General features: G+C 70.5%; 53 protein-coding genes (2 of these 53 only partly in view). 28 read left to right on the forward strand and 25 right to left on the reverse strand.

The annotated features are described in order from the left end of the window. From OK345_RS02390 to OK345_RS02415, 6 genes are all read left to right on the forward strand, one after another. Positions 1-1,424: the 3' portion of a glutamine--tRNA ligase/YqeY domain fusion protein gene (locus OK345_RS02390; protein WP_265126311.1), read on the forward strand. 331 nt of this gene lie to the left of the window's left edge; 1,424 of the gene's 1,755 nt are visible here — the last part of the coding sequence; its start codon lies beyond the left edge, outside the window; it ends in the stop codon at positions 1,422-1,424. A 215-nt stretch (positions 1,425-1,639) separates the two neighbouring features. After that, positions 1,640-2,200, forward strand: coding sequence for a nucleoside deaminase (locus OK345_RS02395; RefSeq protein WP_265126312.1), 561 nt, complete (start codon positions 1,640-1,642; stop codon positions 2,198-2,200). A 116-nt stretch (positions 2,201-2,316) separates the two neighbouring features. Further along, positions 2,317-3,366 carry a 23S rRNA (cytidine(2498)-2'-O)-methyltransferase RlmM gene (rlmM, locus tag OK345_RS02400; protein ID WP_265126313.1) on the forward strand — a complete coding sequence of 350 codons (1,050 nt, stop codon included), beginning with the start codon at positions 2,317-2,319 and terminating at the stop codon, positions 3,364-3,366. A 128-nt stretch (positions 3,367-3,494) separates the two neighbouring features. After that, a complete protein-coding gene (locus OK345_RS02405; protein ID WP_265126600.1) occupies positions 3,495-4,424 on the forward strand; it encodes an SMP-30/gluconolactonase/LRE family protein in 930 nt (309 codons plus the stop codon). 76 nt (positions 4,425-4,500) lie between these two features. Continuing rightward, positions 4,501-5,223 carry a hypothetical protein gene (locus OK345_RS02410; RefSeq protein ID WP_265126314.1) on the forward strand — a complete coding sequence of 241 codons (723 nt, stop codon included), beginning with the start codon at positions 4,501-4,503 and terminating at the stop codon, positions 5,221-5,223. Between the two features lie 304 nt (positions 5,224-5,527). Then, positions 5,528-5,944 carry an EF-hand domain-containing protein gene (locus OK345_RS02415; protein WP_265126315.1) on the forward strand — a complete coding sequence of 139 codons (417 nt, stop codon included), beginning with the start codon at positions 5,528-5,530 and terminating at the stop codon, positions 5,942-5,944. A 101-nt stretch (positions 5,945-6,045) separates the two neighbouring features. Here the strand turns inward: OK345_RS02415 and OK345_RS02420 are convergent, their stop codons facing one another. Next, positions 6,046-7,224 (reverse strand): UbiH/UbiF family hydroxylase, encoded by a 1,179-nt coding sequence (locus OK345_RS02420; protein WP_265126316.1) that lies wholly within the window; start codon positions 7,222-7,224, stop codon positions 6,046-6,048. Further along, the gene (gene ubiH, locus OK345_RS02425) at positions 7,224-8,432 is read right to left on the reverse strand and encodes a 2-octaprenyl-6-methoxyphenyl hydroxylase (protein WP_265126317.1); all 1,209 of its coding nucleotides are present in this window, start codon (positions 8,430-8,432) and stop codon (positions 7,224-7,226) included. Before ubiH ends, OK345_RS02420 begins: the two co-directional genes overlap by 1 nt. Before the next feature lie 111 nt (positions 8,433-8,543). Here ubiH and OK345_RS02430 point away from each other — a divergent pair, with 111 nt between their 5' ends. From OK345_RS02430 to OK345_RS02475, 10 genes are all read left to right on the forward strand, one after another. Beyond that, the gene (locus OK345_RS02430; protein ID WP_265126318.1) at positions 8,544-9,125 is read left to right on the forward strand and encodes a hypothetical protein; all 582 of its coding nucleotides are present in this window, start codon (positions 8,544-8,546) and stop codon (positions 9,123-9,125) included. Positions 9,126-9,140: 15 nt separating this feature from the next. Further along, on the forward strand, positions 9,141-9,695 hold the full coding sequence (locus OK345_RS02435; protein WP_265126319.1) for a cob(I)yrinic acid a,c-diamide adenosyltransferase: 555 nt from the start codon (positions 9,141-9,143) through the stop codon (positions 9,693-9,695). A gap of 40 nt (positions 9,696-9,735) precedes the next feature. Continuing rightward, positions 9,736-10,647, forward strand: a complete 912-nt coding sequence (locus OK345_RS02440) for a histone deacetylase family protein (RefSeq protein WP_265126320.1) — start codon at positions 9,736-9,738, stop codon at positions 10,645-10,647. 109 nt (positions 10,648-10,756) lie between these two features. Continuing rightward, a complete protein-coding gene (gene lptD / locus OK345_RS02445) occupies positions 10,757-13,120 on the forward strand; it encodes an LPS-assembly protein LptD (protein ID WP_425510943.1) in 2,364 nt (787 codons plus the stop codon). Beyond that, positions 13,117-14,454: a peptidylprolyl isomerase gene (locus OK345_RS02450; RefSeq protein WP_265126321.1), complete on the forward strand. Its 1,338-nt coding sequence runs from the start codon at positions 13,117-13,119 to the stop codon at positions 14,452-14,454. The genes lptD and OK345_RS02450 overlap by 4 nt, the downstream gene beginning before the upstream one ends. A 3-nt stretch (positions 14,455-14,457) precedes the next feature. After that, positions 14,458-15,438, forward strand: coding sequence for a 4-hydroxythreonine-4-phosphate dehydrogenase PdxA (pdxA, locus tag OK345_RS02455; RefSeq protein WP_265126322.1), 981 nt, complete (start codon positions 14,458-14,460; stop codon positions 15,436-15,438). Further along, positions 15,435-16,247 (forward strand): 16S rRNA (adenine(1518)-N(6)/adenine(1519)-N(6))-dimethyltransferase RsmA, encoded by an 813-nt coding sequence (gene rsmA / locus OK345_RS02460; protein WP_265126323.1) that lies wholly within the window; start codon positions 15,435-15,437, stop codon positions 16,245-16,247. The genes pdxA and rsmA overlap by 4 nt, the downstream gene beginning before the upstream one ends. Positions 16,248-16,284: 37 nt before the next feature. Further along, on the forward strand, positions 16,285-16,668 hold the full coding sequence (gene apaG / locus OK345_RS02465) for a Co2+/Mg2+ efflux facilitator ApaG/CorD (protein WP_265126324.1): 384 nt from the start codon (positions 16,285-16,287) through the stop codon (positions 16,666-16,668). A 13-nt stretch (positions 16,669-16,681) separates the two neighbouring features. Beyond that, on the forward strand, positions 16,682-17,641 hold the full coding sequence (locus OK345_RS02470) for a symmetrical bis(5'-nucleosyl)-tetraphosphatase (RefSeq protein WP_265126325.1): 960 nt from the start codon (positions 16,682-16,684) through the stop codon (positions 17,639-17,641). Further along, positions 17,638-18,282, forward strand: a complete 645-nt coding sequence (locus OK345_RS02475) for a DUF1287 domain-containing protein (RefSeq protein WP_265126326.1) — start codon at positions 17,638-17,640, stop codon at positions 18,280-18,282. The genes OK345_RS02470 and OK345_RS02475 overlap by 4 nt, the downstream gene beginning before the upstream one ends. Before the next feature lie 158 nt (positions 18,283-18,440). On the opposite strand, the gene OK345_RS02480 is transcribed toward OK345_RS02475, so the two are convergent. From OK345_RS02480 to OK345_RS02520, 9 genes are all read right to left on the reverse strand, one after another. Then, entirely contained in the window at positions 18,441-18,932 is a 492-nt protein-coding gene (locus OK345_RS02480) for a dihydrofolate reductase (protein WP_265126327.1), read from the reverse strand. Further along, the gene (locus tag OK345_RS02485; RefSeq protein ID WP_265126328.1) at positions 18,929-19,219 is read right to left on the reverse strand and encodes a hypothetical protein; all 291 of its coding nucleotides are present in this window, start codon (positions 19,217-19,219) and stop codon (positions 18,929-18,931) included. Before OK345_RS02485 ends, OK345_RS02480 begins: the two co-directional genes overlap by 4 nt. 73 nt (positions 19,220-19,292) lie before the next feature. After that, on the reverse strand, positions 19,293-20,087 hold the full coding sequence (locus tag OK345_RS02490; RefSeq protein ID WP_265126329.1) for a thymidylate synthase: 795 nt from the start codon (positions 20,085-20,087) through the stop codon (positions 19,293-19,295). Then, positions 20,084-20,965 (reverse strand): prolipoprotein diacylglyceryl transferase, encoded by an 882-nt coding sequence (gene lgt / locus OK345_RS02495; protein ID WP_265126330.1) that lies wholly within the window; start codon positions 20,963-20,965, stop codon positions 20,084-20,086. The genes OK345_RS02490 and lgt overlap by 4 nt, the downstream gene beginning before the upstream one ends. Before the next feature lie 121 nt (positions 20,966-21,086). After that, complete coding sequence (locus OK345_RS02500; RefSeq protein WP_265126331.1) at positions 21,087-21,836, reverse strand: TerC family protein; 750 nt, start codon at positions 21,834-21,836, stop codon at positions 21,087-21,089. A 51-nt stretch (positions 21,837-21,887) separates the two neighbouring features. Continuing rightward, a complete protein-coding gene (locus OK345_RS02505; RefSeq protein ID WP_265126332.1) occupies positions 21,888-22,268 on the reverse strand; it encodes a diacylglycerol kinase in 381 nt (126 codons plus the stop codon). Positions 22,269-22,534: 266 nt separating this feature from the next. Beyond that, entirely contained in the window at positions 22,535-23,806 is a 1,272-nt protein-coding gene (locus tag OK345_RS02510; protein ID WP_265126333.1) for a sensor histidine kinase, read from the reverse strand. 151 nt (positions 23,807-23,957) lie between these two features. After that, the gene (locus OK345_RS02515) at positions 23,958-24,671 is read right to left on the reverse strand and encodes a response regulator transcription factor (RefSeq protein WP_265126334.1); all 714 of its coding nucleotides are present in this window, start codon (positions 24,669-24,671) and stop codon (positions 23,958-23,960) included. Positions 24,672-24,741: 70 nt separating this feature from the next. Further along, positions 24,742-25,446, reverse strand: a complete 705-nt coding sequence (locus OK345_RS02520; protein ID WP_265126335.1) for an arylesterase — start codon at positions 25,444-25,446, stop codon at positions 24,742-24,744. On the opposite strand from OK345_RS02520, the gene OK345_RS02525 reads away from it, so the two are divergent. Genes OK345_RS02525 through OK345_RS02535 form a run of 3 tightly spaced genes read left to right on the forward strand, consistent with a single transcriptional unit; the run spans position 25,412 to position 28,997 of the window. Then, positions 25,412-26,119 (forward strand): ABC transporter ATP-binding protein, encoded by a 708-nt coding sequence (locus OK345_RS02525; RefSeq protein ID WP_306332084.1) that lies wholly within the window; start codon positions 25,412-25,414, stop codon positions 26,117-26,119. The genes OK345_RS02520 and OK345_RS02525 overlap by 35 nt on opposite strands. After that, entirely contained in the window at positions 26,116-28,587 is a 2,472-nt protein-coding gene (locus tag OK345_RS02530) for an ABC transporter permease (protein WP_265126336.1), read from the forward strand. The genes OK345_RS02525 and OK345_RS02530 overlap by 4 nt, the downstream gene beginning before the upstream one ends. A 56-nt stretch (positions 28,588-28,643) precedes the next feature. Then, positions 28,644-28,997 (forward strand): DMT family protein, encoded by a 354-nt coding sequence (locus OK345_RS02535; RefSeq protein ID WP_265126337.1) that lies wholly within the window; start codon positions 28,644-28,646, stop codon positions 28,995-28,997. Positions 28,998-29,713: 716 nt separating this feature from the next. On the opposite strand, the gene OK345_RS02540 is transcribed toward OK345_RS02535, so the two are convergent. The 5 genes from OK345_RS02540 to OK345_RS02560 all read right to left on the reverse strand — a co-directional run bounded on the left by OK345_RS02540 (position 29,714) and on the right by OK345_RS02560 (position 35,030). After that, positions 29,714-30,655 carry a DUF6607 family protein gene (locus OK345_RS02540; protein ID WP_265126338.1) on the reverse strand — a complete coding sequence of 314 codons (942 nt, stop codon included), beginning with the start codon at positions 30,653-30,655 and terminating at the stop codon, positions 29,714-29,716. Between the two features lie 78 nt (positions 30,656-30,733). Then, positions 30,734-31,330, reverse strand: a complete 597-nt coding sequence (locus OK345_RS02545; protein ID WP_265126339.1) for a Hemin transport protein — start codon at positions 31,328-31,330, stop codon at positions 30,734-30,736. Positions 31,331-31,334: 4 nt separating this feature from the next. Beyond that, on the reverse strand, positions 31,335-33,521 hold the full coding sequence (locus OK345_RS02550) for a TonB-dependent hemoglobin/transferrin/lactoferrin family receptor (RefSeq protein WP_265126340.1): 2,187 nt from the start codon (positions 33,519-33,521) through the stop codon (positions 31,335-31,337). 161 nt (positions 33,522-33,682) lie between these two features. Beyond that, positions 33,683-33,877, reverse strand: a complete 195-nt coding sequence (gene hemP / locus OK345_RS02555) for a hemin uptake protein HemP (RefSeq protein ID WP_265126341.1) — start codon at positions 33,875-33,877, stop codon at positions 33,683-33,685. Positions 33,878-34,058: 181 nt separating this feature from the next. Further along, positions 34,059-35,030 (reverse strand): potassium channel beta subunit family protein, encoded by a 972-nt coding sequence (locus OK345_RS02560; protein ID WP_265126342.1) that lies wholly within the window; start codon positions 35,028-35,030, stop codon positions 34,059-34,061. A gap of 189 nt (positions 35,031-35,219) precedes the next feature. Here OK345_RS02560 and OK345_RS02565 point away from each other — a divergent pair, with 189 nt between their 5' ends. The 5 genes from OK345_RS02565 to OK345_RS02585 all read left to right on the forward strand — a co-directional run bounded on the left by OK345_RS02565 (position 35,220) and on the right by OK345_RS02585 (position 40,252). After that, on the forward strand, positions 35,220-36,749 hold the full coding sequence (locus OK345_RS02565; protein ID WP_265126343.1) for a NupC/NupG family nucleoside CNT transporter: 1,530 nt from the start codon (positions 35,220-35,222) through the stop codon (positions 36,747-36,749). 30 nt (positions 36,750-36,779) lie between these two features. Then, on the forward strand, positions 36,780-37,736 hold the full coding sequence (locus tag OK345_RS02570) for a ribokinase (protein ID WP_265126344.1): 957 nt from the start codon (positions 36,780-36,782) through the stop codon (positions 37,734-37,736). Between the two features lie 78 nt (positions 37,737-37,814). Further along, a complete protein-coding gene (locus OK345_RS02575; protein WP_265126345.1) occupies positions 37,815-38,150 on the forward strand; it encodes a YegP family protein in 336 nt (111 codons plus the stop codon). A gap of 86 nt (positions 38,151-38,236) precedes the next feature. Further along, positions 38,237-39,226 (forward strand): tRNA dihydrouridine synthase DusB, encoded by a 990-nt coding sequence (dusB, locus tag OK345_RS02580; RefSeq protein WP_265126346.1) that lies wholly within the window; start codon positions 38,237-38,239, stop codon positions 39,224-39,226. A 204-nt stretch (positions 39,227-39,430) separates the two neighbouring features. Beyond that, on the forward strand, positions 39,431-40,252 hold the full coding sequence (locus OK345_RS02585) for a methyltransferase domain-containing protein (RefSeq protein WP_265126347.1): 822 nt from the start codon (positions 39,431-39,433) through the stop codon (positions 40,250-40,252). A gap of 57 nt (positions 40,253-40,309) precedes the next feature. On the opposite strand, the gene OK345_RS02590 is transcribed toward OK345_RS02585, so the two are convergent. The 7 genes from OK345_RS02590 to olsF all read right to left on the reverse strand — a co-directional run bounded on the left by OK345_RS02590 (position 40,310) and on the right by olsF (position 48,803). Next, a complete protein-coding gene (locus OK345_RS02590) occupies positions 40,310-41,410 on the reverse strand; it encodes a metal-dependent hydrolase (protein WP_265126348.1) in 1,101 nt (366 codons plus the stop codon). 56 nt (positions 41,411-41,466) lie between these two features. Next, positions 41,467-42,582, reverse strand: coding sequence for an ABC transporter permease (locus OK345_RS02595; protein ID WP_265126349.1), 1,116 nt, complete (start codon positions 42,580-42,582; stop codon positions 41,467-41,469). After that, the gene (locus OK345_RS02600; protein WP_265126350.1) at positions 42,579-43,763 is read right to left on the reverse strand and encodes an ABC transporter permease; all 1,185 of its coding nucleotides are present in this window, start codon (positions 43,761-43,763) and stop codon (positions 42,579-42,581) included. The genes OK345_RS02595 and OK345_RS02600 overlap by 4 nt, the downstream gene beginning before the upstream one ends. Further along, a complete protein-coding gene (locus OK345_RS02605; protein WP_265126351.1) occupies positions 43,748-44,758 on the reverse strand; it encodes an HlyD family secretion protein in 1,011 nt (336 codons plus the stop codon). Before OK345_RS02605 ends, OK345_RS02600 begins: the two co-directional genes overlap by 16 nt. Then, on the reverse strand, positions 44,755-46,095 hold the full coding sequence (locus tag OK345_RS02610; protein WP_265126352.1) for a TolC family protein: 1,341 nt from the start codon (positions 46,093-46,095) through the stop codon (positions 44,755-44,757). The genes OK345_RS02605 and OK345_RS02610 overlap by 4 nt, the downstream gene beginning before the upstream one ends. 177 nt (positions 46,096-46,272) lie before the next feature. Then, the gene (locus OK345_RS02615; protein ID WP_265126353.1) at positions 46,273-47,073 is read right to left on the reverse strand and encodes a UDP-2,3-diacylglucosamine diphosphatase; all 801 of its coding nucleotides are present in this window, start codon (positions 47,071-47,073) and stop codon (positions 46,273-46,275) included. Further along, on the reverse strand, positions 47,070-48,803 hold the full coding sequence (gene olsF, locus OK345_RS02620) for a bifunctional ornithine lipid synthase OlsF (RefSeq protein WP_265126354.1): 1,734 nt from the start codon (positions 48,801-48,803) through the stop codon (positions 47,070-47,072). Before olsF ends, OK345_RS02615 begins: the two co-directional genes overlap by 4 nt. Before the next feature lie 210 nt (positions 48,804-49,013). Between olsF and metK the strand changes: the two genes are divergently transcribed. The 4 genes from metK to OK345_RS02640 all read left to right on the forward strand — a co-directional run bounded on the left by metK (position 49,014) and on the right by OK345_RS02640 (position 52,584). Then, the gene (gene metK / locus OK345_RS02625; protein ID WP_265126355.1) at positions 49,014-50,225 is read left to right on the forward strand and encodes a methionine adenosyltransferase; all 1,212 of its coding nucleotides are present in this window, start codon (positions 49,014-49,016) and stop codon (positions 50,223-50,225) included. 162 nt (positions 50,226-50,387) lie between these two features. After that, a complete protein-coding gene (locus tag OK345_RS02630; RefSeq protein WP_265126356.1) occupies positions 50,388-51,014 on the forward strand; it encodes a CDP-alcohol phosphatidyltransferase family protein in 627 nt (208 codons plus the stop codon). Further along, complete coding sequence (locus OK345_RS02635) at positions 51,014-51,607, forward strand: lysophospholipid acyltransferase family protein (protein WP_265126357.1); 594 nt, start codon at positions 51,014-51,016, stop codon at positions 51,605-51,607. Before OK345_RS02630 ends, OK345_RS02635 begins: the two co-directional genes overlap by 1 nt. A gap of 77 nt (positions 51,608-51,684) precedes the next feature. Further along, positions 51,685-52,584, forward strand: a complete 900-nt coding sequence (locus OK345_RS02640) for a phosphatidate cytidylyltransferase (protein ID WP_265126603.1) — start codon at positions 51,685-51,687, stop codon at positions 52,582-52,584. 20 nt (positions 52,585-52,604) lie between these two features. Here OK345_RS02640 and OK345_RS02645 read toward each other — a convergent pair whose 3' ends face one another. Both OK345_RS02645 and ppc read right to left on the reverse strand, forming a co-directional pair. After that, positions 52,605-55,475, reverse strand: coding sequence for a serine/threonine-protein kinase (locus OK345_RS02645; RefSeq protein ID WP_265126358.1), 2,871 nt, complete (start codon positions 55,473-55,475; stop codon positions 52,605-52,607). A gap of 90 nt (positions 55,476-55,565) precedes the next feature. Further along, a protein-coding gene (gene ppc / locus OK345_RS02650; RefSeq protein ID WP_265126359.1) for a phosphoenolpyruvate carboxylase crosses the window boundary here: on the reverse strand, positions 55,566-55,826 show its final stretch. It continues 2,454 nt past the right edge of the window; the window shows 261 of its 2,715 coding nt (coding positions 2,455-2,715); its start codon lies beyond the right edge, outside the window; its stop codon occupies positions 55,566-55,568.

Genomic DNA, 55,826 nt, shown 5'->3' on the forward strand with positions numbered 1-55,826 from the left:
CCTCGGACTACTTCGAGGCCTATTACCTGGGCGCCGAGAAGCTGATCCGCGAGGGCAAGGCGTACGTCTGCGACCTGTCGGCCGAGGAGGTGCGCGCCTACCGCGGCACCCTGACCGAACCGGGCCGCCCCTCGCCGTGGCGCGAGCGCAGCGTCGAGGAGAACCTGGACCTGTTCCGGCGCATGCGCGCCGGCGAGTTCCCCGACGGCGCCCGCACCCTGCGCGCCAAGATCGACATGGCCAGCGGCAACATCAACCTGCGCGACCCGGCGATCTACCGCATCAAGCACGTCGAGCACCAGAACACCGGCAACGCCTGGCCGATCTACCCGATGTACGACTACGCGCACGCGCTGGGCGACGCGCTGGAAGGCATCACCCACTCGCTGTGCACGCTGGAGTTCGAGGACCACCGCCCGCTGTACGACTGGTGCGTGGACAACGTCGACTTCGCCCACGACGACGCGCTGACCCAGCCGCTGGTCGACAAGGGCCTGCCGCGCGAGGCCGCCAAGCCGCGCCAGATCGAGTTCTCGCGGCTGAACATCAACTACACGGTGATGAGCAAGCGCAAGCTGATGGCGCTGGTCACCGAGGGGCTGGTGGACGGCTGGGACGACCCGCGCATGCCGACCCTGCAGGGCCTGCGCCGGCGCGGCTACACCCCGGCGGCGATGCGCCTGTTCGCCGAGCGCGTGGGCATTTCCAAGCAGAACTCGCTGATCGACTTCTCGGTGCTGGAAGGCGCGCTGCGCGAGGACCTGGACAGCGCCGCGCCGCGGCGCATGGCGGTGGTCGATCCGCTGAAGTGGGTGCTGACCAACCTGCCGGAAGGGCATGAGGAAACGCTGACCTTCAGCAACCATCCCAAGGACGAATCCTTCGGCGAGCGCCAGGTGCCGTTCTCGCGCGAGCTGTGGATCGAACGCGAGGATTTCGCCGAAGTGCCGCCCAAGGGCTGGAAGCGGCTGGTGCCGGGCGGCGAAGTGCGCCTGCGTGGCGCCGGCATCGCCCGCGTCGATGAAGTGGTGAAGAACGACGCCGGGCAGATCGTCGAGCTGCGCGGCTGGCTGGACCCGGAATCGCGCCCGGGCATGGAAGGCGCCAACCGCAAGGTCAAGGGCACCATCCACTGGGTCAGCGCCGCGCACGCGGTGCCGGCCGAGATCCGCCTGTACGACCGCCTGTTCTCGGTGGAGAACCCGGACGACGAGTCCGAGGGCAAAACCTACCGCGACTACCTGAATCCCGAGTCGCGGCGCACCGTCGCCGGCTACGTCGAGCCGGCTGCGGCAACGGCCGCGCCGGAGCAGTCGTTCCAGTTCGAGCGCACCGGCTACTTCGTCGCCGACCGCCGCGACCACACCCCGGAAAAGCCGGTGTTCAACCGCAGCGTGACCCTGCGCGACACCTGGGCGAAGTAAGCGGCCCGGCCGTGGGAAATGGGCGCCGACACCCGTTTCTCACTGCCGCCCACGTCCAATCCCCATGGAAGCGGGCCCGCCCGCGACGGGCCTTGCCGGAGACACCCTCGCAATGGATGGTCCGGGACCGCCCGCAGTCGCTCGCGCATGATGAAACGGCGCGGGCCGCCCCCTCGGCGGCGGGCACGCCATCCCACCCGAACCAAGGAACCGACATGCTGCAAGCCCAAGTCCACCTGACCCTGCCGGTCTGGATCCACGACGCCGTGGACCCGGGGACCGCCTATGCCGGCGACGAGGCCAAGGTGGCGCTGGCGATCGAGCTGTCGCGGCTGAACGTGGAGGCCGCCACCGGCGGGCCGTTCGGCGCGGTGGTGTTCGGCCCGGACGATCGTGTCATCGCCGCCGCCGTCAACCGCGTCGTGCCGCACACCACCTCGCTGGCGCATGCCGAGAACATGGCCTACATGCTGGCCCAGCAGCGGCTGCAGACCCCGCGCCTGAACGACGTGCTGTCGCCGGTGACGCTGGCCACCTCGTCGCAGCCGTGCTGCCAGTGCTATGGCGCCACCATCTGGGCCGGCATCGACCGGCTGCTGATCGGCGCCCGCGCCGAGGACGTGATGGAGCTGACCGAGTTCGACGAGGGCCCGCTGCCGGCCGATTGGGTCGGCGAGCTGGAGAAGCGCGGCATCGAAGTGGTGCGCGACCTGCACCGCGACGCCGCCCGCGCGGTGCTGCGCCACTATGGCCAGAACGACGGCGCACGTTATTGATGTCCGTCGCTTGATGCCCCTTGTAGGAGCGACGTGAGTCGCGACCGGGCCTTCCCGGTAAAGCCCGGTCGCGACTCACGTCGCTCCTACACCCCTCCGATCTCCAAGGAACCACGATGACCGGCCTGCTGTGCTACTGCCGCCAGGGCTTCGAACCGGAACTGGCCGGCGAACTGGGCGAACGCGCCGCGCAGGCCGGCATCGCCGGCTATGCGCGCACGCAGCGCAACGACGGCTACGTGCTGTTCGCCACCGACCAGGCCGAGGCGCTGGACCGGCGCCTGCCGTGGCGCGGGCTGATCTTCGCCCGGCAGAAGCTGCGGCTGCTGGCCGAACTGCCGCAGCTGGACCCGAGCGACCGCATCACCCCGATCCTGGCCGCGCTGCACGGCCAGCCGCGCTTCGGCGACCTGTGGGTGGAACATCCCGATTCCGATGCCGGCAAGCCGCTGGCCGGGCTGGCGCGCAGCTTCGGCAACGCGCTGCGGCCGGCGCTGCGCAAGGCCGGGCTGCTGACCGACAAGCCCAGCGGCAAGCTGCCGCGGCTGCACATCGTGTTCGTCGATGGCACCCATGCCTTCGTCGCCGTGGCCGACAGCCGCGACAGCGCGCCGTGGCCGCTGGGCATCCCGCGGCTGAAGCTGCTGCCCGAAGCCCCCTCGCGCTCGGCGCTGAAGCTGGACGAGGCGCTGCTGACCCTGCTCACCGCGGAGGAGCGCGAAACGCTGATGCGCCCGGGCATGCGCGCGGCCGACCTGGGCGCCGCGCCCGGCGGCTGGACCTGGGTATTGACCCGCCAGCACCTGCAGGTGGTCAGCGTCGACAACGGCCCACTGCGCCAGCACGTGCTCGATACCGGGCTGGTCGAGCACCTGCGCGCCGACGGCTTCCACTGGAAGCCGGAAACCGCGCTGGACTGGATGGTCTGCGACATGGTCGAGCAGCCGCGCCGCGTGGCCGAGCGCATGGCCACCTGGGTGCGCGAGGGCTGGTGCCGGCACACCATCTTCAACCTCAAGCTGCCGATGAAGAAGCGCTGGGACGAGACCCGGCTGTGCCTGGAACTGTTCGCCGAACAGGCCGGCAAGCCGCTGACGATCCGCGCCAAGCAGCTGTACCACGACCGCGAGGAAATCACCGTGCTGGCCACCCCACGGCTGCCGTAACCGGTACCACCGCCGGAATCGTGACCGCTGCCCGGGTGGGCGACGACGCCGGCCCGCCCGCTCCCGCCGCAACCGCGTTAAGGTTTGCCCTCGCCGTGCCCCCTCGAGCCGACGTGGAGATCCTGCTGATGCGTATTGCCCCGGCGTTTGCCCTCGCCCTGCTGGCCACCGCCGGCCTGGCCGCCTGCCATTCCACGTCCAGGCCGGGCGAAACCGGGGAAACGCTCTACCAGGCCCGCGACTACGTGGCCGACGGCACCTTCACCGCCGGCATCGAAGGCCCGGCCGTGGGCAACGACGGCCACCTGTACGTGGTCAACTTCGGCCGCGACGGCACCATCGGCCGGGTCGTCGAACAGGCCGACGGCCGCGGCCGCGCCGAACTGTTCGTCGCCCTGCCCGAGGGCAGCATCGGCAACGGCATCCGTTTCGACGGCGACGGCTTCATGTACGTGGCCGACTACACCGGCCACGCCATCCTGCGCATCGACCCGCACGACCGTTCCATCGGCGTGTTCTCCGCACTGCCCCCGCCGGTGCACCAGCCCAACGACATCGCCTTCGCCCCCAACGGCATGTTCTACGCCAGCGACCCGGACTGGAGCACGGACAGCGGCCAGCTGTGGCGGATCCTTCCCTACGGCCGCGCGCAACTGCTGGAAACCGGCATGGGCACCACCAACGGCATCGAGGTCGGCCCCGACGGCAGGACGCTCTACGTCAACGAGAGCGTGCAGCGCCGGGTATGGGCCTACGACCTGGACGGAAGCGGCGACATTTCCGGCAAGCGGCTGCTGATCGAGTTTCCCGACCACGGCCTGGACGGCATGCGCGCCGACATGCACGGCAACCTGTACATCGCCCGCTACGGCGCCGGCAGCGTGGCCGTGGTTTCGCCGCAGGGCGAACTGCTGCGCGAAGTGCCGCTGAAAGGCCGCAAGCCCACCAACGTCGCCTTCGGCGGCAGCGACGGACGCACGGTCTACGTCACCCTGCAGGACCGCGGCGCCATCGAGGTCTTCCGCGCACCGCTGCCCGGCCGGCAGACCGGCCTCTAGCGCAATCCCGGGCGCGGACATCGCAGCCGGTGCGACGCGGAGCCGGCAAGCTGGGCACCAGCGAGGGAGCAGCACGATGCAGACGATCCAACTGAACGACCCGGCCGGCTTCGCCGACGAATTCCTGCGCCTGACCCTGCTGCAGGGTTTCCAGTCGCTGACCAAGCGCGACCTGGAACTGCTGATCTTCGTGCTGCTCGAGCGCGACGGCGCCATCGACCGCAGCGAGTCCAACGCCGCGGTGGCGCTGCGGCTGCGCGTCACCCCGGCCAAGGTCAAGGGCCTGCGCCGCGACGGCTATGCGCGCTGGCGCTCGCTGGTGCCGGAAGAGGGCGAGGCGGCCTTGCAGCGGATCGTCGCCGCCGTGCTGACCGAGGCCAACCTGCGCTCGGGGGCCAAGCACGTGAGCGAACGCAGCCGCAAGGAAGGCTTCCTGGCCATCCGCATCGAGCATCCCGACGATGCCCAGCGGTTCGAGCAGGCCATCCTCGATGTCGGCGCGCTGCCGGTGTACGAGCGCAACCGCGAGGTGGTGGCGGTGCGCTTCGACACCCTGCTGAAGATCGCCGAGCGCTGGGGCTACCTGCAGCCCGACCCGCAGAAGATCGCCCGCGAGCTGGAGAAGCTCGCGCCCACCGCCGAGGAAGTGGCCGACCTGCTGAAGAAGGACCTCGCCCAGCTGCGCTGGGAAGACGCGCGCCGCGCGCTCAACAGCCTCGGCGCCAAGGCCATCGCCGGCACTGCCGAGGGCGGCCTGAAGGGCCTGCTGAAACTGGCGTTCCCGTTCCTGCCCGGCTGAGCATCCGATGCGGATGCGATGCCCGGCATCGCTCCCTGGGCGTGCCGGCCGACGCCGGCAGGCCGCTCGCGCGGCAGCCCCGCCCGGTCGCTCCTTCGCGCACAGGCCCACGCGCGCGCAAACCGGCAGCGGACGGGCTCCCGCGAGCGTGTCGATTCAGCTGCCCGCAGCTACCCTGTCCACCGCACACGACCCGCCCGTCGGCCAGGGCCCGGAGCACGGCCTGCCGGCAGACCATCGCCGGAGCGCCGCCACCGCCGGTATCCGGATCGCGGCCGATGTTTCCATCAAACGGTGAAGACCCATGACGCGTTGCCTTGCCTTCCGCAGCACCCCTCTCGCCCTGGCCCTGCTTGCCGGCCTGTCCGCGACGGCATCGGCGCAGACCGCCCAGCGCCCGCCGGCCGCCACCAGCGAGCCGCTGCGGGAGGTGCCGGTGCAGGTGCGCTCGCAGCCGCTGGCCACCGGTGCGGTGACCCATCAGGCGCAGGTGCGGGTGCCTGCCGGCGAAGCGCCGGTGACCGTGCGCTCGATCCAGCCGGACAACGTGATCGGCAACTACCGCATCGACTTCGCCGCGCTCGACGTCGATGGCGACGGCTTCATCAGCCGCGAGGAAGCGCAGGCCAACCCGGCGCTGGCCGACGAGTTCAATTCGCTCGACACCGCCCGCCGCGGCAAGCTGGCACGCGAACAGCTGGCCGGCTGGCTGCTGCCCTGACCGCCCCGCTCCCGCTCTTGTAGGAGCGACGTGAGTCGCGACGGGGCTTTCCCGGTAAACCCCCGTCGCGACTCACGTCGCTCCCACAAAGGCACAGCGCATCACAACCCCGAGGCGCGCTTCCAGAACAGCGACAGCAGCGGCGGCATCTTCCCGGCCGTGCCGAGCAGCGCCCCGCGCAGCAGGGTCAGGTGCATCTCGTCGTTGGAGAACACCTTGTTGATCGCATCGAAGCCATAGGCGGCCACGGTGTTCTCGCTGCGGCGCTCGCGCGCCCAGCGGCGCAACCGGTGCGGTGCGGCCCAGTCGTACCGGCGCTGCCCGGCATCGCGGACCAGCCTGCGCAGCGCGGCGACGTCGCGCAGGCCCAGGTTGACGCCCTGCCCGGCCAGCGGATGCACCACGTGGGCGGCATCGCCCAGCGCCAGCACGCGGCCGGCGACGTAGCCGTCGGCCAGTTGCCGCCGCAGCGGGAACGCCGCCCGCGGCGAGACCGGCCGCATCGCGCCCAGGCGGCCGGCGAAGGCGTTGCCCAGTTCGCGGCCGAAGGCTTCGTCGTCCAGCGCCAGCACCCGCCCCGCCTCTTCGTCCGGCAGGGTCCAGACGATCGAACTGCGCCGGCGCCCGACCGGCAGCACCGCCAGCGGCCCGCCGGGGAGGAAACGCTGCCAGGCGGTGTCCTGGTTCGGCGCGTCGCTGTCGACGTAGCCGACCACGCCGCGCTGGCCGTAGTCGTGCCGCGCCACCGCCAGTCCGGCCAGCGTGCGCAGGGTCGATTCGGCGCCATCGGCGGCCACGGCCACGGCCGCTTCCAGCCGGCGGCCGTCGTCCAGGCGCAGGCGCACCCCGCGGTCGTCCTGCTCCAGCGCCTCCACCCGCGCCGGGCAATGCAGCTGCACGCCGGCCGCCGGCAGCGCCGCCCACAGCCGGTCCACCAGCAGGTTGTTCTCGACGATCCAGCCCAGCTGCTGCCGGCCCAGGGCGTCGGCATCGAATGCCAGTTCGCCGCCGCCGGCCGCATCCCACACCCGCATGCGCCGGTAGGCGTGGGCGCGGCCGTCGCGCACCGCGGCCCAGACCCCCAGCGATTCCAGCAACGCGGCATTGTCCGGGGCGAAGGCATAGACCCGTAGGTCGGGCTGCTGCGGCGACCATGGCGCCGGCGCGCGGCCTTCGACCAGCGCCACCGCCAGCCCGGCATCGGCCAGCGCCAGCGCGCAGGCGGTGCCGACCACGCCACCGCCGACCACCACCACATCCAGGCGTCCGCGCCGGCTCATCAGTTCCCGCTCCGGCACAGTTCCGGCACCTCGCCGCGGAAGCCCATCGCCCCGCCCACCAGCAACGATTGCAGCGGCGTAGCCTGGGCGGCGGCGACCAGGCCCAGGCTGCGCAACGGCCGCAGCAGCGGCGACGGGTTGCCGGTCAGGTTCGCCAGCCCGCTGGAGAAGGCGATGGTCTGCCGGCGATCCTCCGTCCGCCGCGCGGCATGGGCCTGCAGCAGCGCATCCGCCCCCGGGTCGGCGCCGTCGTCCGCGACCAGCTCGGCCAGCGTCAACGCATCGCGCAGCCCGAGGTTGAAGCCCTGCGCACCCAGCGGGTGGATGGTCTGCGCGGCATTGCCGAGCAGCACCGCACGTTCGCCCACCAGCGCCTGCGCCAGCACCTGGACGATGGGATAGGCGCTGCGCGGCCCGCTTTCCAGCAACCGCCCGGCGCGCCAGCCGATGGCCTGCTGCAGCCGCCGCAGCCAGGCCGCCTCGTCCAGCGCGGCCACCGCGTCGGCCTGGTCGCGGGCCACGCCGTGGACCACGCCGTAATGGCGGTCGCCGCGCGGCAGCAATGCGGTCGGGCCGGTGTCGGTGAAGCGCTCGTAGGCGGTGCCGTCCGGCGCCCTGGCCGGCCGCACCCGCGCCACGAACAGGGTCTGCCGGTAATCGTGCCGCTGCACGTCGATGCCCAGCGCCTGCCGCACCGCGCTGGCGGTGCCGTCGGCGCCGACCACCAGCCGCGCCTGCAGGGTGCGCTCGCCGTCGGCATCGGCGATCACCACCGCCCGCCGCCCCTGCGCGCATTCGCCCAGGCGCAGGAACCGGGCCGGGCGGTAGCGGGTCAGGCGCTCCAGCGCCGTCAGGCCGGCTTCCAGCGCTTCGCCGAAATCGCGCGCCACCACCACCTGGCCGAAAGCGTCGCGGTCGTAGTCCGATGCCTCCAGCCGGACCCGGCCGAAATCGCCGGCGCGGCTGACGTGGATGCGGCGGATCGGCCCGGTCGGCGCGCGCAGCCGCGCCATCACTCCCAGCGCCTGCAATGCATTGACGGTGGCGGCGGCAAAGCTGAGGTTGCGCTGGTCGAACACCGCCGGCAACGCCCCGTCCGGCGTCGCCTCCACCAGCCCCACGTCCAGTCCGATCCGGTCCAGCGCGATCGCCAGGCTCGCCCCCACCAGGCCACCGCCGACGATCACCACATCATGTCGTTCGCTCATGCCGCCCATGATAAGCGGTCGGCCCGCGGCGGCAGCCGGTCGCCGCGTGCACCTGCCTGGCGTCGTCCGCTGCGGCTAGAATGGCGGCCTGAACAAGGGAATCCGACCATAATGAACGCCAACGCCCAACGCGCCTTCGTCCTGTCCGTGCTCGTGCTGCTCATGGCCGGCTCGCGGATCAACCACTTCGCGCCGATCCCCGACGCCTCGTGGGCGGTGTTCTTCATCGGCGGCTTCTACCTGCGCGGCTGGACCCGCTGGGCCTTCCCGCTGCTGATGGCGCTGGCGGTGGCGATCGACTGGGCGGTGATCAGCCAGCAGGGCGGCAACTTCTGGCAGCACTACTGCGTGTCGCCGGCGTACTGGGCGCTGGTGCCGGCGCACTTCGCGATGTGGGCCGGCGGCCTGCTGCTGCGCCGCTATTACCGCGGCGCCAGCTGGCGTGCGCTGGGCCTGTTCGCGGCCAGCCTGGTGGCCTCGGTGGCGGTGTGCCACCTGTTCGCCCAGGGCGGGTTCTACTGGACCAGCAGCGTGGTCGCCGAGCCCACCTTCGCCGGCTGGTTCAAGAACTACAGCGACTGGCTGCTGCCCTACCTGCGCAGCGCGGCGATGTACACCGGCGTGGCCGCACTGGCGCAGGTCGCGGCCGAGGCCTTCGGCCGGCAGTCGACCGCCGACCGCATCGCCCACTGAGCCCGGCAGCGGACCATGGGCAATCGTCTTTCCAGGATCTACACCCGCACCGGCGACGACGGCAGCACCGGCCTGGGCGATGGCAGCCGGGTCGGCAAGGACTCGGCGCGGGTCAACGCCTACGGCACCGTCGACGAGGCCAATTCGGCCATCGGCGTGGTCCTGGCGGCCACGCTGCCGGACGACGTCCGCGCGCTGCTGACCACCATCCAGCACCAGTTGTTCGACCTGGGCGGCGAGCTGTGCATCCCCGGCCACGCCGCGATCCAGGGCGAGGACATCGATGCGCTGGAACGCCATCTGGACCATTACAACGACGACCTGCCGGCGCTGAAGGACTTCATCCTGCCGGCCGGCGGCGAGGCCGCGGCGCGCTGCCACCTGGCCCGCACCATCGTCCGCCGCGCCGAGCGCGAGACCGTCGCCCTGGCCCGCCACGACGCGGTCCGCCCGGAAGCGGTGCGCTACCTCAACCGGCTGTCGGACCTGCTGTTCGTGCTCGCCCGCGTGCTGGCCCGTTTCGACGGCCACGGCGAAGTGCTGTGGAACCACGAGCGCCGGCGCGGCTGAGCCGCGCCTGCCTCTGCCGCCGACCGGTTACAGTTCGGGCATGCTGGTCTACACCCATCCCGCCTGCCTCGAGCACGTCCCCGGCCCGGACCATCCCGAATCGCCGGCGCGGCTGCGCGCCGTGATCGAAGCGCTGCAGGCCGCCTTCCCCGATGCACTGGACTGGCGCGAAGCGCCGCCGGTGAAGTTCGGCGAACTGGTGCGGGTACACGACCGCGAGCTGATCGACTCGATCCTGCGCCCGCAGCACGAACCGCTGCGGACCATCGACATGGACACCCGCATGTCGCCGGGCTCGGCCAGCGCGGCGCTGCATGCGGCCGGTGCCGGCGTGGCCGCGGTCGACGCGGTGATGCTGGGCGACGACAAACGGGCGTTCTGCGCGGTGCGCCCGCCCGGCCACCACGCCACCGGCAACGCCGCGATGGGCTTCTGCCTGTTCAACAACATCGCCGTGGCCGCCGCCCATGCCCGCGACCGGCACGGGCTGGAACGCGTCGCCGTGGTCGACTTCGACGTCCACCACGGCAACGGCACCCAGGCGATCTTCGAGCAGGACCCCAAGGTCGGCTACTTCAGCACCCACCAGTCCGGGCTGTTTCCGCACTCGGGCAACATGCGCGAGCGCGGGGTCGGCAACATCCGCAACGTGCTGCTGCCGCCGGGCAGCGGCGGCTTCCGCTTCCGCAACATCTGGGCCGACGAGATGCTGCCGGCCATCGACGCGTTCCGGCCGCAGCTGCTGCTGGTCTCGGCCGGGTTCGACGCCCACATGCGCGACCCGCAGGCCGACCTGATGCTGGAGACCGAGGATTTCGGCTGGCTGAGCGCCGAACTGGCCGGCATCGCCCGCCGCCACGCCGGCGGCCGCATCGTCTCCATGCTCGAGGGCGGCTACGACCTGCAGGCGCTGCGCGAATGCAGCGTGGCCCACCTGCAGGCCTTGCTGTGACCGCACCGAGCGGCGCATGAACCCCGCCCCCCTTGCGCGGCGCGCCTTCATTGCCCCTATGCAGGGGATACGGCAAGCTAGCGGCCGTTTTCGCCTGAATCCGATCCGCGTGCGCCGAGTCCTACGCCTGCTGCCCCTGCCCCTGAGCATCGCCGTCTGCTTGCCCGCCCTGGCCGACGACAAGCCGATCAACTGGGGCCTGTGCCCGGCGACCGATACCCTGCCCGCGTTCGACGAGGCCCCCAAGGCCGACCCGGCCGCGGCCGCCACCCGCGAGCAGCAGCCGACCGACATCGAAGGCGACGAGCTTTCCGGCACCAGCACCGCACCACAGTACCAGGGCAACGTGGCGCTCAAGCGCGGCGACCAGTTCCTGGGCACCGACAACCTGCGCTTCGACACCGAGACCGGCAACTACATCGCCGAGGGCAACGTCCGCTACTCCGACTCGTCGATCCGGATGGTGGCCGAGCGTGCCGAAGGCAACCAGGAAACCGATACCCACAAGATCAGCAACATCCAGTACCAGCTGGTGTCGCGGCGCGGCAACGGCGGCGCCGACTCGATCGACCTGCAGGGTGCGGTCGGGCAGATGCACCATTCCACCTACACCACCTGCGATCCCTCGCAGCCGGTGTGGAAGCTGTCCGCGCCGCAGATCGAGGTCGACAACGACGAAGGCTTCGGCACCGCCCGCAACGCGGTGCTGCGGATCGGCAAGGTGCCGGTGCTGTGGGCGCCCTGGTTCAAGTTCCCGATCGACGACCGCCGCCAGACCGGCCTGCTGTATCCGAAGCTGAGCGTCTCCGGGCGCAACGGCCTGGACTACGCGCAGCCGATCTACTTCAACCTGGCGCCGAATTACGACGACACCCTGACCCCGCGCTACATGAGCAAGCGTGGGCTGATGCTCGACAACGAGTTCCGCTACCTCTACCGCGGCGGTCGCGGCCAGCTGGACACCGCCTGGCTGCCCGACGACAAGCTGCGCGGCGAGGATCGCGGCCGGATCGACTACCGCGGCTACCACAACATCGACCGCAACTGGCAGGCCCGCGCCAACCTGAAATGGGTCAGCGACGAACGCTACGTCGAGGACTTCGCCAACCGCCTGCTGGGGGTGACCTCCTCCAACCTGCAGAGCACGATCGGCGTCTACGGTACCGGCAAGACCTGGACCGCGGGGTTGATGGCCGACCACTGGCAGCTGACCGACTACACGCTGACCGAGACCTCGCTTCCTTTCAACCGCCAGCCGCGCCTGTTCGCCACCTGGGAGCAGCCGTTCGGCCGCTGGTTCGAGGCCGGCGTCTACGCCGAGGCCGTGCGCTTCGTGCACGACGACATCCATCTCAAGAATTCCGACTACGAGCGCACCGGCGTGGTACAGGAACGTCCCGGCGGATCGCGCCTGGACATCAAGCCCTACGTCTCGATGCCGCTGGCTGGCGCGGCCTGGTACATCACCCCGACCCTGGCCTGGCGCTATACCGCCTATCAGCTGGACCGGGACCTGGCCGACTCGATGAACGGCGAGCGCAACCCCACCCGCAGCCTGCCGATCACCACGATCGATGCCGGCCTGTTCTTCGACCGCGAGACCGAGATCCGCGGCACCTCCTACCTGCATACGCTGGAGCCGCGGGTGTTCTACCTGAACACGCCCTACCGCGACCAGAGCGACCTGCCGCTGTTCGATACCCGCGCCTTCACCTTCAGCTGGGGCCAGCTGTTCCGCGACTCCCGCTACACCGGTGCCGACCGCCAGAACGACGCCAACCAGCTGACCACCGCGCTGACCACGCGCCTGCTGCGCCAGGACGACGGCCGCGAGAAGCTGTCGGCCAGCATCGGCCAGATCACCTATTTCGACGACTCGCAGGTAACCCTGAACAGCCGCGAGGCGATCGTCGAGCAGGGCAAGTCGGCCTGGGTGGCCGACGCCAACTGGGCGATCAACGACCGCTGGACCCTGGGCACCACCTACCAGTGGAACCCCAAGTACCGGCGCGAGGATCTGGTCAGCATGCGCGCGCGCTACCTGATGCCGCGCGACGGCGTGGTCAACCTCTCCTACCGCTACCGCCGCAACGCCAACAGCGGCACCGACCAGCTGGAGCAGGCCGACCTTTCGTTCCTGTATCCGATCAACCCCAGCTGGAGCATCGTCGGCCGCTACTACTACTCGCTGCTGGACCACAAACCGCTGGAAATCATCGGCGGCGTGCAGTGGGACAGCTGCTGCCTGGCGGTCCGCGCCCTGGCCCGCCGCTACGTGCGCAACCGCGCGGGCGACGTGAACAACGCCTTCCAGGTCGAGTTCGTGCTCAAGGGCCTGGGCTCGGCCGGCCAGGACACGGAGCGCACCCTGCGCCGTGCTATTCTCGGCTACAACCGCGACGACCTGTACCTCGTCCCTCCCAGCAACATCGAGGCCGACGAGGACGACTACGATCCGAACCTGATTCCATGACCAAGACCCTACCTGCCGTCCTCGCCACCCTGCTGGCGTTCACCTGCGTGTCCGCGCCCGTGGCCGCGCAGCAACCGCTGCAGCCGCTGGACCGCATTGCCGCCATCGTCGACGAGGACGTGGTGCTGCAGAGCGAACTGCAGCGCGCGGTCGCCAACATCAAGTCGCAGTACGCCGGCCGCGAACACCAGCTGCCGCCCGATGCCGTGCTGGAACGCCAGGTGCTGGAGCGGCTGGTCCTGGTCAAGCTGCAGGTGGCCCGCGCCGAAGGCAGCGGCATCCGCGTCGGCGACGAGGAACTGAACCACGCCATCTCCAGCATCGCCCAGCAGAACGGCGCCAGCGTCGACGTGCTGCGCCAGCGGTTGGCGCAGGACGGCATTTCCTTCGAGGAATTCCGCAAGTCGGTACGCGACGAAATCATCGTCCAGCGCCTGCGCCAGAGCTTCGCGCAGAGCCGGATCAGCGTCAGCGAGGGCGAGGTCGACGCCGCGCTCGCGCAGCAGAGCGCCGGCAGCACCCAGTACCACCTGGCGCACATCCTGGTGGCACTGCCGGACGGTGCGACCGCCGAACAGATCGCCACCGGCCAGAGCAAGATCGACGGCATCAGGAACCTGCTCGACAAGGGCGAGCTGGACTTCGCCGCCGCCGCCGTGCGCTATTCCGACAGCCCCAACGCGCTGGAAGGCGGCGACCTGGGCTGGCGCAGCGCCGACGAGATTCCCAACGCGTTCGCGCAGATGGTGCGCGAGCTGCAGCCCGGCAGCGTGGTCGGCCCGATCCGCGGCCCCAGCGGCTTCCAGCTGCTCAAGCTGGTGGAGGTCCGCGACGGCAACGCCGGCGATACCCGTACCGTCACCGAGTTCCACGCCCGCCACATCCTGGTCCGGGTCAGCGACAACCAGAGCGCCGACGCGGCCAAGGCCAAGATCGACACCCTGCGTGCGCGCATCGTCGGCGGTGCCGATTTCCAGGCCGTGGCCAAGGAATCCTCCGAGGACGTCAACAGCCGCGGCCAGGGCGGCGACCTGGGCTGGTTCCCGGCCGACGCCTTCGGCCCGGACTTCGGCCAGCAGGTGCAGGGCGTGGACGACGGCGGCGTGACCGAACCGTTCCGCACCGATGCCGGCTGGCATATCGTGCAGCGCGTGGCGACCCGCCAGACCGACGTCACCAACGAGAACCGGCGCGCGCAGATCCGCGAGACCATCGGCCGCCGCAAGCTGGAAGAGGAATACAACCGCTTCCTGCAGGAACTGCGTGGCGAAGCCTACGTCAGCTACCGCAGCGGCGACCGCGCCGAGAACACCGCCGAATCGCCGCAGTCCTGAGCCATGGTCCCGCAGCTCGCTCTGGTCCCGGGCGAGCCCTCCGGGATCGGCCCTGAACTCTGCATCCGCCTGGCGCAGCAACCGCGCCAGGATTGCCGGCTGCTCGCCTTCGCCGACCCGGACACCCTGACCGCCGCCGCCGCCGCGCTGGCGCTGCCGTTGCGGTTGCTGCGCGAAGACGAGGCCGCCGCCCGGCCCGGCGACCTGAGGCTGCGACCGGTGCGCAACGCCGTCGCCAGCCGCTTCGGCCACCCCGATCCGGCCAACGCCACCGCCGTCATCGATGCCCTGCTGCAGGCCGGCCGGGCCTGCCTCGACGGCGGGCTCGACGGCGTGGTCACCGGCCCCGTGCACAAGGCGGCGATCAACGAGGGCGGCATCGCCTACAGCGGCACCACCGAACTGCTGGCCGGCCAGGCCGGCGTCGAGGTGGTGATGATGCTGGCCAACGACATCGTGCGGGTGGCGCTGGCCACCACCCACCTGCCGCTGCGCGAGGTGGCCGACGCCATCGCCGCCGAAAGCCTGCAGCGCACCCTGCACACCCTGCACGTCGCGCTGCGGCGCGACTTCGGCATCGACGGCCCGCGCATCGCCGTGCTCGGCTTGAACCCGCACGCGGGCGAGGACGGGCACCTGGGCCGGGAGGAGCTGGACATCATCATTCCGCTGCTCGAACGACTGCGCGGCGAGGGCCTGGACCTGGTCGGCCCGCTGCCGGCCGACACCGCCTTCCTGCCGGGCAAGCTCGCCGGCTTCGACGCGGTGCTGGCGATGTACCACGACCAGGGCCTGCCGGTGCTCAAGTACAGCGGTTTCGAGCAGGCGGTGAACATCACCCTGGGCCTGCCCTACCCGCGCGTGGCGGTCGACCACGGCACCGCGCTGGAACTGGCCGGCAGCGGCGTGGCCGACCCCTCCAGCCTGCTGGCGGCCACCGCGCTGTGCGCCCGCCTGGCCGCGCAACGTAAACTGGCACGATGAATCCCCCTCATTCCCCGCACGCTGCGCCCGGCTTCACCGCACCGGCCAAGAAATCGCTGGGCCAGCATTTCCTGGCCGACCGCTACTACATCGACAAGATCGTCATGGCGGTCAATCCGAAGGACGGCGACCGCCTGGTCGAGATCGGCCCCGGCCAGGGCGCCATCACCCTGCCGCTGCTGCGCCGGCACCCGCGCCTGACCGTGATCGAGTTCGACCGCGACCTGATCGCCCCGCTCACCGCCGCGGCCGCGCCGCTGGGCGAACTGAGCATCGTCCACCGCGACGTGCTGCAGGTCGATTTCAGCGAACTGGCCGGCGACTCGCAGATCCGGCTGGTCGGCAACCTGCCCTACAACATCTCCTCGCCAATCCTGTTCCACGCGCTGGAGCATGCCGCGGCCATCCGCGACATGCATTTCATGCTGCAGAAGGAAGTGGTGGACCGCATGGCCGCCGCACCCGGCAGCAAGGTCTACGGCCGCCTGAGCGTGATGCTGCAGGCATGGTGCGAAGTGACCTCGCTGTTCGTGGTGCCGCCGGGCGCCTTCCGGCCGCCGCCGAAGGTCGATTCGGCGGTGGTGCGGCTGGTGCCGCGCGATCCGGCCACCATCGGCATCGACGACCCGGCGCGGTTCGCCGCGGTGGTGAAGGCCGCCTTCGGGCAACGCCGCAAGACCCTGCGCAATGCCCTCAACGGCGTCTGCGGCAGCGCCCAGTTCGAGGCCGCCGGAGTCCGCAGCGATGCGCGCGCCGAACAGCTGGAAGTCGCCGATTTCATCCGCCTGGCCAACGCCGCGCGCGATTGAGCCTTCCGATCACCTGCTTTTGCTTACACTTGCCCGCATGGAAGACTCCCGCCACTACGCGATCGACATCGAAGTCTCGCCGCGCTTTCTCGACGAGCAATCGGCACCCGAGGACGGGCGGTATGCGTTCGCCTACACCATCCGCATCCGCAACCGCGGCGACATCCCCGCGCGGCTGGTGGCGCGGCACTGGCGGATCACCGACGGCCATGGCCGGGTCGAGCACGTCGACGGCGAGGGCGTGGTCGGCGAGCAGCCGCGGCTGCAGCCGGGCGAGGACTTCAGCTACACCTCCGGGGTGATGCTGCAGACCGACCACGGCACCATGCAGGGCCACTACGACATGGTCGCCGACGACGGCACCGAGTTCGCCGCCCCGATCGCCCCGTTCGCGCTGTCCATACCGCGGACCCTGCACTGATGGGGGCGCGGGCATGAGCGTCTGGGCCATCGGCGACCTGCAGGGTTGCTACGACGTCACCCAGCGGCTGCTGGAGAAGATCCGCTTCGATCCGGCGGTGGACCGGCTGTGGTTCTGCGGCGACCTGGTCAACCGCGGCGGACAGTCGCTGGAGACCCTGCGGCTGGTCCACTCGCTGCGCCAGTACAGCGAGATCGTGCTCGGCAACCACGACCTGTCGCTGCTGGCCATCGGCGCCCGCAGCGAGGAGGAGCAGCGCAAGGTCAATCCCGACCTGCAGCGTATCGTGCTGGCCGAGGACCGCGACGAGTTGCTGACCTGGCTGCGCATGCAGAAGCTGGTGCATACCGACCGCGAGCTGGGCTGGCTGATGGTGCACGCCGGGCTGGCGCCGAAGTGGACCACCACCCTGGCCGAGAAGCACGCCCGCGAGATCGAGCAGCAATTGCACGGCAACGGCTACCGCAAGCTGTTCCGCAACATGTACGGCGACAAGCCCAGCTGGTCGCCCGGCCTGACCGGCTACGACCGCGCGCGCGCGATCATCAACCTGTTCACCCGCATGCGCTATTGCACCCCGCGTGGGCGCATCGCCATCGAGGAGAAAGGCACCCCGGGCACCCAGGCGCAGGGTCTGTACCCCTGGTTCGAAGTGCCCGGCCGCGCCGAGCGCGACCTGAAGATCGTCTGCGGCCACTGGTCGACCCTGGGCCTGACCATCACCCAGGGCGTGCATGCGATCGACACCGGCGCGGTCTGGGGCGGCAAGCTCACCGCGCTGCAGCTGGACAGCGAGGAACTGCGCGTGGTGCAGGTGCCCGGCCGCGACGTCCCGGCTCCGGTACCGCATGCGCGTGCGCCGTCGCGCCCGGCGCACGAACGGCCGGCGCAGCAGGGCGAGCACCCATCGCGCGGCCGTTCCCGCCGTGGTCGCGGCAACGGTGGCGGCGGCACTCCACCGCCAGCCGCATGAGGCCAGCGGCGCTGCTGCTGGCCCTGCTCCTGTCCGGCGGCTGCCAGAACGATGGCGATCCGCCTGCCAGCGGGCCTGCTTCCCCCGCCACGCCGGCGGCGGCACCGGTTTCCGATACCACCGCCCCCTCGCCGCCGCTGGTCGCTGCCGCACGCGGGCAGATCGGGGTGACCGTGCGTTACGACCCGGCCTACCAGGTGCTGGACTACCCCGGCGGCGACGTTCCGCCCGACCGTGGCGTGTGCACCGACGTGATCGTGCGGGCGCTGCGCAGCCAGGGCATCGACCTGCAGGCGCGCATCCACGAAGACATGCGCCGCCACTTCGGCGACTATCCCGGACTGTGGGGCCTGTCGCGCCCGGATCGCAACATCGACCACCGCCGCGTCCCCAACCAGATGCGCTGGTTCGAGCGCCAGGGCTGGCAACGGGCGATCAGCACCGACCCGACCGACTACGCGGCCGGCGACATCGTCGCCTGGAAGCTCAACGGCAATGGCCTGCTGCACGTGGGCATCGTCTCCGACCATCGGCTCGGCGACGGCACCCCGCTGATCCTGCACAACATCGCCCGCGGCACGCAGGAAGAGAACCTGCTGTTCGAACACACCATCATCGGCCATTACCGCCTGCCGGGCTGAGTGCCGGAGCCGCGCAGCAGGATAGCGCCGCACTGCCGGGAGGCTGCCCACATCGGGGCATCGCGTCCCCGGTCGCCATGGGGACCGCGGGAATGGCACGCCTGCCATCGGCCGCGGGCTCGCGTGCGCGCCGCGCAGCTCCCCGGAATCGCGGCGCCTCAGCGCCGCACGTAGTGCACGAAGCGGAACCCGAAGGCGTGGCGCGCGTCGGCTGCGTGCGGCTGGCTGTCCACTTCGCGCCACTGCCCCGGATCGACCGGCGGGAAGAAGGTGTCGGCGGCCACCTCGGTCTCCACCCAGGTCAGGTACAGGTCGCTGGCCTGGTCGATCAGCAGGCGGTAGATCTCGCCGCCGCCGATCACGCACAACTCGTCGGCGCCAGCCTCCAGCGCGATGCGGCGTGCTTCCTCCACCGACGCCACCGCCTGCATGCCCTCGAACGGCACCTGTCCCGAGCGCGTCAGTACCAGGTTCAGACGCCCCGGCAAGGCTCGCCCCAACGATTGCGCGGTCCTGCGCCCCATCAGGATCGGCTTGCCGAGGGTAAGCGCCTTGAAGTGTCTGAAATCGTCGGGCAGATGCCACGGCATCGCATTGTCACGACCGATGCCGCGGTTGCGGTCGAGGGCGGCGATCAGCGAAAGCTTCATGTATCGGGGTAGAGGTCGTTGTAGATGCGCAGCGCAGCATGACGCCCGCCCATCACCATCGCAACCGCCACCAGATACAGGACGACCAGCAGCCCCGCCGTCGAAGGCTTCAACCCCACGATCATCGCCAGCAGGTCGATTTCCCTGCCGCTCACCGCCGCCGTGGCGACCGCCGCCAGCGGCGTGACCAGCACCGCCACGGTGAGCGCCACGCCGAGCGCGCCCGACATGCCCAGCAGGCTGTCGGCCAGCTTTTCCCGTGCCTTGCGCGAGTTGCTCTTCGTCATTACCGGTATCTCCCAGGTGCCCGGCGCCAGTATCCGCGCCGTATGCCCCGCCGGGCGATACCGGAAAGCCGCCCTACACCGCCACCGGCGCCTTGATCGCCGGGTGCGGGTCGTAGCCGTCGATGCGGATGTCGTCGAAGGCGAAGGCGAACAGATCGGTCACCTCCGGGTTCAACCACAGCGCCGGCAACGGCCGCGGCGCGCGCGTCAACTGTTCGCGCGCCTGCTCGTAATGGTTGGAGTACAGGTGCGCATCGCCCAGCGTATGCACGAAATCGCCCACGCCCAGCCCGGTCGCCTGCGCCACCATGTGCGTCAGCAACGCGTAGCTGGCGATGTTGAACGGCACGCCGAGGAAGATGTCGCCGCTGCGCTGGTAGAGCTGGCAGCTGAGCCTGCCGTCGACCACGTAGAACTGGAACAGGTTGTGGCACGGCATCAGCGCCATCTGCGGCAGGTCGGCCACGTTCCAGGCGCTGACCACCAGCCGCCGCGAATCCGGGTTGCGCTTGATCTCCTCCACCAGCCACTGCATCTGGTCGATCTCGCGGCCGTCGGCGGTGGCCCAGCGGCGCCACTGCTTGCCGTAGACCGGGCCGAGGTTGCCGTCGGCATCGGCCCATTCGTCCCAGATGCTGACCTTGTTGTCCTTCAGGTAGGCGATGTTGGTATCGCCCTTCAGGAACCACAGCAGCTCATGGATGATCGAGCGCAGGTGCAGCTTCTTGGTGGTGACCAGCGGGAAGCCATCGTTGAGATCGAAGCGCATCTGCCAGCCGAACACGCTGCGGGTACCGGTACCGGTGCGGTCGGACTTCTCCGCGCCATGCTCGAGCACGTGGCGCAACAGCTCCAGATACGGCTTCATGCCGCGTCCCCGGCAGCCGCCGGCCGCAGCGTCGGCGCGCCGCGCGACTTCCACAGCATGTACACCCCCAGCGCGACCAGCGGCAGCGACAGCACCTGCCCCATCGTCAACCAGCCGAAGGCGAGGTAGCCAAGGTCCGCATCGGGCATGCGCACGAATTCCACGGCGAAACGGAACACGCCATAGAGCAGCGCGAACAGGCCGCCGACCGCGTAGCGCGGGCGCGGCTTCGACGAGAACCACCACAGCACCACGAACATCGTCAGCCCTTCCAGGAAGGCCTGGTACAGCTGCGAGGGATGGCGCGCGTACGGGTCCAGCGCCCCGGCCGCGTACTGCGCCTGCAGGGCCGCCGCGTCCAGGCTGCGCAGCGGCTCCGGCAGGCCGCTGGGGAAGATCACGCCCCAGCCGGCCTGGGTGTACTTGCCCCACAGCTCGGCGCCGATGAAGTTGCCCAGGCGGCCGAAGCCCAGCCCCAGCGGCACCAGCGGCGCGACGAAATCGAGGGTGTCGAAATAGTGCAGCCCGCGCTTGCGCGACCACCACCACGATGCCGCCAGCACGCCCAGCAGGCCGCCGTGGAAGCTCATGCCGCCTTCCCAGACCTTGAACAGGATCCGCGGGTCGGCCAGGAACTGTTCCGGGACGTAGAACAGCATGTAGCCGATGCGGCCGCCCAGCACCACGCCCAGCATCGAGTAGAACAGCAGGTCGGAAAAGCCGTTCATGTCCACGCCGGGCAGACGGCCGGCCTGGATCCGCCGCCGCCCCAGCCACCAGGCGGCGGTGAAGCCGAGCAGGTACATCACGCCGTACCAGTGCACCTGCAGCGGTCCGAGCGAGAGGGCGATGGGGTCGATCTGGTGGAGGTAAATCATGCGCGTGGCTGCAGCCCGACAACGACAGGGCCCCTATTCTTACATTGCCCGGCGGCCATCGCCCGGACGGCGGCCGCCAAGCGGGCGGTCCGTCGCCCTGCGGTTCACCCGGCGGCGGCGCTTACCAGCTGCCGGCGCCCGGCACGTTGTGGGCCAGCGCGCGACGGCGCATCAGCAGGTTCAGCCATTCGACCAGCACCGAGAAGCCCATCGCGGCATAGATGTACGGCTTGGGCACGTGCACGTCGAAACCGTCGAGGATCAGCACCGCGCCGATCAGCAGGATGAAGGCCAGCGCCAGCATCTTCACCGTCGGGTTGGCGTCGATGAAGCGGCCCAGCGGGTTGGCCGCCAGCAGCATCACCGCCACCGCCAGCAGGATCGCGGCCACCATCACCGGGATGTGCTCGGCGATGCCGACGGCGGTGATCACCGAATCCAGCGAGAACACGATGTCGATGATCGCGATCTGCAGGATCACCATGCCGAACACGGCCGAGGCCTTGGTGGTGGTGGGGTCCTCGTCCTCGCCGCCGGTGATCAGCTCGCGGATTTCCTTGCCGCCCTTGATCAGCAGGAACAGGCCGCCGACGATCAGCACCAGGTCGCGGATGGAGATGCCCATGCTGCCGATGTTGAACAGGTTGGCCTGCATGTGCGCCAGGTAGGCCAGCGACACCAGCAGCGCGATGCGGGTGATGCAGGCCACGGCGATGCCCAGGCGGCGCGCGAACGGACGGCGCTCTTCCGGCAGGCGGCTGACCGCGATCGAGATGAACACCAGGTTGTCGATGCCCAGCACGATCTCCAGCGCGCTGAGCGTGAACAGGGTCAACCAGACGTTGGGGTCGGCGAGAAACTCGAGAGACATGAACTCAATCCTTCAGGAAAACCGGCAAGTCCGGTGCGCGGCGCACCGGGCTCAGAGAAAACGCGGGACCAGAATCAGGCCCCAGCACAGCAGCGCGTTCATCATCAGCACGAACACCGCAGCCGAGCCCATGTCCTTGGCGCGACCGGCCAGTTCATGGAATTCGCTGCCGTAGCGCTCGATCACCGCCTCGATGGCCGAGTTGGCCAGCTCCATCGCCAGCACCAGCAGCAGCGAGCCCAGCAGCAGCGCGCGCTCGACCGCGTTCTGGCCGAACCACAACGCCACTGGCGCCAGCACGGCCAGCAGGTAGACCTCCAGCCGGAACGAGGATTCGTGCAGCCAGGCGGCGCGCAGGCCCTGCCAGGACCACACCGCGGCCTTGAAGATGCGGCGCGGGCCGCGCGGCAGATGCCCCTGTTGATCGGCCATGGACGCTTATTCCCCGGCCACGGCGCGGCGGGGGCACAACGGGAACAACCGGAGGCAGGCAGTCATCGCGCGATCGGATGTGGGAGGCGATCGGCAATTTTGCCACAAGCCCCGGCCATTCGCCGAATCGTGGAACCTGCCCGGCTTTCCCGGTCGCGTTCCACGCAGCCCCGCAACGGGTCCGCGGCAGCGCCCGCCGCAGCCGGCGCGCGTCCCGCCGGATCACGGCCCTGGCCGGCTTCCGCGGCCGTCCGCAGGTATCCGTCTCAGGCGAAGCGCACCGTGGCCACGGTGCCGCGTCCCGGCTCGCTGCTCAGCTGCACCTGCCAGCCGAAGCGGTCGCACAGCCGGCGCACGATCGACAGCCCCAGCCCGGTCCCCTGCGGGCGGCTGGGTTCGGCGCGGAAGAACGGTTCGAACACCCGCGCCAGCGCGTCGGCGGACATGCCGATGCCGGTATCGCGGATCACCACCCGGTCGGCGGCGACCTCGACGTCGATGTGGCCCTCGTCGGTATAGCTGCAGGCGTTGCGCAGCAGGTTGCTGACCACCACCTGCATCACCCGCGGCGGCGCGTGCAGCTGGCTGGGGCCGTTGACGTGCACGTGCAGCTGCACCGGCCGCCCGGCCAGCAGCTCGCGGGCGTTGTCGGCCTCGTAGCGCACCACGTCGGCGACCTCGAACAGTTCGCTCTGCGGCTCGATGTCCGATTCGCGCGCCAGGATCAGGAAGGCATCGATCACCGCTTCCATGTCGCGCCCGGCGCGCTGGATGCGCTGCAGCCCGCGCTGCAGCCGCGGCGTCAGCTCCGGGTCGCCCATCGCCATGTCGCTGGCCACCCGGATCACCGTCAGCGGCGTGCGCAGTTCATGGCTGGCGTCGCGGGTGAAGTTGCGTTCGCGCGAGACGTGCTCGGTCACGCGCGTGGCCAGCGAATGCAACGAGGCGGCCAACTGCCGGGTCTCGCCCTGCATGTCGGCCGGCAGCCGCTCCGGCGCCAGGTCGGCGGCCTCGGGATGGCGCGGGTCCCAGTGCGAGATGCGCCGGGCCAGCCAGTTGACCGGCGACACCAGCCGCCGCGAGGAACGGTAGGTGATCCACGACACGCCATAGACCGCCAGCAGGATCAGCAGCACCGGCACGATGCCGAACCAGAACGCCAGGCGCTCGGCCTGCGAGCGCAGGAACACCAGGTACAGGCGCCCGGCCGGACGCTGGTCGACCAGCACCAGTTGGTCGGAATCGGGCAGTTCGTGGAATCCCGGTTCGAGCGGACGCAGGTTGGCCGGCAGGTTGAGGCTGGACTGCCCGCGCTCCAGCAGGTAGCCGCGGATGTTCTGGGTGTTGGGCGGCGGCTGCACCGGCGAGGCCTGGTACAGGCCCCAGTAGTAGGTCGCCTCTTCCTTCAGCACGGTGTTGATCAGGCTGTGCTTGATCACCAGCGACACCAGGTAGCCGCCCAACAGGATCGCCAGACTGGCAAGCACGCCCTGCAGCAGGAAGGCGATGCGGATCTTGCGCGGCAGCCCGTGCGGCATTACGGCACCCGTGGAGAGACGTGGCCATTATAGAAATGGCCATCGTGATTCCACCGTGCAAAAAGGCACTTTCCGCCCCCTGCCCGGCATCGCCCACAGGCAGGATCGACGCGCTGCGCCATGCTCCCGCGCCCCCCCATCGCGGCCGCGTTCAATTCATCGGCTGGGCGATATCGGCGATGCGATAGCCCGCGCTCTGCACGGTGTGCAGCAGCGGCCGGTCGAACGGCTTGTCGATGATCTTGCGCAGGTTGTACAGGTGGCTGCGCAGGGTGTCCGAATCGGGCAGGCCGTTGCCCCAGATCTCACGCTCGATCTCCTGGCGGGTGACCACCCGCGGCGACTCGCGCATCAGGATGGTCAGCAGGCGCAGGCCGATGGGCGAGAGCTGCAGTTCGGTGCCGGCGCGGGTGGCGCGCATGCTCACCGGGTCCAGCACCAGGTCGGCCACCTTCAGCACTTCCGAGCCGACCTGGCGGCGCTCGCGGCGGATCAGCGCGCGCAGCCGCGCTTCCAGTTCCTGGATGGCGAACGGCTTGGTCAGGTAGTCGTCGGCGCCGAAGCCCAGGCCGGTGAGCTTGTCGTCGAGGGTGTCACGCGCGGTCAGCATCAGCACCGGGGTCGACTTGCGCGCGTCGTTGCGCAGGCGGCGGCAGACTTCGATACCGTCCAGCCGCGGAAGCATCAGGTCCAGCACCACCACGTCGTAGCTGTTTTCCGCGGCCAGGCGGTAGCCGTCCAGGCCATCGCAGGCGTAGTCCACTTCGAAGCCACGACCTTCCAGGTACTCGCCGATCATCTCGGAAATATTGCGGTTGTCCTCGACCACCAGCACCAGGCCGGACGTTTCCTTTGTCTGTCGCATGGGGTTCCCTCATTCTTCAGCTTTGTGAAACATGCCGGATCGATGGTGGAGAAGACGTGAAGCCTGTCTTTCAATCCTTCAGCAAGGGCCCGAGCAGCGGCCACACGTTGTCCAGCAGCCGCGGCTGCGCGGCGGCGGTGGGGTGGATGCCGTCGTCCTGCATCAGCGACGGCTGCAGCGCCACGCCCTCCAGCAGGAACGGCAGCAATGCGACGTCGTGCTCGCGGGCCAGGTCGGCATAGACCCGGCGCAGCCGCTCGCGGTAGGCCGGGCCGTAGTTGGGCGGCACGTCGATCCCCAGCAGCAGCACCCGCGCGCCGCTGTCGCGGCTGAGCGCGATCATCCGCTCCAGGTTGCCGCGCAGCTGCGCCGGGCTGAGCCCGCGCAGGGCGTCGTTGCCGCCCAGCTCGATCACCACCACCTTCGGCCGGTGCTTGTCCAGCAGGCCCGGCAGCCGCGTCAGCGCGCCGGAAGTGGTCTCGCCGCTGACGCTGGCGTTGACGATGGCCGGGGCCGGGGCCAACTGCTGCCTGACCCGCTGCTCGAGCAGGCTGACCCAGCCGGCCGCGGCCGGGATATTGTGGGCCGCACTGAGGCTGTCGCCGACCACGAGCACGGTGTTTTCGGTGCCCGGACTCTTGGCACAGGCGAGCAGCGGTACCAGCAGCCATGCTGCCAGCCACCATCCATACCACCGCATCGCGGCCGCTTGGCCCCTTGCACGCATCGGAGAACCTCCCATCGACAGTCTGCCCTCCGCAACCGGTATCGCCATCGACGCGCGCGGCGTCGGCAAATCCGCACGTGGACCGGAGGGGGAGGTCCACATCCTCGACAGCGTCGACCTGAGCATCGCCAACGGCGACAGCGTGGCCATCGTCGGCGCGTCCGGCTCCGGCAAGACTACCCTGCTCGGCCTGCTGGCAGGGCTGGACCTTCCCAGCCGCGGCCGCATCGTCCTGGCCGGCGCCGAGCTCAATGGCCTGGACGAGGAAGCCCGCGCCGCGCTGCGCGCACGCGAGGTCGGCTTCGTGTTCCAGAGCTTCCACCTGCTGCCGGCGCTGACCGCCGAGGAGAACGTCGCCCTGCCGCTGGAGCTGGCCGGGCGCGAGGACCCGCAGCGGGTGCGCGAGGTGCTGCACGCGGTCGGGCTGGAAGCCCGCGCGCGCCACTACCCGCGCCAGCTGTCCGGCGGCGAGCAGCAGCGCGTGGCGCTGGCGCGCGCGTTCGTGGCGCGGCCGCGCATCCTGTTCGCCGACGAGCCCACCGGCAGCCTCGACCAGGCCACCGGGCGCCAGATCAGCGACCTGCTGTTCGCCCTCAACGCCGGCAGCGACACCACCCTGGTGCTGGTCACCCACGACCTGCAGCTGGCGCGCCGCTGCGCCCATGCCTACCGCCTCGACGGCGGCCGGCTGCAGCGCATCGCCGCGGATGCCGGCGCATGAACATCCTGCGCCACGCCATCCGCTCGGTGCGCCGCGAGTTCCTCGGCGGCGACCTGCTCACCGTGTTCGCCGCGCTGGTGCTGGGCGTGGCGGTGATGACGGCGGTCGGCACCCTGGTGGACCGGGTCACGCTGGCGCTGACCTCCAGCGCCGCGGAAATGCTGGGCGGCGACCTGGGCCTGCGCGGGCGCGAGGACATCCCCGCCGAATATGCCGAGGAGGCCACCCGTCGTGGCCTGCGCAGCACCCGCATGGTCAGCTTCCCCAGCGTGCTGTTCCACGGCGACGAAAGCCAGATGGCCACGATCAAGGCGGTGAGCGCCGGCTACCCGCTGCGCGGCGAACTGCGGCTGGCCGGCGCCGCAGCCGGTGTCGCCAGCGTGCCGCCGCCGGGCGAAGCCTATGCCGACCCGCGCCTGCTCGAGGCGCTCAAGCTGCAGCCCGGCGACCCGATCGAATTCGGTGCCGGCAGCCTGCGGGTCACCCAGGTGCTGCTGGCCGAGCCGGATACCTCCGGCGAGATCATGCAACTGGCGCCGCCGCTGCTGGTCAACCGCGAAGATGTCGATGCCGCCGGCCTGCTCGGCCCCGGCAGCCGCGCCGCCTACCGGATGCTGTTCGCCGGCGAGCCGGCGCAGGTCGAGGCGTTCCGCGACTGGCTGCAGCCGCGCGCCAACGGCTTCCGCCTGACCGGCATCGAGGACGCCCAGCAGGGCGTGCGCGGCACCTTCGACCGGGCCGGCCGTTTCCTGTCGCTGGCCGCGCTGCTGGCGGTACTGCTGGCCGGCGTGGCCACCGCGCTGGCGGCCAACCGCTTCGCGCTGCGCCGGATCGACAACGTGGCGGTGCTGCGCTGCCTGGGCGCGCGCCAGCGCGACATCCTCTCCTCGCTGGCCTTGCAGCTGCTGCTGATGGCGCTGCCCGCCTGCCTGCTCGGCATCGCCCTGGGAATGCTGGCGCAGGCCGGGCTGGTGCAGGCGCTGGGCAGCCTGGTGCCCGAGCGCCTGCCGCTGCCGCAGGCGACGCCGGCGCTGGCCGGCGCCGGCATCGGCCTGCTGTTGCTGCTCGGTTTCGGCCTGCCGCCGCTGCTGCGGCTGCGCGACGTGCCGCCGATGCGGGTGCTCAACCGCAGCTTCGCGGCGGTGCCGCCGGTCTCGCTGCTGGCCTATGCCGCGGCGCTGGCCGCGACCCTGGCGCTGACCGTGCAGGCCACCGGCGACGGCCTGCTGGCGGCCTGGGTGCTGGGCGGACTGGCCGCGCTGGCGGCATTGGCCGCGGCGGCCGGCACGCTGCTGCTGGTGCTGCTGCGGCGGTTGCAGGGCCGGCTGCGCGGTTCCTGGCGGCTGGGACTGGCCGCGCTGGGCCGGCGCCGCGCGCTGAGCGTGGTGCAGCTGGTCGGCCTGTCGCTGTCGTTGTGCGCCTTGCTGCTGCTGGCGGTGATCGGCCCGGGCCTGCTCGGCCAGTGGCGCGACCGGCTGCCGGCCGATACGCCCAACTACTTCCTGATGAACGTCCAGCCCGACCAGGCCGAAGCGGTGCTGTCCACGCTGCAGGGCCTTGGCGTGCGCGATGCCGAGGTCGAGCCGTTCAGCACCGGCAAACTGCTGGCGATCAACCGGCAGCCGCCGCAGCGCCGCGACCCGGATGCCGGCGACGATGGCGACGACCGCGAGCGGCCGGTCAACTTCTCCTGGCGCCGCGACTTCCCGGCCGCCAACACCCTGACCGCCGGCCGCTTCTGGGCCGCGGACAGCACCGCCGCCGAAGCCTCGGTGGAGGAAGGCTGGGCGCAGCGCTACGGACTGAAGCTGGGCGACGAACTGACCCTGCAACTGGGCGACGAGCAGCGCAGCTTCACCGTCACCAGCCTGCGCAAGGCGGACTGGGATTCGTTCCGGGTCAACTTCTTCCTGCTGCTCAATGCCGGCGCGGTGGGCGATGCGCCGTACAACCTGATCTCCGCCTTCCACCTGCCGGCCGCGCAGGCCTCGCAGCTGGCGCCGCTGACGCGGCAGTACCCCAACATCTCGCTGCTGGACATCGATGCCATCCTCGGCCGCGTGCGCGAGGTGGTGGACCGGGTCGGCCAGGCGGTGCAACTGGTGATGGGCTTCAGCCTGTTGGCCGGGGTGCTGGTGCTGCTGGCGGCGCTGCAGGCCACCGCCGGCGAGCGTCGCTACGACAGCGCGGTGCTGCGCACCCTGGGCGCGCGCCGCACGCAGTTGCGCGGTGCGGTGCTGGTGGAATTCGGCATGCTGGGGCTGCTGGCGGCATCGCTGGCGGTGGCCGCGGCGGCGGGCATCGGCGTACTGGTCGCGCGCCAGGCGTTCGAGCTGGCGCTGTCACCACCGTGGCCGGCACTGCTCGCCGGCGGCCTGGGCGGCGTGCTGCTGAGCATCGGCGCCGGCTGGTGGGGCACCCGCCGCATCCTGCGCACGCCACCGGCGCTGGCATTGCGCGAGACCTGAGCCGGGGGGTGCGCGCGGCGCTATGCTGCGCGCCCCTTCCCGGCGATGCGCGCGCCATGCCCAGCCTTCCGTTCTCCAGCTACCTGTACCCGGTCCTGTTGCTGGTCGCCAGCAACATCTTCATGACCTTCGCCTGGTACGGGCACCTCAAGTACAAGAGCGCGCCGCTGGTCACCGTGGTGCTGGTCAGCTGGGGCATCGCCTTCTTCGAATACTGCCTGCAGGTGCCCGGCAACCGCCTGGGCAGCGCGGTGTACTCGGCGCCGCAGCTCAAGGGCATGCAGGAGGTGATCACGCTGCTGGTGTTCGCGGTGTTCTCCAGCGCCTACCTGGGGCAGCCGCTGAAGTGGAACCATTGGGCGGCGTTCGCGCTGATCGTGGCGGCGGCGTTCCTGATGTTCAAGGAATAGCGGCCGGCCGCCGTCGGCAGGCGCGGCGTGCCCTTCGCAAGCTGGGGGACCGGTGCGATTCCATCGCGCCGCCGGCCAGCAGCGGCGTGGGCCGGATCGGCAATGCCTTGCACCGCGGCCGGGAACCATGGCCGCATCTGGCCGCGCCTGACCGCATGTATTGAAGAGCAGCTCTCGCTCCCATCCGAGGGGGCGTATTTCCGGCCGGCCTTCGTCTCTGCTCAGGAAGGTCGCGACTGACGTCGCTCCTACAAATTCCGCCACCAGGAGTGGCGCTGCGCGGCCCTGGGCCATTCCATCGCGCTGCCGGGCGGCGACGGTATCGACAAGGCACCGCACTGCGGCCGGCAGCCATTGGTTCCGGCTGGCCGCATGCAGAAAGGTCGCTTGCCTGGCTCCCCCCGGTCGCGACTGACGTCGCTCCTGCCGGTGGCGGGGAGACGTTGTAGGAGCGACGTCAGTCGCGAGCTTTTCGAACCAAATACCACCCAAAAGAACGCCCATCGGCAACGCCATGGGCGAGCGCCACGCAGGGCGCGGATGCAACCGTGGGTCCACCGCGAGCGATGCCGGGGCGTGGCCCGCACCTGCCGTTATCCGCAACTCCGGAAACGGAAGGCCCTAGCCACAGGCCGGCATCCAACCCGGCGACGAGGCCTGCGCGAAAACGGGCACCCTCCGTGGCGCCCTCCCCGCTCGCGTCGCGGCGGGCAGGTTCAGCGCGCGGCTTCGGCCGGCGCCTTTTCCACCCACTGCGCGAACACCTTGTCGATCTCGCCGTCCTTGACCTGCTTGCCGTCCTGGATGTCCTGGGCCTGGGTGAACAGCGGGATGATCATCGCCATGCCGTCGAGCCTGGTCTTCAGGTGCACGCCCGGCGCCTGGCCCAGGAAGCCGTCCCAGCGCTGGCGCACCTTCGCCCAGTAGCCGGCGGTGGCGGCCCAGTAGTCGTAGGCCGGCTTGAAGTCCACCTCGGTGGTCCTGACGTAGTCGTTGAAGCCGAACTCGCGCGCGATCTCTTCCCGGGTGCCGTCGGCGTTGCGCTGCACCTTGGTGTTGAACTGTTCGTGGGTCCAGCCGTTCGGGGTCAGGGTGTGGCGGTTGACCACCGCCAGCGCGTTGTAGTCGCTGCGCTTGGTGTATTCGCGGCGCGGCAGCGGACGCCAGCTGGTGTCGCTGGTCCAGGTCGCCACGCCGTTGTCATAGCTCCACCTGCCGGTGCCGCAGTAGCGCGGCGCGTCGCTCACCTCGTAGACGCACTGGGTCCAGGCGCCGGCATTGGTCGCGGCCGGGACCGTCCGCACCTGCCAGGTCTGGTCGGCGCTGAACTCGAAGCGGGTCGGCGCCTCGTACACCCAGTCCTGGCGCCAGTGCTTGGTGACATGGCCGCTCTTGCCGTCCACCAGCAGGTGCTGCAGCACGATCTTCGCCGGGCTGTCCTCGATCACGATCACCACTTCGTTGCCGCCGCTGCGCATCGCCGACGCGCGTTCGTAGCCGGGCTTGAGCAGCACCGTCTCGTCGAAGGCGAAATCGACGAGGTATTCGCCCTGCATCGCCAGGATGGCGTCATGGTCGCGTTGCGGGTCGGAGGGCTGGGCGTGGACCGCACCGCTGCTGGCGATCAGCAGCAACACGCTGGCTGTCTGGAGTTTCATCGAGGGGTTCCTTCGGGAGTTGCTTGCGGGGATTCAAGGCCATCCGTGGCGGCAGGCGATCCTTCGTTGACTTCGGACTCACAGGCGTATCAGCGGCACCTCGCCGGTATCGTGGGCCGGAGCGCGGCGGGCCGCGGCGGCGCAGCAGCAGTCGTCGATCCACAGTTCGCCCTCGGCGCCCTCCTGGCGCGCGATGCGGCGGGCGGTGGTCGCCCCCAGCGACGACAGCGAGGCCAGGCTGGCCGCCACCCCCTGCCCACCGTCGGTGGCGTGCAGCCGCAGCGCGCACATCCGCCAGGGATCGCCGCCCAGCCGCATCGCCAGCCGGCGCCACAGCCGCTCGGCCACGTTGGCATCGTTCGCCGGTTCCGGCCGCGTCGGCAACTGCGACACCAGCCGGTCCCAGGCCAGGAAGTCGCTGTCGGGCAGCAGGTACAGGCGCCAGCAGCAGTGCTGGCGCTCGTCGACGAAGCACACGCTCTCGCGGATGCCTTCGCTGTCCACGCCCTGGCAGGCATGCGCCGACACCGCGTGCCGCCAACCGCCCAGTTCGCTGCCGCCGGGCCGGTACAGGCACAGCACGGTGCCCAGCGCCGCCAGCTGCCCGGGCAGCGGCAGACGGCCGGCCCACAGGGCCTGGGCGGTCGGTCGCGGCGCGGACAGGGCGCGGCTCATCGCGCTACCACTCCAGCGCCAGGCTGACCGAGACGTTGCGGCCGGGGTTGGTGAAGCGATCGACCACCGGGCTGTTGCCGGCCAGCGACGAGGTGATGGCCGACCAGTCCGTGTACTTGCGGTCGCCCAGGTTGAACACGCCCACGTTGAGCTTGGCGCCCGGGGTGAACGCCCAGTGCGCCATCAGGTCCAGCACGCCGTAGCCGGCCGGGCGGTAGGCGGTGGTACTGGCCAGGCGGTCCTTGCGGCGGGCGAAACTGCCGGCCAGCTCCACGCCCCAGGTGTCGCGGTCGAACGCCACGCCGAGCGAGCCACGCAACGGGTCGATCGATTCCAGCGGCACGTCGTCGGTCTTGTCCTGGCCGCGCGACCATGCCACCGCGCCGCGCAGCGACCAGCCGTCGAGCGCTTCGCCGAGCTGCCCGAAATCGACCCCGGCCTTCAGTTCGGCGCCATAGATCTCCGCATCGGCGACGTTCTGCGACTGGAACACCATCAGCCCCTGGTCGTTGACGCCGACGAAGCGCTGCGATTCGATGAAATCGCGATAGTCGTTGTAGTAGCTGCTCAGGCTGACGTAGGCGGCCGGGCCGAGGAAACGGATGCCCAGTTCGATGCCGTCGCTGGTCTCCGGCTTCAGGTCCGGATTGGGGATCGCGGTGTAGCCGAACATCACGTTGGTGAAGCCCAGGTTGACGTCGTTGTACGGCGGCGAGCGGAACCCGTGCGCATAGCCGGCGAACAGCGACCACTGGTCGGCGAAGCGCCAGACCAGGCCCAGCTTCGGCGACACGCTGGTCTCGGTCAGGTCGGCCACGGCCACGCCGGGATTGTCCCCGGCGAAGATGGCGTCCACCTCCGGGCGCAGTTCGTAGTGGTCCACGCGCAGGCCCGGCACCAGCGACAGGCGGCCATCGGCGAAGCGCATCTCGTCCTGCACGTACAGGCCCAGCTCGGTGGTCTTGCTGATCGGGAAATCGCGCACCGGGAACGCGTCGGGCAGGATCGTGGTGCTGGTGCTGCCGTTGGCCAGTACCTGGTAGCCGTCGCGCTTCTGCCGGGTCTCGGTCCAGGCGCCGTCGAAGCCGTAGGTCAGGGCGTGCTCGACGCTGCCGCCGGCCAGGTCCTTGTGGAACGTCGCCTGCAACCCGTAGACGCGCTGGTCGAAGTTGAACTCGCGGTGGCGGGTGCTGCCATCGCCGCGGCCTTCGTGGGTGCGCTGGGTGGTCTCGCTGTCCTGGCGGTAGACCTGCCAGGACAGGCTGTCGGCGAAGCCGGCCGCGAGCGCGTCCATCTCGTGCCCGAGCGACACGCGGGCGCGGGTCTGGTGGTCGCGCGCCTGCATGCCGACGGTGGTGACGCGGTCGATGGAGGACAGCACGTCGGTATCGACGTAGTCCTCGTTGGCATCGACGGTCAGCTTGAAGCGCTGGTCCTCGCCTGGTGCGTACACCAGCTTGCCCAGCAGGCTGCGGCCGTCGCGCTGCTGCGGATTGGCCGCGGTGCGGGTGTTGTCTTCGCTGCGCACCTCGCCGGCGGTTTCGGTTTCCTTGCCCTGGCGATGGTTGAAGTTGACCATGCCGCTCCAGCGTTCGCCGCCGAAGGCGGTGGTGACGCTGCCGAGCAGTCCTTCCCAGTCGCCGTCGTAGCCGAACTTCAGGCCGACATGGCTGTCCTTGCCGTCCTTGAGGTAGTCGGCCGGGTCCTTGGTCACGAACGCGACCACGCCGCCGAGCGCATCGGAGCCGTACAGCGAACTGGCCGGACCGCGCACGATCTCCACCCGCTTGAGCGTTTCCAGGTCGGTGAAATTGCGGTTGGCGTTGGAGAAGCTGCCGATGTCGAACGACCTGGGCATGGCGATGCCGTCGGTCTGGATCAGCACGCGGTTGGCGTCCAGGCCGCGGATGCGGAAGCCGTTCAGGCCGAAGCGGCCGGCGCCGCCGGTCACCGACACGCCCGGCTCGTAGCGCACCAGGTCCTTGATGTCGCGGACCAGGTGGTCGTCGAGCTGTTCGCGGTCGATCACGTCGACCGTGGCCGGCACGTCGGCCAGCGCCCGCTCGGTGCGGGTGGCGGTGACCTGGATGCGGTCGAAGTCGCGCGCGTCGCGGGCATCGGCCGCAGATTCGGCATGGGCGGAGGAGAGCACTGCCCACAGGGCGGCGCTTAGAAGGGTCGGTCGGATCATGGTGCCTGGCGTCGAACGGGAGAACGGAAGACCCCGGCGACGCAGCCGCGGCGATCAGGCGCCGCGACCGCATGGCCGAGGGGAGAGAACAGGACGCTTCAGGCGGGCGGGCGCGGGAGAGGACGCGCCATGGCTGGCGTAACGCCGGGAATCTGTTTGGCTTACTTGGTAAGGATCAGCTTGTCGTTGCTGGTATGGCGCAGCCGGTAGAAGCGGTCGCCATGCTGGATCAGCACTTCGCGCTGGCCCTTGAGCAGGGCCGCGCTGTCGAGCACTTCTTCGGCCGGCACCACGCGGACAGGACGTTCACGCAGGCTGAGGACTTGCGGGCGCAACAACACAGGTTGGGCATTCATCGTCAGGACTCGGTGCGGAGGACGATTTGAATGATAATGATTCTCAGTTACTACGCAACTGGAATCGTCCGGATTTTGCCCGGAATTATCGATTGACACGGGAAATTCGATAGCTCAAGACAATCGATCGCCCCAGCGACCGGCGCCGGGATCGCAGGACCGGCCCCGCCCTGCCGCGCACTCAGTCGAAAATCGCCGCCAGCCGTTGCCAGTCCGCATCGGCGTGGCGCTCCAGCAGCGCCAGCGCCCCCAGGTTCTCCTCCAGCTGCGCCACCCGGCTGGCGCCGAGGATCACGCTGGACACGTTGGGGTTGCGCAGGCACCAGGCGATCGCCAGCTGCGCCGGGGATTCGCCCAGTTCGCGCGCCAGTGCGGTGAAGCGCCGCACCTTCTCCAGGCGGCGTTCGGCCGGGTCGCCCAGCACCGATTCCTGCAGCCAGCCCAGCGATTCCTGGCCCAGCCGCGAGCCGGGATCGATGCCGTCGTTGTATTTGCCGGTCAGCAGGCCCGAGGCCAGCGGCGACCAGATCGTGGTGCCCAGGCCCGGGCGGGCGTACAGCGGTGCGTACTCGTGCTCCACCCGCTGCCGATGCAGCAGGTTGTACTGCGGCTGCTCCATCGACGGGGCGTGCAGGTTGCGCGCCTCGGCGATGTCCATGGCCTCGCGGATCTGCGCCGCCGACCACTCCGAAGTGCCCCAGTACAGCACCTTGCCCTGGCGGATCAGGGTATCCATCGCCAGCACGGTCTCGGCGATGGGGGTGTCCGGATCCGGGCGATGGCAATAGAAAAGGTCCAGGTAGTCGACCCGCAGGCGCTTGAGCGCGGCATGGCAGGCGTCGGTGACGTGCTTGCGCGACAGCCCGCGCTGGGTCGGCCGCGGCGATTCCACCGCGCCGAAGAACACCTTGCTGGACACGCAGTAGCCGTCGCGCGGCAGCCGCAGGTCGGCAATGACGTCGCCCATCACCTGTTCGGCGCGGCCATGGGCGTAAACCTCGGCGTTGTCGAAGAAGTTGACACCCTGGTCCCAGGCGGCGGCCACCAAGTTGCGCGCCTCGTCGCGTCCGATCTGCCCGCCGAAGGTCACCCAGGCGCCGAACGACAGCGCCGACAGCTGCAGGCCGGTGGATCCAAGACGACGGTAGTGCATGGCAGGCTCCTGGTAACGGGTCCGCGACCGGTGCGGACGGGGCGCCAGTGTAGCCGCCCGGGCCCCTGGCCCGGCCTTGCCGATGCCGGCCGGATTGCGGCAAATGCCTGCACCACAACGGATTTTCCTTGCCGCGCATCACCCCGCTGCTCTAGGCTTGCGGTTTTTGCGGCGCCCCGGGGAACTCACATGGTCGAAGGTTTGGGCAGGATCGGCTTCGGCCTGTTCGGTTTGGCGGTGCTCATCGGCATCACCTGGCTGTTTTCCAACAACAAGCGCGCAGTGGACTGGAAGCTGATCGCCACCGGCATCATCCTGCAGATCGGCTTCGCCGCGGTGGTGCTGCTGGTTCCCGGCGGACGCGACGTGTTCGACTGGCTGGGCCACGGCTTCGTCAAGATCCTGAGCTTCGTCAACGAAGGCTCCAGCTTCATCTTCGGCGGCCTGATGGACACCGGCACCTACGGTTTCATCTTCGCCTTCCAGGTGCTGCCCACCATCATCTTCTTCGCCGCGCTGATGGGCGTGATGTACCACCTGGGAGTGATGCAGGCGATCGTGCGGGTGATGGCGCTGGCGATCACCAAGGTGATGCGCGTGTCCGGCGCCGAGACCACCAGCGTCTGCGCCAGCGTGTTCATCGGCCAGACCGAGGCGCCGCTGACGGTGCGCCCGTACATATCCAAGATGACCCAGTCCGAACTGATCACGATGATGATCGGCGGCATGGCCCACATCGCCGGCGGCGTGCTGGCGGCCTACGTCGGCATGCTCGGCGGCGGCGATCCGGAACAGCAGGCGTTCTACGCCAAGCACCTGCTGGCCGCCAGCATCATGGCCGCGCCGGCCACGCTGGTGATCGCCAAGCTGCTGGTGCCGGAGACCGGTACCCCGCTGACCCGCGGCACGGTCAAGATGGAAGTGGAGAAGACCTCCAGCAACATCATCGACGCCGCCGCCGGCGGCGCCGCCGACGGCCTCAAGCTGGCGCTGAACATCGGCGCGATGCTGCTGGCGTTCATCGCCCTGATCGCGATGGTCAACGCGCCGCTGACCTGGCTGGGCGAATACGAGTGGAGCACGATGTCGGTCTGGGCGGGCTGGATCCTGACGGCGGCCCTGCTGGTCGCCGGCGCGGCCGCCGCGGTCGCGCTGGGCCAGCGGCTGAAGCTGTTCTCCCTGCCGCGGCCGCCGCGCCTGCTGGAAAATGCGCCCCTGTTCGCCTCGCTCGGCACGCTGCTGCTGTGCGCCGCCGGCCTCGGCCTGGTCCATTCCCCGGACGGCTTCACCCTCAATGGCTGGATGAGCCAGTTGGTCGGCACCCCGTTCCAGCTCAACCTGCAGGCGATCTTCGGCTACGTGCTGGCGCCGATCGCCTGGGTGATCGGCACCCCGTGGGCCGACGCCACCACCGTCGGCTCGCTGATCGGCCAGAAGGTGGTCATCAACGAGTTCGTCGCCTACCTGCAGCTGGCCAACATCGTCAACGGCCAGACCCCGGGGGTGATGCTGTCCGACGAGGGCCGCCTGATCGCGACCTACGCGCTGTGCGGCTTCGCCAACTTCAGCTCGATCGCCATCCAGATCGGCGGCATCGGCGGCCTGGCTCCCGAACGCCGCCACGATCTGGCCAAGTTTGGCCTGCGCGCGGTCCTGGGCGGTACCATCGCCACGCTGATGACGGCCACCATCGCCGGCGTGCTGACGCATTTCGGCTGATCCCCTGTCCCCTATCGAGAAATGGATTCCATGAGTTCTGTCGTCGTTGCCGGTTCCTTCAATGTCGATCACGTCTGGCGCTGCGAAGCCCTGCCCGCGCCGGGCGCGACCATTGCCGGACGCTACAGCACCGGCCCCGGCGGCAAGGGTTTCAACCAGGCCGTGGCCGCCCGCCGCGCCGGCGCGGACACCACCTTCCTGTGCGCGCTGGGCGAGGACGCCGGCGGTGCGATGGCACGCGGGCTGGCGCAGCAGGACGGCTTCGCCCTGGTCGCCGAGGCCAGCGACGAGCCCACCGGCACCGGCGGCATCTACGTCGACAGCCGCGGCCGCAACACCATCGTCATCGGCCCCGGCGCCAATGCCGCGCTGAGCACCGGCTTCGTCGAAGCCCAGCGCGCGCTGATCGCCGGCGCCCGGGTGCTGCTGGCGCAGCTGGAATCGCCGGTGGAAACCATCGAGGCGGCGCTGGCCATCGCCCGCGAGGCCGGTGTCGTCACCGTGCTCAACGCCGCGCCCGCCGACGCTCCCTCCAGCATCGGCCTGCTCAAGCTGGCCGACGTGCTGACCCCCAACGAGACCGAGTTCGCCGCCCTGCTCGGCCGCCACGTCGGCGAGCGCGTGGACGCCAACGACGTCGCCGCGCTGGACGGCGCCAGCCTGCATGCGCTGTGCCGCAAGCTGGTGGGCAACGGCACCGTGGTGGTGACGCTGGGTTCGGTCGGCGTGTTCGTCTCGCATGCCGAGGAGAACCTGCGCGGCGACGCCCAGCCGTATTACCGGGTGGGCGCCGAGCAGGTGCAGGTACTGGATACCACCGGCGCCGGCGATGCCTTCAACGGCGCGCTGGCCGCCTCCATCGCCCACGATCCGGAAGCCGCATTCGCCCGCCACGTGCGTTTCGCCAACCAGTTCGCCGGCCGCTCCACCGAGAAGGAAGGCGCCGCCGTGGCGATGCCGCACTTCACCCCGGCCGACGCCGGCTGATTCCGCGGATGGCGCCCTCGCGGCGCCGTTCGGGTACATTGCCGCTGCGGCATTCCCACTGAAAACCAGGAGGGTTCCATGGCAGGCAGGTTCGTCATCAGCAAGCGCAGCAACGGCGACTTCCAGTTCAACCTCAAGGCCGGCAACGGGCAGGTGATCCTGACCAGCCAGGGCTACGCCGACAAGGGCGGCTGCCGGAACGGCATCGAGTCGGTGAAGAAGAACAGCCCCGACGACGGCCGCTACGAGCGCAAGGCCGCCAGCAACGGCAAGCCGTTCTTCAACCTGCTGGCCGGCAACGGCCAGGTGATCGGCACCAGCGAGCTGTACGAGAGCGAGGCCGGTCGCGAGAACGGCATCGCCTCGGTCAAGAGCAACGCCCCGGATGCCGCGGTGGTGGACGAAACCGCCTGACCCCCGCCACCCCGTAGGAGCGACGGACGTCGCTCCTACAGGTACGGGCGCATTCGCGCGGGCGCCCGCGCACTACAATACGCACCATGCAGATCGGCCCCTATTCCATCGCTCCCAACGTGGTGCTGGCGCCCATGGCCGGCGTCACCGACAAGCCGTTCCGGCTGTTGTGCAAGCGCCTGGGCGCGGGCCTGGCCGCCTCGGAAATGACCATCTCCGATCCGCGCTTCTGGAACACCCGCAAGTCGATCCACCGCATGGACCACGCCGGCGAGCCGGCGCCGGTCAGCGTGCAGATCGCCGGCACCGAGCCGCGGCAGCTGGCCGAGGCCGCGCGCTACAACGTCGACCATGGCGCGCAGATCATCGACATCAACATGGGCTGCCCGGCCAAGAAGGTCTGCAACGCCTGGGCCGGCTCGGCGCTGATGCGCGACGAGACGCTGGTGGCGCGCATCCTGGAGGCGGTGGTGGGCGCGGTGGACGTGCCGGTGACGCTGAAGATCCGCACCGGCTGGTGCGCCGAAGTACGCAACGCACCGGCCATCGCCCGCATCGCGCAGGACAACGGGATCCAGGCGCTGGCGGTGCACGGCCGCACCCGCGACCAGCACTACACCGGCACCGCCGAGTACGACACCATCGCCGCGATCAAGGCGATGCTGGACATCCCGGTGATCGCCAACGGCGACATCGACTCGCCGCGCAAGGCCGCGCAGGTGCTGGCCCATACCGGGGCCGATGCGGTGATGGTCGGCCGCGCCGCCCAGGGCCGGCCGTGGATCTTCCGCGAGATCGCCCACTACCTGGCGACCGGCCAGGAGCTGCCGCCGCCGTCGCTGACCGAGGTGCGCGACATCCTGCTCGGCCACCTGGAAGCCCTGCATGCGTTCTACGGCGAACCGCAGGGCGTGCGCATCGCCCGCAAGCACCTGGGCTGGTACGCCAGGGACCGGCCGGAGAATGCCGCCTTCCGCGCGGTGGTCAACCGCGCCGACGACGCCGACAGCCAGATCCGGCTGACCACCGACTATTTCGACGGGCTGATCGCCGGCGACCGCGCCGAAGCGGCCTGATCCACACCGGGCCGGCATGGCCCGTCGCCGGCCCTCATGCCGGAAAGTAATTTCAAAAGAAACCAATGCCATCTGCCGCGCGATGACGGAAAGCCTTGCCGCGCAACGATCGACGCGACCACGGCAACACTGATTCCCGCAGCGTGCACACCGGCCTGCATCCGCGGCAGGATACTGGCGGGCTTTCCCGACGATGCAGTCCACATGACGCTGAACGACTTCCCCTACCTGCATGGATTCTCGGCCACCGAGCAGGCCCGGCTGCGCAAACAGGCGAAGCTGTTCGAGCCGACGGTCTTCCACGACATCGACTTCTGCAATGCCCGCCACGTGCTGGAGGTCGGCAGCGGCGTCGGCGCGCAGACCGAGATCCTGCTGCGCCGCTTCCCCGAGCTGCGGGTCACCGGGGTCGACCTCAACGAACGCCAGCTGGCGGCCGCCACCGAGCAGCTCGGTGCGATGCCCTGGCTGGAAGGGCGCTACACCTTCCAGCGCGCCGACGCCAGCGACCTGCCGTTCGAGCCGCGCAGCTTCGACGGCGCCTTCCTGTGCTGGGTGCTGGAGCACGTGCCGTCGCCGGCGCGCGCGCTGGCCGAGGTGCGGCGCGTGCTCAGCCCGGGCTCGCCGGTGTTCGTGACCGAGGTGATGAACGCCTCGTTCCTGCTCGATCCCTATTCGCCGAACCTGTGGCGCTACTGGATGGCGTTCAACGACTTCCAGATCGACAGCGGCGGCGATCCGTTCGTCGGCGCCAAGCTCGGCAACCTGCTGCTGGCCGGCGGCTTCCGCGACGTGCAGACGCAGACCCGGACCCTGCACCTGGACAACCGCGAGCCGGCGCGGCGCAAGACCATGTTCGCGCTGTGGGAAGAACTGCTGCTGTCGGCGGCCGACCAGCTGCTGGCGGCCGACAAGGTCGACCAGGCCACGGTGGACGGCATGCGCCGCGAATTCGGCCAGGTGCAGAACGACCCGAACGCGGTGTTCTTCTATTCGTTCGTGCAGGCGCGGGCCACGGTGTACTGAGCCGGCGGCGATGCGCGGGCGGACGCGAACGCCCGCCCCGCACGTTCCGCCGGGGAATCAGCCGCGCGGCGGCTGGCCGGCTTCCGGCAGCGCGACGCGGTTCTCCGGCGCCGCCGCCGGATGGTCCTGCGCCGGCATGGTCCAGATGCGCTGCCACATGCCCTGCAGGCGCTGCGCCAGCAGTTCGCGGCCGCCCTGTTCGCGATAGGCCGGCCGCAGCTGCTCCGGCGCCATCTCCTTCCAGCCCTCGCCCTCGGCCCGGGCCACGGCGAAATTGAAGTTGTAGTCCGGCTCCAGCCCCATGCGCAGGTCGCTGAGCACCAGCGTGCCGTCCTGCACCTGGGCGCGCATGAAGCCGCGATTGAACCATTGCAGCCGCGCCACCACCGGGATCTGCGCCGCCTGCCGCAATGCCTGCACGTTGGAGGGATGGCCCTGGAACCGCATCGGCCCGTGGTCCGCCCACAGCGAGCGGTCGCCGACCACGTAGCCGCTGGGCGTCATCGCCACCACCCGCCACAGCAGCGTGTTGAACGGCATCGGCACCGAGAAGCGCGGCGCATCTCCCAGTCCCATCGCCACCAGCGCGCGCTCGGCCTCGCGCTCGACCATGCCCTTGGCCAGCAGCGACCAGCCCAGGTAGCCGCTGCTCAACACCAGCCCGGCCGCCAGCGCGCGCTGCGCCAAGGGCCGCGCCCGCGCGAACCACGCCACCGCGCAGGCCAGCGCCAGCCACACGGTATAGAGCGGATCGATGATGAACACGCTGGACCACATCGTCGGCGATGGCGTCAGCGGCCACCACAGCTGGGTGCCGTAGACGGTGAAGGCATCGAGCAGCGGATGGGTGACCAGGGCCAGCACGATCGCCCACCACCAGCGCGCGGGCGCCTGCGCCACCCGGCCGTGGCCGAAGCGCCGGAACAGCCACCAGACCAGGGTCCCGAGCAGCGGCAGCACGAACAGCGAGTGGCTGAAGCTGCGGTGCACCGTCATCAACGTGACCGGGTTGTCGCTGAAGGCCGCGATCAGCAGGCCGTCGAGGTCGGGCACGGTGCCCAGCGCGGCGCCGGCCAGCAACGCGGCGCGGCGGTGGCCGGCGGGGGCGATGGCGGCGGCGACGGCACCACCGAGAACGATCTGGCTGAGCGAATCCATCGGCAGATGCTAGCAGCCGGCGGCCGCACGACGGATGACCGCCAGCCGGGAATGCGCTATCCGGCCGACGGCGCCGCGCGGAACCGCCACAGCGCCAGCGCGGCGTACAGCAGCGCCAACAGCAGCAGGTTGAGCAGTTCACCGGCGACCTCGTGCAGCTGCGCCCCCATCTGCTGCAGGCGGACGATGGCGTTGATGCCGGCCGTGGTCGGCAGCAGCTTGGCCAGCGCCACCAGCAGCGGCGGCGAGGCCAGCGCCGGCCACGACAGGTTGGACAGGAAGAACAACGGGATCGAGACCGCGGTGATGTACTGGAAGGCGCGCTCGCGGGTGGTGAAGAAACTGCCCACGAACAGGCCGAACGGCACCGCCGCCAGCGCGAACAGCAGTACCGCCAGCATCAGCCCGGGCACGTTGCCGCCGCGCGGGTAGTCCTGCGCCCAGGCATTGAAGCCCACGTAGTAGAGCAGCCCGCACACCGCGACCAGGCCGAACGCCAGCACCATGCCCAGCAGCGTGTCGAGGTCGAAATGCAGGCGCCGGCCCAGCTGTGCGCGACGGCTGCCAAGCAGCACGCCGATGCCCAGCAGCAGGGTCTGGTGCACGATCAGCTCGGCCACGCCCGGCACCACGCTGCTGCCGTAGCCCTCGCGGGTGTTGAACAGCGGGCGCTGCACCAGCTCCAGCGGCGCGGCCTGCGGCGGCCCCATGAAGGCGGCCTGGCGCATCGCCTGCTGGCGGGCGAAGGCGGTCACGCCCTCGGCCAGCCCGTTGAGGATCGCGCTGGCCCGGCTCAGGTAGGCGCCGTTGCCCAGCAGCACCAGCTGGCCGCTGCCGCCGCGCAGGATGTCGCGCTCCAGCCCCGCCGGGATCAGCACGATGCCGTCCACCTGCCCGGCCTCCAGCTGCGCACGTGCCTGCCGCAGCTCCGCCGGCTGCGAGACGATGTGCACCGCGCGCAGCGCATCGATCCGCCGCTGCAGGTCGCGACTGGTGGCGCTGCGGTCGGCGTCCACCACCGCGACCGGCAGGTTGCTGGCCACCTGGTGGCGATAGGCCGCCGGATAGAAGAACGAATACAGCAGCACCGCGCCGATCATCACCGCACGCACGGACGAGTCGCCGAACACGGCCTGCAGGGTCGCCCGGAAAGCGGTCGCGACCCGTTTCATGCCTGCGCCGGCTCGGCCACCGCACGCGGCCGCGCGGCACGCACCAGCAGTACGGCACCCATGCCGCCGGCCAGCGCCGCCATCAGCGCCAGCACGCCCAGCGGCCGCAGCGACACCGTCCATGGCGCGCCCATGAACAGCTGCTGCATCTGCACCTGCACGTAGGCGGTCAGCGGCAGCAGCGCGTTCCACACCCGGGTGAACAGCGGCGCCTCGATCACCGGGAACGTCGCCCCGGAGAAAGCCAGCGCGGTGCCGATGCTCAGCCCGACCAGCGACAGGCCGGTGCCCATGTCGCGGGTCGCGGCGATGAACAACAACGCGAAGCAGGCGCAGGCCAGGTAGAACAGCGGCTGCGCCAGCAGCAACAGCCACAGGCTGCCGGCCACGCCGTCGCCGCGCGCGCAGGCCAGGTACAGCACGCCCAGCGCGCCGTACAGCGAGAACAGCGCCACGTAGGGAAACAGCTTGCCGGCCATCGCCGCCCACGGTCGCGCGCCAAGCCAGGCGGCGAGTTGCCCGTCGCGCAGCTCGCGCCCGAACGCGCCACCCACCGCCAGCGCGGCCAGCAGCGACAGCAGCGCCGGAAAGATCAGCGGCAACAGGAACAGCTCGTAGCTGCGCGCGGGGTTGTGCAGCACGGTGGCCTGCACCGTCACCGGCGCGGCACGCAGCCTGCCCGGCCCGGTCTGGCGCCCGATCTGCTCGCGGAGCATGCGCGCGTTGTAGGCGGCCACCGCATCGGCGATGTCGCGCGACGCCGATTGCCCGGTGGCCATGTAGGTGGCGTTGTAGAACGCATGGACCGTGGCGGCCTCGCCGCGCAGTGCGCGCCGGCTCAGATCGCGCGGCACCAGCACGATGGCGAACACCTGCAGCGCGCGCAGTTCGGACTGCGCCTGCTGCAGCGATGCCGGCTGGCTGACCACCTTCACCCCGGGGCTGGCGTCGATCGCCCGTGCCAGCCCGCGACTGGCGGCGCTGCCGTCCAGGTCCACCAGCGCCACCGGCACCTGCCGCAACACCGAGCCGGAGAACAACCACGCCATCGCCGCCATCAGCAGCAGCGGCATCGCCGTGACCAACGCCAGCTCCCAGCGGTCGGCCCGCCAGTGCCGCAGTTCGCGCCGCAACGAGGCGGCGAACGCTGCGCCCGCGCCCGGGGTCAGCCCTGCGGCCATGCGAACAGCACGCTCATGCCGGGCCGGAAGCCCTCGATCGGCTGCAGCGGCCGTACCCGCACCTCGAAACTGCGCACGTCGTAGCCGGACGACTGCCGGGTGCTGCGCCAGGTGGCGTAGTCGCCGGCCGGATTGATGAAATAGACCTCGAAATCGGCCTTGCGTCCGTCCAGCGCCGGAATGCTGCCCTGCAGCCGCGCACCGGTCTTCAGCCCGCGCAGCTGGTCCTCGCGCAGGTGCATCGCCACCCACATGCGGTCGATGTCCACCAGGGTGAACACCGGGTAGCCGGCCGGCACCAGTTCGCCGACGTCGGCCATGCGCTTGCTCACCTCGCCGGCCAGCGGCGCATGCCCCACCGTCTCCTGGCGCGCGGCATCCACCTCGGCCACCACGCCCTCGGCCTGCCGCACCTGCGCCTGCGCGGCGTCCTTGTCCTGGCGGCGGGCACCGGCCAGCGCCTGGTCGTACTGCGCCCGCGCCGCCCGCGCCAGTTCGTCGGAACTGCGCGCCTGCGCCTGCGCTTCGTCGCGCTTCTGCCGGGTCACCACGCCCTCGCGGTACAGGTTGTCCACCCGCTGGAAGGTCGAACGCGCCAGCTCGGCGCCGGCCACCGCGCGCTTCCAGTTGGCCTCGGCGGCGCGGATGTCCTCGCTGCGCGCGCCCTCTTCGGCCTTGGCGGCCATCGCCTGCGCCGCCGCGACGGCGGCCTCGGCCTGGCGTTCCTTGGCCGCCACCTCGGGGCTGTCGAGCTCGAACAGCGCCTGCCCGGCCGCGACCCGGTCGCCCTCGCGCACGTGCAGCCGCGCCAGCCGCGCGGTGACCTTGGCCGCGACATTGACGTTGTCGGCATCGGCCATGCCCTGGACCTGGTCGCTCGGCGTGCGCAACCCCAACCACAACCCGACCGCCACCAGCGCCAGCAGCAGGCCGCCGCCCACCATCACCCGTCGCCGCCCCTGCGCCGTTGCCGCCACGTCCAGTGAATCGCTCATTCCAGCACCTTGTCCGCCCGCTGGCGGTAGTCGTCGAACCGTTCCATCTGCCCGCTCACCTCGAGCAGCTGCGCCAATGCCACGTCGTACTGGTAGGCCGCCTGCGCGCGCTCCACGCGCACACCGCCCAGCGCCAGCCGGGCGTCGATCACGTCCAGCGAGGTGGCCTGCCCTTCGCGGAAGGAAAGTTCCTGCAGCCGCAGGTTCTCCTCGGCCTGGGCGATGCTGCTGTCCAGCAGCCGGAACTGCACGCGTGCGGTGTCCAGCTCGTTCCACGCCTTGCCCACGCCCAGCCGGACCTGGTTCTCGGCCTCGCCCAGGCCGGCCTGCGCCTGGTCGAGCTGCGCGCGTGCGGCGCTGACCTGCAGCGGCCGCATGCCCGGCGACAGGAAGGTGTAGCGCAGGCCGACGCCGAACGCCCAGTCGGCGTCGGTCAGCAGCGCATCGCGGCGACGCAGGTCGTACTGGCCGAACAGGTACAGCTGCGGCTTGAGCTTGGCCTGCTGCACCCGGATGCCCTGCTCGGCCTGCGCGGCGAGCGCACGCAGGCGGTCGATCTGCGGGTGGCGGCGCAGGGCCATCTGCTCGAATTCCTCGCGCGCGCCCACCGGCGCGTCGATCACGAACAACGGCGAGGACGGCTGCACCGGGCCGCCGCTGCGCAGCAGCGTGGACAGCGCCTGCTGCAGGGTGGCCAGGTCGTTCACCGCCTTCTGGTACTCGCGCTCGGCCTTGTCGCGGGCGACGTTGGCCTGCAACCGCTGGGCGCGGGTGGCGAAACCCTCGCGCTCGAGCTTCTGCGCATCCTCCAGGTGACGCTGCAGGCCATCGCGCACCTCGCGCCGCACCTGCACCGCCTGCTCGGCCAGTTGCTGCCCGAAGTAGGCCTGCACCAGCTGCAGCGACAGCGACTGCCGCTGCGCCTCGCGCTCGGCCTGCGCCTGTTGCGTGGCGGCCTGCGCCGCTTCCTGCGCGGCCGGGATCAGCCCACCGGTATACAGCGGCACGGTCGCGGTCAGCACCGGCCGGGTGCGCCAGTCGCGCTCGCCGAATTCCAGCGGCGACTCGATGCCGTACTCCTCGGCCACCGGCGCCAGCGAGCCCAGCGGCAGTTGCAGCGTCTTCTGGAACTGCATGCGGCGTACTTCGCCGGTGATCTCCGGCAGCCGCAGGTAGCGGGTGGCGTCCTGCAGGTCCTGCTTGTTGCGCACGCCGGCCTCGGCCGCGGCCAGCGCATCGGAGACCTGCAGCAGGCGCTCCTGCGCCTGCGCGTAGCTCAGCGCCGGCGCCTGTTGCGCCGCAGCCGCGCCGGTGACCAGCGCCAGCGACAATCCCAACCGGGCCTTCCAGCCCGTCCATGGCCGACCAGCGCTGTGGGCCAGTGGTCCCTGTCTTGACCGCACCTTGTTCCCCTCGGAATAGCCTGCTGCGAGGATCGCCAGCATAGCGGCATCCGCGTGGGGAAGCTCTCATGCCGCCGCCGTACCGGGGGCCGGAACCCGCGGCCGCGTCGCTCAGGCGGCGCGCTGCAGGGGCGAGCGGGCCGGCAGCTGCAGCAGCGTCTGCCCGGTATGCGACAGCAGCGACAGGCTGCCGTCGGGCGCCTCGGCCAGCGCGGTGAGGCTCTCCACCCAGTCGCCGTCGTTGGCGTACACCAGCCCATCGCGTTCGAACAGCGCCGCACGATGGATATGGCCGCAGACGATGCCGTCCAGGCCGCGCCGGCGCACGTCGAGCAGGCCGGCCTGCTCGAAGCGGGCGATGTAGCGCCCGGCCGCGCCGCTCTGCCGTTTCAGGTACTCGGCCAGCGACCAGTAGCGCAGGCCCAGGCGCCGGCGCAGCCGGTTGGTGAGGCGATTGCCGCCGAGGATGCGTTCGTACAGCCAGTCGCCGAAGCGTTCCTGCAGGCCGCCGAACTGGGTCTGCGCGTCGTAGTCGTCGCCATGGGTGACCAGCAGCCGGCGGCCGTCGGCGGTGACGTGGATGGCGCGGCGGCGCACCTGCATGGCCGGGATCGCCAGGCCGCAGAAACGGCGGATGGCGCGATCGTGGTTGCCCGGCACGTAGATCAGCGTGGTGCCGGATCGGGCCTTGTCGTGCAGCGCCTCGACCACGCGCTGGTGCGCTGCGCCCCAGCTGGCGCGGTGTTGCGACATCCACCACAGGTCGACGATGTCGCCCACCAGGTACAGCGTGTCGCAGCGCTGCTGGCCGAGGAAATCGGCGAACTCGGCGGCATGGCAGTAGTGCGCGCCCAGGTGCAGGTCGGAGACGAACAGGCTGCGCCGGTGCGGATGCAGCTGGGCGATGCTCATGCCGGCACCCCGCGGGTCTGCGCCGCGGCGGCCTCGAGCGGCGCCGCGGCACCGAGATAGCGCTCGCGCTTCTTCGGTTTCAGCCGCTGCAGGTCGACTTCGATCAGGCCGTCCACCGAATCGCTGAAATCCGGGTCCACGCCGAAAGCGAGGAACCGCGCCCCGCCCGGTTCGCACAGTTCGACGTACTGCTTGTAGAGCATCGGGACGGCGGCGCCCAGCGCATCCAGGTTCTCCTTCAGCACCCGCATCGCGGTGGCCGCGTCCAGCGCCTCGAACAGCGCCGCCGGCGCCTGCCGTGCGAACGGCCGCCGCGCCTTGACCTCGTCGGTGCCGGCGGCATGGTAGCGGCTGTAGTAGGCGACGATCTGCACGCGCGCCGGTTCCGGCAGCGAGGCGCTGATCGACACCGCGCCGACCAGGTAGCGGATCTGCGGATGCCGCCGCAGGTAGGCGCCGATGCCCTGCCACAGGTAGTCGATGCTGCGGCTGCCCCAGTAGTCGGGCACCACGAAGCTGCGCCCCAGTTCCAGCGCCTGCGCCAGCCGCGGCACCATGGCATCGTCGTAGTCGAACAGGCTGGCGGTATACAGCCCGGCCAGGCCGCGCCGCGCGATCAGCCCGGCGCAGCGCGCCACGCGGTAGGCGCCGACGATGCGGCGCTGCGGCGGGTCCCACAGCACGATGTGTTCGTACCAGGCATCAAAGCGGTCCAGGTCCAGTGCCTGGCCGGTGCCCTCGCCGACCTCGCGGAAGGTCAGCTCGCGCAGGCGGCCGATCTCGCGCAGCAGCGGCGAGTCCAGCGCCAGCGTGCCGGCCCGCACCTGCTTGCCGTCCAGGGTGTGTCCGAGCAACGGCAGCGCCTCGATGCCCGCCTGCACCCGCTCCGGGTCCGGCGCCGCGGCCAGCGGGACCGGGCCTTGGCGGCCGGGCTGCGCCAGGGCGTAGAGCTCGCGCCGCAGCGCATGCAGTTCGCGGCGATCGTCGCCCAGGGCGTCGGGCGCCTGCCGCGGCCGGCCGATGTACAGCTCGACCCGCTGCCGGCGCCGGGCCAGCGCCTCGCGCGCCAGCAGCGCGGTGGCGGCCGGCTTGAACAGCGCCGAGGTGCCGTAGAACAACGCCGAGTTGCGTGCGCGGATGCACACCGGCAGCAGCGGGGTGCCGGTGCGGCGGGCGAAGTGCAGGCAGCCGCGGTGCCAGCGCCCGTCGCGCACGCCATGCAGGCCCAGCCGCGACACCTCGCCGGCCGGGAACACGATCACGCACTGCTCCCGCTCCAGCGCCTGCTCCACCGCGGCGATGTTGGAACGCGACGGCACCCCGCCCAGCATCCGTACCGGCAGCAGCAGTCCGCGCAGCGGCTCGATCGCCTGCAGCCAGTCGTTGGCGAGGATGCGCACGTCCGGGCGCACCGAGCCGACCGCGTCGAGCAGGGCCAGCGCATCGCGCGCGCCGGAAGGATGATTGGCCAGGATCAGCAGCCGGCCGCGGCGGGGGATGCGCTGCAGTTGCCCATCGGCCACGCGCAGGGAGACCTGCAGGTAGTCCAGCGCCTCGCGCACGAACGCCAGCCCGCCGCGTTGCGGGCATTCGGCCAGGAACCGCTCGGCCGCGCCCAGCCCGGACCAGCGCCCGAAGCCGCGCAGCAGCGGCCGTACCAGGCGCTCCCGGTGGCCGCGGAACCAGGCCGGATACCGTTGCTGCAGGGTCCGTTCCAGCAATGTCGCCATCGCGTCGCCTCCCTCGCTCCCCGTTGCGCGCATGCTCGGCGGCGATCGCGACGGTTCGGTTGCAGCGGCAAGGCAACGACGTGACGATGACGGCGTGACGATGGCCGCCTTAACTCCCGGCAACCCCCGAGCGGGCACAATGCACGACACCCCGGGCACGTGTATCATGCGCGCCCATCTTTCCATCCGAATCAAGGGATATTCAGCCTGATGTCCAGCTACCTGTTCACTTCCGAATCGGTCTCCGAAGGCCATCCGGACAAGATTGCCGACCAGATCTCCGATGCGGTGCTGGACGCCATCCTGGCCCAGGACAAGCGCGCCCGCGTGGCCTGCGAGACCATGGTCAAGACCGGCGTGGCGATCGTCGCCGGCGAGATCACCACCAGCGCCTGGATCGACCTGGAAGCGCTGACCCGCAAGGTGATCCTGGACATCGGCTACGACAGCTCCGACGTCGGCTTCGACGGCGCCACCTGCGGCGTGCTCAACCTGATCGGCAAGCAGAGCCCGCACATCGCCCAGGGCGTGGACCGCAAGAAGCCCGAGGAAATGGGCGCCGGCGACCAGGGCCTGATGTTCGGCTACGCCACCAACGAGACCGACAGCTACATGCCGGCGGCGATCCACCTGTCGCACCGCCTGGTCGAGCAGCAGGCCAAGATCCGCAAGAAGAAGAACTCGCCGCTGTCGTGGCTGCGCCCGGACGCCAAGAGCCAGGTCACCCTGCGCTACGAGGACGGCAAGGTCGCGGCGATCGACGCGGTGGTGCTGTCGACCCAGCACGCCCCGGGCATCAAGCAGAAGGACCTGATCGAGGCCGTCCGCGAGGAGATCATCAAGCCGGTGCTGCCGGCCAAGTGGCTGCACAAGGGCACCAAGTTCCACATCAACCCGACCGGCAAGTTCGAGATCGGCGGCCCGGTGGGCGACTGCGGCCTGACCGGCCGCAAGATCATCGTCGACACCTACGGCGGCTGGGCCCGCCACGGCGGCGGCGCGTTCTCCGGCAAGGACCCGTCCAAGGTCGACCGCTCGGCCGCCTACGCCGCCCGCTACGTCGCCAAGAACGTGGTCGCCGCCGGCCTGGCCGACCGTTGCGAAGTGCAGGTCTCCTACGCCATCGGCGTGGCCGAGCCGACCTCGATCTCGGTCACCACCTTCGGCACCGGCCGGATTCCGGACGAGCAGATCGAGAAGCTGATCCGCAAGCACTTCGACCTGCGCCCGTACGGCATCATCAAGATGCTCGACCTGATCCACCCGATGTACCAGCAGACCGCCGCCTACGGCCACTTCGGCCGCAAGCCCAAGGAGTTCAGCTACAACGACGGCGAAGGCAACAAGGTCGATGCCACCGCGTTCTCGTGGGAGAAGACCGACCGCGCCGAGGCCCTGCGCAAGGACGCCAAGCTGAAGTAAGCATCGCGCCAGCGCGCCATGATCACGAAGGGCCTCTCCGGAGGCCCTTCGTTTTTTCCGCCGTCCGCAAGCGACACCCTGCGCGCGGCCGCCGGTCACATTACCGGCAGGTGGCCCGGCGCACCGCTGGGCCACCGGGTGCCGATGCACTACCATCGGCCCATGGGGAATCAAACCGACCGTCGACCGATCGCCGCGCGTGCGACCGGCTGGGCCACCGCGCTCAGCTCCGCGCTTGCGCGCTCTTCCATCACGCCCAACCAGATATCGCTGCTGAGCATCTTCTTCGCCGCACTCGGCGCGATGCTGCTGTTCTGGTCGGCCAACGTACCGGGGCTGCTGCTGTGCGCGCTCTGCGTGCAGATGCGGCTGATCTGCAACCTGCTCGACGGCATGGTGGCGATGGAGGGCGGCAAGCAGACCGCCACCGGCGCGCTGTACAACGAATTCCCCGACCGCATCGCCGATTCGCTGCTGATCGTCGCCCTCGGCCATGCCGCCGGCTACCCGTGGCTGGGCTGGCTGGGCGCGTTGCTGGCGGCGCTGACCGCCTACGTGCGCGTATCCGGCGGCAGCCTGGGGCTGGCGCAGGACTTCCGCGGGCCGATGGCCAAACAGCACCGCATGGCGGTGCTGACCGCCGCCTGCCTGCTCGCCGTCGGCGAGCGCCTGACCGTCGGCACCTTCTACAGCCTGCCGCTGGCCAGCGCGGTGATCGCGGCCGGCTCGCTGCTGACCTGCATCACCCGTACCCGTGCCATCGCCAAGCAGCTGAAGGCCGCGTCCTGATGCTGTCGCGGCTGCTGGTGGCAGCGGTCAAGCTCTTCATCGGCGCCTATCCGCGCTGGATCGGCAGCCAGCCGCAGGATGTCCAGCGGATCTATTTCGCCAACCATTCCAGCCACCTGGACACGGTGGCGCTGTGGGCGGCGCTGCCGCCGGCGTTGCGTGGGCACACCCGACCGGTCGCCGCGCGCGATTACTGGAGCCGGGGCCTGCGCCGGACGGTCGCCGACAGGGGCTTCAATGCGGTACTGATCGAACGCGACCGCGACAAGTGCGACGGCGATCCGCTGCAGCCGCTGTTCGATGCCCTGGACGCCGGCGATTCGCTGATCCTGTTCCCGGAAGGCACCCGCAACCACGACGAGCTGCCGCAGCCGTTCAAGTCCGGGCTGTTCCACCTGGCCCGGCGCTACCCGCAGGTGGAGTTGGTGGCGGTGTACCTGGACAACGCGCGCCGCGCCCTGCCCAAGGGCAGCCTGGTGCCGGTGCCGCTGGTGTGCACGGTGCGCTTCGGGCCGGCCATCGCATTGCGGCCGGGCGAGGACAAGGAGCGCTTCCTGGAGCGCGCACGGCAAGCGGTGGTGGACCTGGCATGAACACGTTCTACTCGCTGCCGCTGGGCAGTTTCCTGCGGCAGGCCATCGAGCGCGCGCCGCCGAAGTTCTGGTGGGTGATGGGCGGGATCATGGCGCTGCTGGTCGTGGCCAGCGTCATCGGCGCGGTCCTGCAGCGGCGCCGGCCCGGCCCGGTCACCGAGAACCTCAACGCGCGCATCCGCGCGTGGTGGGTGATGAGCGGCGTGCTGCTGGCCTGCTTCCTGCTCGGCAAGGTATCCACGCTGGTGCTGTACGGGCTGCTGTCGTTCTTCGCGCTGCGCGAGTTCATCTCGCTCACCCCGACCCGGCGCGGCGACCACCTGGCGCTGTGCCTGTGCTTCTACGTCGCCATCCCGCTGCAGTACTGGCTGATCGGCATCGACTGGTACGGCCTGTTCGTGATGTGCATCCCGGTGTACGGCTTCCTGCTGTTGCCGGCGGTGTCGGCGCTGTCCGGCGACACCGACCAGTTCCTGGAGCGCAACACCAAGATCCAGTGGGGGCTGATGCTCACGGTGTTCTGCCTGAGCCACGCGCCGGCGCTGATGCTGCTGCGCATCCCCGGCTACGAGGGGCAGAACCTGATGCTGCTGTTCTACCTGCTGCTGGTGGTGCAGCTGAGCGACGTGCTGCAGTACGTGTTCGGCAAGTTGTTCGGCAGGCGCCTGCTGGCGCCGCAGGTGAGCCCGTCCAAGACCGTGGAGGGGCTGCTCGGCGGCGGCCTGTCGGCGGCCGCGGTCGGGGCCGCGCTGTGGTGGATCACGCCGTTCACGCCGCTGCAGTCGGGCCTGCTGTCGCTGCTGATCGTGCTGTGCGGCTTCCTCGGCGGGCTGGCGCTGTCGGCGGTCAAGCGCAGCCTCGGCGCCAAGGACTGGGGCGAGATGATCGAAGGCCACGGCGGCATCCTCGACCGCCTCGACTCGGTGGTGTTCTCCGCGCCGGTGTTCTTCCACGTGGTCCGCTACGGTTTCCAGTAACCGGTTGCCGCCACCGTGGATCAGCCGGCGCCGGGCGTCGTGGTCCGGATCGCTTCCTCGCGCACCGAACGCATGCCGGCGTTGAGCGTGTCCGGATCCATCGCGATCACCGGGTCCAGATAGCGGGTGCGCACCTCGTCCATGGCGGCGCGGTCGTCCAGCTTCACCAGCACGCCATACAGCCGCGATGCGCTCTCGATGGTGTGGGCATCGCGCGGGCCGCGCAGGCGCACGCGCATCTCCAGCGCCTGGCGATGGGCATCGCGGGCGGTCTCCCATCGCCGCGCCCCGTCTTCCAGGCGGCCGATGACGTCCAGCGTCGCGGTGGTGATCGGGTGCTCGTCGCCCAGCGTCCTGCGCTGCAGCCGCAGCGTCCGCTGCGCCAGCACCCGCGCCTCGTCGTACTGTCCGGCGGTGGCCAGCAGGCTGGCCAGCCCGCCACCGGCGAAGATGGTGTCCGGATGTTCCAGCCCCAGGCTCTCCGTGCGTGCGGCCAGCACCTGCCGCTGCAGCGCGATGGCCGGCGCCAGCCGGCCCTGCTTGCCCAGCAGCCGGACCAGTTCGGCGATGCTGGCCAGGGTCTGCGGATGGGCCTCGCCCAGTACCCGCTGCTGCCGCTCGATCAGCGTCTGCATGAATGCCTCGGCCTGGCCGAAGGCCGGTTGCCGCTGCGCCAGCCGCACCGTGTTGGCGCCCACCAGTGCCAGCGCCTGCAGCGTGTCGGGGTGGTCGTCGCCGAGGCGCCGCTCGCGGATGTCGGCGACTTCGCGGGCCAGCGCCAGCGACTGCTCGTACTCGTTGCGGGTGTTGTCCAGGTCGGCCAGGGTGAGCATCGCCGCCAGCGTGGTGGCGTCCTCGTCGCCATGACGCTGCCGGTACAGCGGCAGCAATGCCTCCATCTCCGCACGCGCCTCGTCGCGACGCCCCAGCCGTATCAGCGTGTTCACCAGGTCGCGGCGCAGTTCCAGCAGGCCCGGGTCGGTGGCCTCCAGCCCGCTCCACTGCAGGCGCAGCGCCTGCTGCCGTTCCAACGCCGCCAGCAGGTGGCCCTGCTCGGCCAGCACCCGTGCCGCACCGCTGTCGGCGGCGATCCGCAGCGGGTCCAATGCAGGCAGCGCCGCTGCCTGCCGGGTGGCCGCGTCGAACAGGGCGGAGGCTTCCTCCATCTGCCCCTGCTGCCGCAGCGCCTGCCCCAGGTCCACCCGTACCGAGATCCGCCGCGGGTCGTCCACGGGCAGCATCTCGCGCGCGGCCAGCACCTTGCGCAGCTCCGCGGTGGCGTGCGGATACTGGCCGATCGCCGCCAGCACCCCGGCCAGCGACTGGCGCAGATCCGCGGCCAGCTGCGGCGAATCGCCGAAGTCCCGCTCCACGCGCGCCAGGGCATGCGACACCACGTATTCGTCCAGCACGTCGCGGGCCACGGCGCTGGAACCGGACTGCACGAAGGCCTCGGCCACGCGTTCGTCCAGTGGGGCCTCCTCTCCCGCACCGGCCTGCAAGGCGTGCAGTACGCGCTGCTGCTGCGCGGTCGCCAGCGCATGGCCCATCGCGTCGATGTCCACGCTGGCCAGTGCCGATTGCTGGAAGCGCACCATCCGCTCCAGCTGCAACTGGCGGGTCTCGGCCATGCGCTGCTGTTCCCGTGCCCGTTCCAGGCCGTACAGCGAGACGCCCAGCCCGGCCACCAGCGACAGCGCGATCGCCGCAGCGGCCGCCAGCCCCCAGCGGTTGCGCTGCAGGAACCGGCGTGCCACGTAAAGCCGCTGGCCGCGGCGCGCCGCCACCGGCCGCCGCTGCAGGAAACGCTGCAGGTCGGCAGCCATCTCGTCCACGGTGGCGTAGCGGTCGTCGGCCCTGCGCCGCATCGCCTTGAGCACGATCGCATCGACGTCGGCCGGGATATGCCGCAGCGGCCGTGGCGGCAGCGAGCCGTCGGCGGCGGGCGGCGGAGTGCTGCGGCTGGGCGCGGGCAGCTTGCCGTCGACGATGGCGTTGGACAGGTCCAGCGGCGAGGTCAGGTGCTGGTACGGCCGGTGCCCGCACAGCAACTGGTACAGGACTACGCCCAGCGAGTAGATGTCGGCGGCCACGGTCAGCGGCTGCCGCTCGATCTGCTCCGGGCTGGCATAGGCGATGGTCAACGCATGCTGGCCGGTGCGGGTCTGCGCCACCTCGGTGCTGTCGCCCAGCAGCCGGGCGATGCCGAAATCCAGCAGCTTCGGCTCGCCGGCGGCGGTGACCAGGATGTTCGCCGGCTTGATGTCGCGATGGATGACCAGGTGCCGGTGCGCGTAGGACACCGCATCGCAGACCTTGAGGAACAGGTCGACCAGCTGCGTCAGGTCCGGGCGCCGCTGCGTGCACCACTGGTCGATGCGCTCGCCATCGACGCATTCCATCGCCAGGAACGGACGCCCGTCGGACAACAGCCCGCCATCGAGCAGCCGCGCGATGCCTGGATGCTGCAACCGCGCCAGCAGCGTGCGTTCGCGCTGGAAGCGCTCCTGCAGCACCGGCGAACCGATGGCCGAGTCGTGCAGCAGCTTCAGTGCCACCGACTGCACGAAATCGCCCTCGCGGCGCTCGGCCAGGTAGACGATGCCCATGCCGCCCTCGCCCAGCGGGCGCAGCAGGCGGTATTCGCGTGGGCTGCCGACGGTGGCCTGCTGGCCGCTCAGGTCGGCGGCGGGCTGATGCGGCAACGGCAGTTCGGGGCCACTGGCGGTGGACACGATCGCATCGAGCATCCAGCGCACTTCGCGGCGCAGCGCCGGATCGCCCGCCGTCTCGCGCTCGATCAGTGCGTCGCGCTCGTCCCCCGACAGCGCATTGGCCGCCAGCGCGATGCGCTTGGCCTGCCGGTAGCGTTCGGTGATCTCCCCGTCCATCCCCTCCCCCAGGCCGCCGGAGCAGCCGGCGGCGGAATGCACAACGTCGCGATTATGCCGCTGTTGCGCCCGCCGTACCGGAGGCGGGCCTCAACCGGTGTTCTGCACGCCCTGCGAGACGCCGTTGACGCAGGCCACCAGCGCGCGCAGCAGGGCGTCGTCCTGCCCGCCGCTCTCGCGCCAGCGCCCGAGCAGGTCGACCTGCAGCACGCTGATCGGGTCGATGTAGGGATTGCGCAGGCGGATCGACAGCGCCAGCCGCGGGTCGTGCTCCAGCAGTTCGGCCTGCCCGCTCAGGCGCTTGACCCAGCTGGCGGTCAGTTCCAGCTCGGCGCGGATCAGCGGGAAGAA

The organism is Xanthomonas chitinilytica (genome assembly GCF_026107455.2).
GTDB classification, from domain to species: domain Bacteria; phylum Pseudomonadota; class Gammaproteobacteria; order Xanthomonadales; family Xanthomonadaceae; genus Stenotrophomonas; species Stenotrophomonas chitinilytica.

What these genes read in the sequence shown, in the direction of transcription:
- OK345_RS02395 (WP_265126312.1), top strand. Translation starts at nt 1,640, where the DNA reads ATGCTGCAAGCCCAAGTCCACCTGACCCTGCCGGTCTGGATCCACGAC.
- rlmM (WP_265126313.1), top strand. Translation starts at nt 2,317, where the DNA reads ATGACCGGCCTGCTGTGCTACTGCCGCCAGGGCTTCGAACCGGAACTG.
- OK345_RS02405 (WP_265126600.1), top strand. Translation starts at nt 3,495, where the DNA reads ATGCGTATTGCCCCGGCGTTTGCCCTCGCCCTGCTGGCCACCGCCGGC.
- OK345_RS02410 (WP_265126314.1), top strand. Translation starts at nt 4,501, where the DNA reads ATGCAGACGATCCAACTGAACGACCCGGCCGGCTTCGCCGACGAATTC.
- OK345_RS02415 (WP_265126315.1), top strand. Translation starts at nt 5,528, where the DNA reads ATGACGCGTTGCCTTGCCTTCCGCAGCACCCCTCTCGCCCTGGCCCTG.
- OK345_RS02420 (WP_265126316.1), bottom strand. Translation starts at nt 7,224, where the DNA reads ATGAGCCGGCGCGGACGCCTGGATGTGGTGGTGGTCGGCGGTGGCGTG.
- ubiH (WP_265126317.1), bottom strand. Translation starts at nt 8,432, where the DNA reads ATGAGCGAACGACATGATGTGGTGATCGTCGGCGGTGGCCTGGTGGGG.
- OK345_RS02430 (WP_265126318.1), top strand. Translation starts at nt 8,544, where the DNA reads ATGAACGCCAACGCCCAACGCGCCTTCGTCCTGTCCGTGCTCGTGCTG.
- OK345_RS02435 (WP_265126319.1), top strand. Translation starts at nt 9,141, where the DNA reads ATGGGCAATCGTCTTTCCAGGATCTACACCCGCACCGGCGACGACGGC.
- OK345_RS02440 (WP_265126320.1), top strand. Translation starts at nt 9,736, where the DNA reads ATGCTGGTCTACACCCATCCCGCCTGCCTCGAGCACGTCCCCGGCCCG.
- OK345_RS02450 (WP_265126321.1), top strand. Translation starts at nt 13,117, where the DNA reads ATGACCAAGACCCTACCTGCCGTCCTCGCCACCCTGCTGGCGTTCACC.
- pdxA (WP_265126322.1), top strand. Translation starts at nt 14,458, where the DNA reads ATGGTCCCGCAGCTCGCTCTGGTCCCGGGCGAGCCCTCCGGGATCGGC.
- rsmA (WP_265126323.1), top strand. Translation starts at nt 15,435, where the DNA reads ATGAATCCCCCTCATTCCCCGCACGCTGCGCCCGGCTTCACCGCACCG.
- apaG (WP_265126324.1), top strand. Translation starts at nt 16,285, where the DNA reads ATGGAAGACTCCCGCCACTACGCGATCGACATCGAAGTCTCGCCGCGC.
- OK345_RS02470 (WP_265126325.1), top strand. Translation starts at nt 16,682, where the DNA reads ATGAGCGTCTGGGCCATCGGCGACCTGCAGGGTTGCTACGACGTCACC.
- OK345_RS02475 (WP_265126326.1), top strand. Translation starts at nt 17,638, where the DNA reads ATGAGGCCAGCGGCGCTGCTGCTGGCCCTGCTCCTGTCCGGCGGCTGC.
- OK345_RS02480 (WP_265126327.1), bottom strand. Translation starts at nt 18,932, where the DNA reads ATGAAGCTTTCGCTGATCGCCGCCCTCGACCGCAACCGCGGCATCGGT.
- OK345_RS02485 (WP_265126328.1), bottom strand. Translation starts at nt 19,219, where the DNA reads ATGACGAAGAGCAACTCGCGCAAGGCACGGGAAAAGCTGGCCGACAGC.
- OK345_RS02490 (WP_265126329.1), bottom strand. Translation starts at nt 20,087, where the DNA reads ATGAAGCCGTATCTGGAGCTGTTGCGCCACGTGCTCGAGCATGGCGCG.
- lgt (WP_265126330.1), bottom strand. Translation starts at nt 20,965, where the DNA reads ATGATTTACCTCCACCAGATCGACCCCATCGCCCTCTCGCTCGGACCG.
- OK345_RS02500 (WP_265126331.1), bottom strand. Translation starts at nt 21,836, where the DNA reads ATGTCTCTCGAGTTTCTCGCCGACCCCAACGTCTGGTTGACCCTGTTC.
- OK345_RS02505 (WP_265126332.1), bottom strand. Translation starts at nt 22,268, where the DNA reads ATGGCCGATCAACAGGGGCATCTGCCGCGCGGCCCGCGCCGCATCTTC.
- OK345_RS02510 (WP_265126333.1), bottom strand. Translation starts at nt 23,806, where the DNA reads ATGCCGCACGGGCTGCCGCGCAAGATCCGCATCGCCTTCCTGCTGCAG.
- OK345_RS02515 (WP_265126334.1), bottom strand. Translation starts at nt 24,671, where the DNA reads ATGCGACAGACAAAGGAAACGTCCGGCCTGGTGCTGGTGGTCGAGGAC.
- OK345_RS02520 (WP_265126335.1), bottom strand. Translation starts at nt 25,446, where the DNA reads ATGGCGATACCGGTTGCGGAGGGCAGACTGTCGATGGGAGGTTCTCCG.
- OK345_RS02530 (WP_265126336.1), top strand. Translation starts at nt 26,116, where the DNA reads ATGAACATCCTGCGCCACGCCATCCGCTCGGTGCGCCGCGAGTTCCTC.
- OK345_RS02535 (WP_265126337.1), top strand. Translation starts at nt 28,644, where the DNA reads ATGCCCAGCCTTCCGTTCTCCAGCTACCTGTACCCGGTCCTGTTGCTG.
- OK345_RS02540 (WP_265126338.1), bottom strand. Translation starts at nt 30,655, where the DNA reads ATGAAACTCCAGACAGCCAGCGTGTTGCTGCTGATCGCCAGCAGCGGT.
- OK345_RS02545 (WP_265126339.1), bottom strand. Translation starts at nt 31,330, where the DNA reads ATGAGCCGCGCCCTGTCCGCGCCGCGACCGACCGCCCAGGCCCTGTGG.
- OK345_RS02550 (WP_265126340.1), bottom strand. Translation starts at nt 33,521, where the DNA reads ATGATCCGACCGACCCTTCTAAGCGCCGCCCTGTGGGCAGTGCTCTCC.
- hemP (WP_265126341.1), bottom strand. Translation starts at nt 33,877, where the DNA reads ATGAATGCCCAACCTGTGTTGTTGCGCCCGCAAGTCCTCAGCCTGCGT.
- OK345_RS02560 (WP_265126342.1), bottom strand. Translation starts at nt 35,030, where the DNA reads ATGCACTACCGTCGTCTTGGATCCACCGGCCTGCAGCTGTCGGCGCTG.
- OK345_RS02565 (WP_265126343.1), top strand. Translation starts at nt 35,220, where the DNA reads ATGGTCGAAGGTTTGGGCAGGATCGGCTTCGGCCTGTTCGGTTTGGCG.
- OK345_RS02570 (WP_265126344.1), top strand. Translation starts at nt 36,780, where the DNA reads ATGAGTTCTGTCGTCGTTGCCGGTTCCTTCAATGTCGATCACGTCTGG.
- OK345_RS02575 (WP_265126345.1), top strand. Translation starts at nt 37,815, where the DNA reads ATGGCAGGCAGGTTCGTCATCAGCAAGCGCAGCAACGGCGACTTCCAG.
- dusB (WP_265126346.1), top strand. Translation starts at nt 38,237, where the DNA reads ATGCAGATCGGCCCCTATTCCATCGCTCCCAACGTGGTGCTGGCGCCC.
- OK345_RS02585 (WP_265126347.1), top strand. Translation starts at nt 39,431, where the DNA reads ATGACGCTGAACGACTTCCCCTACCTGCATGGATTCTCGGCCACCGAG.
- OK345_RS02590 (WP_265126348.1), bottom strand. Translation starts at nt 41,410, where the DNA reads ATGGATTCGCTCAGCCAGATCGTTCTCGGTGGTGCCGTCGCCGCCGCC.
- OK345_RS02595 (WP_265126349.1), bottom strand. Translation starts at nt 42,582, where the DNA reads ATGAAACGGGTCGCGACCGCTTTCCGGGCGACCCTGCAGGCCGTGTTC.
- OK345_RS02600 (WP_265126350.1), bottom strand. Translation starts at nt 43,763, where the DNA reads ATGGCCGCAGGGCTGACCCCGGGCGCGGGCGCAGCGTTCGCCGCCTCG.
- OK345_RS02605 (WP_265126351.1), bottom strand. Translation starts at nt 44,758, where the DNA reads ATGAGCGATTCACTGGACGTGGCGGCAACGGCGCAGGGGCGGCGACGG.
- OK345_RS02615 (WP_265126353.1), bottom strand. Translation starts at nt 47,073, where the DNA reads ATGAGCATCGCCCAGCTGCATCCGCACCGGCGCAGCCTGTTCGTCTCC.
- olsF (WP_265126354.1), bottom strand. Translation starts at nt 48,803, where the DNA reads ATGGCGACATTGCTGGAACGGACCCTGCAGCAACGGTATCCGGCCTGG.
- metK (WP_265126355.1), top strand. Translation starts at nt 49,014, where the DNA reads ATGTCCAGCTACCTGTTCACTTCCGAATCGGTCTCCGAAGGCCATCCG.
- OK345_RS02630 (WP_265126356.1), top strand. Translation starts at nt 50,388, where the DNA reads ATGGGGAATCAAACCGACCGTCGACCGATCGCCGCGCGTGCGACCGGC.
- OK345_RS02635 (WP_265126357.1), top strand. Translation starts at nt 51,014, where the DNA reads ATGCTGTCGCGGCTGCTGGTGGCAGCGGTCAAGCTCTTCATCGGCGCC.
- OK345_RS02640 (WP_265126603.1), top strand. Translation starts at nt 51,685, where the DNA reads ATGGGCGGGATCATGGCGCTGCTGGTCGTGGCCAGCGTCATCGGCGCG.
- OK345_RS02645 (WP_265126358.1), bottom strand. Translation starts at nt 55,475, where the DNA reads ATGGACGGGGAGATCACCGAACGCTACCGGCAGGCCAAGCGCATCGCG.